Here is a 55319-nt window from a genome sequence, read left to right as displayed (position 1 = left end):
TCGGGTCGATCGCGGCTGGTGGGATGAACCACGGTTTATGATCGTCGCCCATCTTGACTTCCCAGATGCCGCGGAGCCCGCTGGTGCTGTGGATCAATCGGTGATGATTTCGGCAGAGGAGGGTGAGATTGTCCATCACCGTCAAGCCTCCGGTTGACCAGGGTTTTATATGGTGCGCGTCGCACCAAGCGGGTACGGCATCACAGTTGGGGAAGGCGCATCCTTTGTCCCGGGCGATCAGCGCGGTGCGTTGCTCGGGTGTGACGAGGCGTTTGTGTGGGGTCGCATCCAGCGGTGCACCGTTGCCGTCCATCAGGACGGTGGAGAGCATGCAGTCACAGGCAAGCATCCGGGTGAGGCTCACACTGAGTGGTCCCATCCAGGGCATGTATCCGACGTCAAGATCCTCGACATCAGGCTCATCGAAATCCGCTGCGACATCGTTGCGCATGGTGGCGCATTCCCGATGCTCGGCAAGATCTTTCGCGGTGATGTGCACGTTCACGTGCGGACGCTGACCGCCATCAACACCGGTCATGGCGTTGTCGAGGTACCGGCGAATCAGTTCCGTGAACGCGTCGGCGGTGCGCTTGGCTGCCGACCGCTGATCCGGGGTTCCTTCAGCGGCCGGTTTCGGCATCGACAAACCCGAGAGAGCCGACAACAACATTTCACCGGTCAACGCGTCGAAATCACCCTTGATCGCGACCCGCCCGTTCAACGTCGGCGAAATCCGCAAGACATTGAGGTCATCATCCTCACCGGGCGGGATCTCATCCGATTCGAAAATCCGCTCCAGGACCGCAATCGCGTACCGCAGTTTGATGGTGGTCGCCTCCACACCGGATGCCGCAGCCAACAGAGTCTTCATACAGGACGGCAACGCCCTGTCCGGCATTCCTTTTGGTGGGGATTCGCAGAACGAGGCGATCATTGCCGCATGATCGAGCGAGAGATCACCGGCCTCGAATTGGGCAGCAATGTCCGGGAACCCCCGCAACGCGGCACCGAGAGCGGCGATCTTGTTGCCGGCCGCATTCTGCAGCATCGTGTTCGCCGCCAACCAGCGACCAACACCGCGGTAGCACAGCACCTGCTCATCCGGATTGAGCGCCAACGCGTCGACAGCGGCAACCCGAATCGCTTCCAACCGAAGAATTTCCGCCGATACACAGACTGCAACGTCTCGAACCTCGGCCGGTCGTAGCCGCCACAACCTGCCACGCACACCCGCAGCCGGACCGGCTACAACATCCTCCACCGAAACAAAATCGCTCACCGTAGTCATCAAGGCCTCCCCACCCTGACCCAATTATAGTCGAACAGACATTCGAATCAAGAGACATTTCGGGCACATTTCGGCCGAATGATATTTGTAGCCAGAATCTTTGACCAAAGCCGAAGTGGTTTCAGGAGCCGTGACGACCGGCGCGCTGAATCGAGAGTCGATGCTCGTACCGTTCCGACGCATGCACCGTCAACGAGATCTCGACCGGAACTCCATTGCCGTTCCGGTAGACCCGCTCGATGTGCAGGGCGGGTCTGCCCGGCGGGGTGTGCAGAATTTCGGCGATGTCGTCGGATACGAGAATCGCGGTGACAGTTTCTTCAGCTCCGGCAACAGGACCCGCGACGCTACCGACCGAGGCAAGGATGGTCCCGGGAGTACGGACTGTCGGGATCAGGTTCTCCGATATCAGTGTTTCGGCGACGTCGGGCGGAAGAATGATCGTGTTGACCGCATACGGCTGGTTGTCGATCCATCGCCGAACCTTCAACTGCGCCACAACAAGACTGTCGAGTTCGAGCTTCTCGGCGTGGACACGGTCGCGTTTGAGTTCGAGAGGCGAGATGACTTCCATCTCGGTGCCCGGCCACTCCTCGAGTTGTTCGATCGAATCGGTGGAGCGGACGGAGCGGCCGGTGCTGGGCTGATCCGTCGGAAATGTTCCCCGACCGCGGACGCGATATACCAGTCCGTCCGCCACAAGCTCCTGAAACGCTCGCCGCACCGTTTGTCGTCCGAGGCTGTACTCGGTCATCAGTTCGGTATCGGTGGGCAGCGGAGTGTCCTTGTCGTACCTGCCGGCAGCGACCGCTTCGGCGAGCGTCAGAGCCAGGCGCCGGTACCCCGGTAGATCGGTACTGCCCGACAGGACTGACCCGCCCATCTTGTTCTCCCAGATCATGGTCGATTGACTGCCGATAGTGTCATCGGCAACGCTATCCCATTCGGAAGAACCGGCGTGAGTCAGACGCGATTCGGTAGAGCGGCGTTGACTGCGTCGTCGAGCAGTCCGAGATTGCCGTCCAGCTCGGTGACGATCTTTCGGACGACGCCCACGTCCTTGCTCAGGAAATCTCCGACCGAATCTGCGAATGCGGACACTGAGCCCTTGGCTGAAACACTGGTCAGTGCACGGCTGTTGGAACTGCCGTATGGCAGGGCCGCGAGCAGATCGCCCTCGTCGATGCCGAGTTGTGTTCCCAGTGCGACAGCTTCGGTGAGAAGGCCGATCTGAGCGGCGAACAGAGCATTGTTGACTAGCTTGACCCGCTGTCCGTTGCCAGTGGGGCCGACATAGAGAACTGGATCTGCGTAGCTTTCCAGGATCGGCTGGATGCGTGCCAGGGTGTTGGCATCGCCGCCGACAAAGAGGGTCAACCTACCTGCGGCGATATCGTGCGGTCCACCGCTGACCGGTGAGTCCACGACTGCGACGCCAAACTGTGCTGCGTGCTCGGTAACGGCTTCAGCTGTGCGCGGGCTTCCCGTTGTATGCAACACCAGGGTGGATCCGCGAGGCATCGACGCGAGCAAGTCGCTGCCGAGACATATCTCGCGAACCTGCTCGTCCGTGAAAACGCAGATGATCACGAGGTCGGTATCGCCGCCGACCTCTGCGAAGGTGGACACGGCCTGCGCACCGGAGGCTTCCAGCGCAGTTTTTGTTGCGGCGGAGCGTGCAAGCCCGCGAACCTCGTGACCGGCTTCGACGAGACGGCTGACCATCGGTCCGCCCATCCGCCCGGCGCCGATGAACCCGACGCGTGTCATCGGCGGTGATCCATGAGTTCGAGGGTGGCGTCAGCTGCGGTCAGGACGACTCCGGTGGGTGCTTGGGCTGTTGTCGCGAGATCTGCAATCAGCCCGACGTCCTTCTGCAGCAATGTGCCCGCGTGCTGGGCGATACGCTCGAGCGTTCCACCGGCAGAGACGATCCGGCTCAGCGCGAAGCTGTTTGCCGTGCCATGCGAGATCACGTCTCCGAGGCGGTTGGGATCGACACCGAGCGACTGGCCGAGCGCAAGCGTGTTCGCGGCTGTGGCCAAATTTGCCGTGAAGAGGAGATTGTTGAGCAGCTTCGTGATCTGACCGGACCCCAAAGGTCCAAGGTGAACAACAGGATTCGCGTACATCGAGAAGACGGGACGGACGCGTTCGAAGTCTTCGTCGCTGCCGCCCACCATCACCAGAAGGCGGCCCTCGGTTGCGGCGATGCCACCGCCACTGACGGGAGCGTCAACGACGGAGATTCCTCGAGTAGCCGCTATTTCCCCGAGTTCGCGACAGGTATCCGGGTGAACCGTGCTGTGCACGGCAATGATTCCACCTGGCTTCATGCCCGCGAGGACGCCGTCCTCACCCGTGACAACGTCGAGAACATCGGCGTCGCTGCCGACGCAGATGCACACGAGATCGCTTGCCGCGCCTAGTTCCGCCGCAGATTCGGCGAACTTGGCTGCGGTGTCGGCAAAGGGAACGCGGGCTTCGGGACGTCGTGCCCACAGCGTGGTTTCGTAGCCGGAGTGGACGATTCGCCGTGCCATCGGCGCGCCTTGGCTACCGAGTCCGATGAATCCTACGTGCATCGCGGGTCCTCCTAGAGTGATCATGAAACCTCCTGTAGCTGTGGCCGCCAGAACAAGCCGAGAAGTACGGCGGTGCCGACCGCGCCCACTCCGAGGGCGATACCGCCACCTGCCCACCCGGAGAGTTCGATGTTCAGTGCGCCGTCGAGCGATATGCTGCCTGGCCCGAGCATGGCTGCGGCGAGCGCTACAAGCGCGAGCACCATCACATACTCGTAGCCGTCACGAAAGATGAAGAATCCGTTGGGGCGGTGTGCCAGTATCCCGGCAACCAACATGACCGAGATGACCGCCGCACAGGCAAACGGATTCAGGAATCCGACGATCAGCAAGACACCGGCACCGACTTCGGTGACCACGCTCATCCAGGCCTGGAATGTGCCGTTGCGTAGTCCCAGTCCGCTGAACCAGCGAGCCGTGCCCTCGATCTTTCCGCCACCGACCCAGTGATTGACTCCGTGAGCAATCATGGTCGAGCCCACGGCCAATCGGATCAGTAGAAGTGCAACATCTGCGGAATTCATGGGGTCACCTTCCGTGGCTCGCGTGCGCGGCCGTGCTGTCGTCTGTTGTCAGGTCTGCGAATTCGGATCGGCCGGCGATGCATTCCTCGACAAACGCCAAGACGCGGAGGTGATATGCAGTCGCGGTGTAGCCAAGGCTGAGGTTGTGTCCACCGTCGAACTGCTTGTCCACGACTACTCTCGGCGCAGCGGTGAACAACTCGGCGACGGTGAGCAACGCCTCGGGATCGTTACGCCACACATGCTCGTATTCGCCTGCAGTGAAATGGACGGGAATATTCACGCGTGCAGCAAGATTCGGAAAGTTCTCGCGGGGCCAACTTCGCACCACGTCACCCTCGTACTTCGGTGTCCGGGATGCGATCGGAAGACCGCCGAACAGTTCTTCCGGGTACAGCCGACTCGGCTGCCACAGCAACTCGCGCACGGCGATCGGATCGGCGTTGCGGGCGGTGACGCCCAGGATTTCCTGGGCAAGGGGCTGTTGCTCTCGGCCGGTGCCGGAGAGTTCGATTCCGAGGAAGGCGTCTCCGCGATCGTCCGCGGCCAACCTGGTGGCCAATTCACAGCCGATGGAGTGAGCCAATACGAATACTCCTGCGCCGCGGTCGATTCCCTCGAGGTGACGCTCGAGCGCCGCATACGTTACATCGACGCGAACATCGGGATCGACCAATTCGGTCGCATGGGGATTCGAGCTGCCGTAACCCGGCCGGTCGAGCGCCAGCACGGTGAATCCGAGGGCTGCTGCGGTGTGCAACAGCGACAGACGGGGGTGCCCGGGGCAGTCGAAGTACGCAGAGTTTGTTGCTCCGCCATGCACAGCGAGAATGACTGCGCGCGGTTCTGGTACCTCGATCAGCAACGCGGACATGGGAATACCGTCGACATCGACGATCCGGTGTACGGGAACGGGGTCTGAAGCGATTGTGCCAGCCGAACTGGCTACTACGGTATTCGTGGTGCTCATGTATCCGTCCTGAAAAATAGCGAGCAGGGTGAGCATTGAAACTTCGCCTTCACGAATGCGTTTCGTGAAGGCGAAGTCTCGAATCAGATGTGGTAGTCGTACGACTTCAGGTAGCCGCCGCCGTCGACGCGCATCTGCATGCCGGTGACGTAACGAGCTTGCTCCGACGCGAGGAAGAGGACGGTTTCGCTGATGTCCTCGGGCTCGACCCACGGGATCTGCATTGCCTGCTGAACCGGAAAGGACAGCACAGCGTCTTCACGGCCCGGGTTCTCGAGGTCGGGGCGGAATGACTTGTACATCGATTCGTTGTGCAGCATGTCGGTGTTGCAGTTGGTGGGGTGCACAACGTTTGCGCGAATTCCGCGAGGTGCGAGGTGCGTCGCCAGCTCGTGTACGTAGTGGGAGAGTGCACGCTTGGAGAACACGTAGGCAACTCCGCCGAGGTCCTTACCTGGTACATCGACCTTGCTGGTGTCGATCATGGACGCCGTCGAACCGGTGGCGATGATCGAGGCGCCCTTGCCCAGGTAGGGCAGCGCTGCCTGGATGGCATTGATGGTGCCGACGAGGTTGGTGTCGACGGTGTCGGACCAGGCCGCGATATCCGGTTCGCCGCGCATTCCGGCGACGCCTGCCTGCGCGACAACGATGTCGAGGTGACCCAACTCGGCAACGCCGCGCTCTAGTGCCGCACGCAGTTCGTCGACCTTACGGACGTCGGCCTTGGCAGTGACGATGCGGCGACCGTGCTTCTCGACGAGACGAGCGGTCTCCTCGAGGTCCTCAGGAGTGGCCATCGGGTAGGTGATGGAATCGAAGTCGGCGCAGATGTCGACGGCGATGATGTCGGCGCCCTCTTCGGCCAAACGAACCGCATGGCTTCGGCCCTGACCTCGTGCTGCGCCGGTGATGAACGCAACCTTGCCTTCAACGCGTCCCATGGTGAATCCCTTCGTTTGATGTGTTGGGTTGTTCAAACTGGTTGCGCAACAGTGTTATTTGCCACGCGTGCAGCGGAAGGACTTAGGTGTTGCGGCCGCCGTTGACGCCGAGGATCTGACCGGTGATGTAGCCGGCCTCTTCGGAGATGAGGAACGCGCAGGCTGCGGCGATGTCTTCCGGTCGGCCGACGCGCCGAACCGGTGTCTTGGCAATGTGGTCTTCGACGGTGCCGCCCAGGAGGCGCTTGCCTTCGGCCGTACGCAGCATCGGGGTGTCGATGAATCCCGGTGGCACGGCGTTGACGGTTATTCCTTCGGGGCCGAGTTCCAGCGCCAAGGACTTGGTGAGTCCGTTGACCGCTGACTTGGACGCGACGTAGTGAGTCATGAACGGCTGCCCGGAATGCGCGCTGGACGACGAAATATTGACGATGCGTCCCCAGCCGGCTTCGAGCATGTCGGGGAGCGCCGCCTGGCAGCAGTGGAATACGCCGTCGAGGTTGACGTCGAGGACGCGCTTCCAATCGTCGAACGACAGTTTCGTGAATCGCTGGAATCCGTCGAGGCCGGCTGCGTTCACCAGAATGGTGACGGGACCCAACTCGGTGCGGATCTCCGCCAGAACCTCGTCCAACCGCGCGCGGTCCGTGACATTAGCTGTGTACGAGTACTTTTCGTCCGAGGGTGTGAGGTCGATCGTGGCAACGTTGTAACCGTCGGCGCGCAGGCGTTCTGCGACAGCGCGGCCGATACCCGAACTGCCACCGGTGACAACTGCAGTTCGCGTGATCTGAGTACTCACGTTTTCTCCGTTCGCGGATTCGCTCATGCCCACGGCTCATTGCCGAGGATGGTGGTGCGGTGCATCGTTCGCTCCGACTTGGGGTCGTAGGGAAGTGCGCGGTGCAGCATTCCGGTGTTGTCCCAGATGACTACGTCGTCGACCTCCCACGTATGGCTGTAGGAGAAGCGCTCCTGAGTGGTCCATGCGAGCAGTTCGTCGAGGAGCGCCCGGCTTTCGTCGGGCTGCATTCCGACGACGTGGTCAGCCGTTGCGCCGAGGACGAGTGACTTGCGTCCGTCGCGGTGTTCCCAGACCAAGGATGATTCATGGGTGGGCAGACGGCGCCAGGATGCAAGTTGCTCGTCCGTGGGGTTCGGCTCGATAAGTCGCTGCGCAGCTTCGAAGCTGTGTACGACGCGAAGATCGTCGTAACGCTTACGTTCCTGCTCCGGCAGGTTCTCGTAAGCCGCGTAGGTGCTGGCGAATTCGGTGCCACCGCCAGTCATGGCCACGTGCCGTGCCGTCAGCATTGTCGCCTTGGCCGGCACGTCGTTGGTGGTGTCGTCGATGTGCCAATTGAACGTGCCCCGAAGGTATTCGGCCGACGGGTTCTTGGCCGGGTCGAGCGTGACCTTGAAAATTTCCTTGCCCGCGGGGGCCAATACCGGTCCGAGCTTGCGGCTGAATGCGACCTGAGCCTCGTCGTCGAGGTGCAAACCGCGGATGAGCAGTACCCCGCGCCACTTCAATGCCTCCAGGCATCTCGCAACTACAGCCTCGTCGTCCAAGCTGTCGATACCGCTGACCTCTACGCCCAATGCCGGGCTGAGCGCCTTAGTCTCCATCAGAAGAATCTCCCTTCAATTTATGAGAACCATACTCTCGCCTTCATGATGCCCGCAAGAGTCGAAGAAGGGCAGATCACTCGGGTGGAAGTCCGGCGATCGGGGAACGCGGTTCGTTCCTGTGGGGCTATGCGAGAGTCTGTCTGATTGCTACAATTCCCGGAGCGAGAATGCAGTATTCTCATTTGTGAGAATGACGTATTCAAATCAGAGGGAGGCGAGATGCACTCGATGGATATCAGGAGTGACCTCCTGATTTACCGCGTACCTGCTCTCGCTTGAAGTTCTGAGCGATTTTCACGATTACGGGGAGACTGGCATGTCATACATCGCTTCGATAGGGACGTACCTACCGTGCTGGGGAACGTCGGATTCCCGCGTGCCGGGTGACGACGAGGACGCGATTACTCTCGCGGTCGAGGCCGGCAGAGCGGCGTGTAGCACCAGCACCTCCGTAGAACACGTCATTCTGGTGAGCCGGGATCTGCCGCTGCTGGAAAGTAGTAATGCCGCGGTTCTGCTGGCCGGACTCGGACTCGATCCAGAGCTGGAGGTGGTCGAGCGCCTCGGCGGCGCACCCGCAACGCTCGATGCCGTCAGTAATGCTCGGCCGCGGACACTGATCATCGGCGTCGACCTTGAACCGGCAGGGGCAGCCGCCGTACTGACGTCGGACCACGGACTGCGAGTCCGCACCGCTGCTCGGGTGTCGCGCAGCCTTCCGGTGCGTACTCGTAACTCCATTGGCGTTGTGCATGATTACGGCGATCCGCGGTTGCTCAAGGAACGCGGATTTGTTGCATCGCTGTCAGCTGCGTGGGTGGATGCACCGGTTGCGGTAGCCGGTGTCGAGCACAAGCAGGCCACGACGTTGTGCGCGGCAGAGCCGGTTCGGCTACCGACACTCGGCGCGAGTTCGGGTCTGTTTGCCCTTGCTGCCATGGTCGATTCGGGAAGCACCGGATCGCTCGTCGGTGTCGAGCAGGCCAGCCTCTCGGGAGTCCGGGTCGCGGACGGCACTGCTGAGGTACACCGCCGGGAGCCCGCGCCGCGTCCCAAAGTGGAAGGCCAGTTCGTGCCGGGCGCCGATATTCCGATTTCGCTGGCAGCCTACGAGCGTGCCTTCGACGCAAAAGTCCGGTGGGAAGCGGGAAAATACGAGGACAGCGACGACCTGGACTTTCCCCCTCGCTATCGGGTCGACAACGACGGCACGCTGCAGACGGACTACACGTTTGTGCCACTACCACGTACCGGGTCGGTGTATACCGAAGTAACCGTGCATGTTCCGGTTCCCGGACTGAAGACTCCCTACTCCTTGGTGATCGTGGAACTCGACGACGTCGACGTTCGAGCGCTCGTCAAGGTGACCGGCGTCGAACCGGGAACTGTTGATCTCGGCGATCGTGGCCGGATGGTTCTACGCCGGGTGGCGATCCGCTCCGGGGTGCCGGACTACGGATACGCATTCGAACCGGAAACAGCATTTCTGATCGAGCAGGAGGCGGTATGAGAAACGTGGCGATAGTCGGCGCGGGGATGACACCCTTTGCCGAGCATTTCACCCTGGGTATCAAAGACCTGTTGCCCATGGCGTTCTCCGAATGCGCCGCCAGTATCGACAAGGGCTTGGACAAGTCCGATCTGCAGGCGGCCTGGTTCGGTGCGATGGGAACTCCAGACGGCTTTCCGTCCGGCATTCTCGCGGACACTCTCGGCCTGGCCGACATCCCCGTAACACGCATCGAAAACTCCTGTGCAACAGGCCATGATGCCGTGCGCAACGCGCTGTTCGGAATCGCGTCCGGTGCCTTCGACGTCGCGGTGGTCGTAGGAGCGGACAAACTCCGCGAGAGTGCGTCCAAAGACATGCTGTGGGAGTGGGAAGCTATGGCCCGCGACATGGCGTGGGATTACCCGCTCGGTCTGGTGGCTCCGGCCGGCTTCGCCTTGCACGTGCGTCGCTACCTGCACGAATCTCCTGCCACCCGGGAGCATATGGCCATGGTGGCCGTCAAGAATCATCTTCACGGCGTCAATAACCCGAAGGCCTGCAAGCGGTTCGAGATCACCATCGAGGAAGCTCTGAACGCACCGACCATCGTGACGCCGTTCAGCGCCTACGATTGCGCACCACAGAGCGACGGCGCGGCAGCGTTGGTGCTGGCGGCAGAAGACGTCGTGGAGAGATACACCGATCGTCCGGTCTGGATCCGCGGCGTCGGCTTGGGCCTGGATTCCGTCATGCACCAGCACAAGCGTGACATGACGTCGTTCCCCGCCACGGTTCGCGCTGCGAAGCAGGCCTTTTCGATGGCCGGCATGACCCCTTCCGACGTGGATGTCGCAGAGGTACACGACTTCTTCACCGGCATCGAGTTGATCAGTTACGAGGATCTCGGCTTCGCCGACCGGTTCGAGGGGTTCAAACTCATCGAATCGGGAGCTACCGGAATCGGCGGCTCCATACCGGTGAATCCGAGTGGAGGTCTGATCGCCAAGGGGCACCCGCCGGGAGCAACCGGTGTCGCGCAGTGCGTCGAGTTGTTCGAACAGTTGCGCGGTGATGCCGTCAATCAGGTTGACGGTGCCCGGATCGGTTTGGCACACAACGTCGGTGGACCGACAGCCGTTGCAGCAGTGACCATTTTGGAGGGGCCGAACGTCTGACAGTAATAAGTACCGAGAACTTCAGGCAGTGGGCGAGCGTCGAGCGACGCTCTCCCGCTGCTGCCCAGAAGGCGACGCGCGAATCACCGACATGGTGTGTGAGCGCGTCGTCAATGGTGCTCTTTTGCAGTGCAACTGAAAGCTGATCGACTGTGTCGATAGCTCGAGATTTGCCGTAGCCGCCTGTGTTCACACGCCAGGCGGCTGGTCTTGTTGTCGTGGCCCGTGTCGGGCGTTTTCACCAGTGGCGCCGAAGATCTCGATAATCGTCTGTGTGTTTCTTCCTTCCTGGGTACTCGATTCCGGTGACGTGGGCATTCATCGACGTGCGGACCTGCGCAGAACCATTTTCCTTGACACTTTGCGCAATAGTGTCTAGTTTTATGATCGCTCAGCCAGGTGCCGCTCAGCCAGATTTACTGCGGCAGGGTTTGCCGTTGCAAGCCGAGCCCGGGTGGGTTGATCTCCGTTCCGCGCATTTCTCGAGGGGGTAGCAGTGTCCGTGGGTGACGTGACGGAATTTTTGCTGGGCCGGCGGCGGGCGCGGATTTTACCGATTGCCTTGCAATAGACACTGATTCATTGCAGTGATCGAGGTGGGGTCGCGCTCCTGGTGTCGATTCGCCTTGTGAGAGTCGGTGTTTCAGTGTGTTCGACGGGGGAAATACTGTAATGCGCACTCGGCGACGAAGGTTCGGTACCCACTGTGATCTTGACCTCATTCGGCAACTCGTGCTAAGAAGGTGCTCAGCATTTTAGTGTGAAAGCTGAGATCCGCACAGGTGGTCATCATCTTTCGGGGGCAATGCTCAGTTCGGAAGGTGGAAGATCACTCGGTAGCGGTGACGGCAGGTTCGACGCAATGCGTGCCCACTCTCGTATGCGGCGGCGGACTGAACTTGTGGGCGAACGGAAAGTGGAAGATCCATGGAGATCCCAGATCGAAGTTTTGGCCAGAAGCGTTCTGCATCAAGTGAAATCACGAGTTGGATGCACGGGTATACGCGACGGCATCCCGTTGCCGCACTGGAAACGGTTGGTGGACAATGCGTTCTCGGGCTTCGTGCGATCCAGTACTTGGTGATCGACATCGCGACATTCCGCTTTCCAGTAGCGGAGTTCGTGCGTCAGACGGCCTTCATGGCGTCGGCATCCGCCGTTCCGACTCTGTTTGTCGCTATACCGATCGGCGTGACATTGTCGATTCAATTCGGCTTGCTCGCCGGACAGGTCGGTGCGACATCCCTGGCGGGCGCTGCCAGTGGCCTCGCGGTGATCAGACAGGGCGCTCCGATGGTCGCTGCATTACTCATGGCATCGGCAGCGGGATCGGCGATATGCGCTGACCTCGGATCTCGCAAGATCCGCGACGAGATCGATGCGTTGGAGGTCATGGGGATTTCGGTGATCCGCAGGCTTGTGGTGCCCAGGCTTGTAGCGGCGATTACGGTTGGTGTTGCACTGACGGGGCTCGTCTGTTTTGTGGGATTCTTTTCCGGCTACCTGTTCAACACCTTTGTCCAGAACGGCACTCCCGGCAGTTTCGTGTCGACATTTGCATCCTTTGCCACCGTCGGTGATTTCTTCCTGACGATGATCAAGGCAGTGCTCTACGGCGCGATCGTGGCAATCGTCGCCTGCCACAAGGGACTTACCACTCGCGGTGGACCCGCAGGCGTTGCCAACTCGGTCAATGCCACAGTGGTGGCGTCGATCTTGCTCCTCATGGTCGTGAACGTGGTCCTGACACAGTTGTACGTGTTGATGTTCCCGCGGACGGGTTTCTAGATGGCATCGCGGTATTACCCGCCGGGTATGAGGTCAGCGGTCAAGGTGGTCTCGGCGCAGGCAACAGTTGTCATGCGTCTGGGTCACATGGTCACCTTTCTGGGCCGGGCACTGGCCGCAGTTCCCTGGACCTTGAGGCATTACCGGAAGGAATTTCTGCGGATTCTTGCCGATGTCACATGGGGCAACGGTTCGATCGTAGTTGGCGGCGGAACGGCGGGTGTGATCATCGTTCTGGGTGCGGCGGCGGGGGCGATCGTGGGAATCGAAGGCTACAACGCGTTGCATCTGCTCGGTTTGGAGCCGGCGACCGGGATGATCGCGTCGACCGCAACAACGAGGGAACTGGCACCCATCATGGCGTCGTTGGCTTTTGCCGCGCAAGCAGGATGCCGCTTCACAGCGCAACTGGGTGCGATGCGGATCTCGGAGGAGATCGACGCGATGGAAGCGCTGGCGATCCGTCCTATTCCGTATCTCGTGACAACGAGGCTGATGGCATCCGTGGTTGCGGTGGTGCCGCTGTATCTACTCTGCCTCGCCTTGAACTACGTTGCGGTGAAGGTAGTCATCGGGCTGTCGGGTGGGGTGTCGACAGGTACCTACGAGCACTACTTCCGCCTGGTTCTCAGCGCGACGGACATCGGTTACTCGTTGGTGAAAGCTGTTGTCTTCGTGATTATTACCTCTACCATTCAGTGCTACTACGGTTTCTTCGCGTCCGGTGGCCCACAAGGGGTCGGGACTGCCGCCGGCCGAGCGATGCGTGCCAGCATCTCTGCGATGATTGTCGTCAATCTGCTACTGACGGTAGCGTTCTGGGGCATCGGCTCCGGGGCAAGGCTCGGTGGGTAGCTGATGCCGATACTGTTCGAAGCCGACGGCCGAGGCCCCTCTGCGACAACACTTCTCCTGCACGGTGTTGGTGCGCTGATTGTCGTGGCGCTGCTGATCACCGGATTGATCGCGAAAATGAACGGAGTCTTCGACAAGGCATTCGAGGTTACAGCGGTTCTTGCCGATGTCGGGGACGGATTGCCTGCGCGCTCGGACGTGAAATTTCGAGGCGTGCTGGTCGGAGTGGTGAACGGTGTGGATACATCGAGCGGCGGCGAGTCGAAGTATGTCGACATCGCTCTGAAACCGGAGTACGCGGCCGGGATTCCGGCAACCGTGACCGCTCGTGTTGTGCCCAGCAACGTCTTTGCCGTGTCGTCCGTTCAGTTGGTCGACAACGGGAGCGGCCCCCCGCTGTCGCCCGGCGCGGAAATCCCGCAAGACGAAAGTCTGTCGACGGTACAGTTGCAGACCGCGTTGACAAAACTCCGTGAAATCGTCTCTGCTACAGCACGTATCGGGACGGATCGCACACTCGGAATGCTCGCGGCCGTTGCGGCGGCAACAGACCGTCGGGGCGCCGATATCGTCACTGCGGGTGAGCAACTCCGCCGAATTGCCGCCGAACTCGGTGAGTTGACCACACCGAACGGTGAACCTTCCAGCTTGGGTGCGTTGTCCTCCGCCATCCGCGGTCTCCAAGAAGCTGCACCCGACCTCGTTGATGCCGTACACCATTCCGTCGTACCCATGCGGACCTTGGCACAGAAGGATGCCGCGTTGACCGCGCTGCTGACTGCCGGTTCGACAACACTGTCGGAAGTCGGTTCCGTTCTCGACAACAACACGGACAAGATCGTCGCTATCACCACACAACTTTCACCGGTTCTCAGCGTAGTTGCCGACGGCAGTACGGAATTCGCGCCCATCGTCACGCGGATGAAAGTCATATCCGACAAGTGGTTCAGCGAGTTCTGGCCGGTGGGTCAGCAGAACGCGACGGGAAAATTCCTGTTCCAATTCACACCGCACAAGATGTACACCCGCGCCGATTGTCCCCGCTACGGTGAGTTGGCCGGTCCGAGTTGCGCGACTGCGCCGGAGACCGCCGCGCCACCTGTGGTAGCTGACGGCGTTGCCCGTCAATTCGACTTTGCCCCGACGTCCGGAGGGAATGTCGGTCCGGTCGGAAGTGCCCAGGAGAAGGAACTTCTGGGCGATCTTCTGGGAGGCGAATCGACCCCTGCCGACGAGTTCATCCTCGGACCGTTGGCCCGGGGCAACACCGTGCAGGTGACACCCGAACCCGACGTGCCACTCGAACTCGAGCAGGGGATCCGATGAGCTATCGAAAACCCTTGATCGGAATCGCCGTGTTCCTGCTGATCTCCTGTGGCCTCACATGGACGGTGTTCGTCACACTGCAGCGCGGTGTTCAGGGCGAGACTAAATCCTTTACCGCGGTCTTCACCGACGTATCGGGATTACGCGCCGGCGACGACGTGCGGATGGCTGGGGTTCGGGTGGGGCGCGTCGATTCGGTCAGTCTCGACGGAACGCTCGCGCGGGTGGCTTTTCGGATCGAATCGGACCAAGCGCTGTACGGCAACACCAAAGCCGCGATCACGTATCAGAACATCATCGGACAGCGCTATCTCGGGTTGTCCCTCGGTGAGCAGGGGGAACCTCGAGTTTTGGTGAGTGGGGACGAGATTCCGGTGGAGAACACGGAACCATCCTTCGACATCTCGATTCTTCTCAATGGTTTCGAACCGCTGTTCAGCGTGCTCGATCCGCAGCAGATCGACAATGTCACAACCGCGATTGTCAGTGCACTGCAAGGTGATTCCGGATCGATCACCACATTGGTATCCGAGACGTCGACCCTTGCCGAGTCGTTTGCCGGCCCGGACAAGATTCTGGGCGACATCATCGTCAATCTGGACGGCATCGTTCACAGCCTCGCACTGCAGAGCACCAACGTCGACACGATGATCACGCAGGCACGGACGATCTTCGAACAGCTGGCAGCCAGGCGCGGCGAAATGGTCGACTCGTTGGATTCGATCGCGCTCGTTGCCGATCAAGTAGCGACACTGTCGAGCGACGTCGCCCCAGACCTGAGTGAGTTCCTCACTCGAGAACCGGGTTTCGCCCAGCACTTCCTGGACAACAAGGACACCTTCGGATACTTCGGTTTCAACTTACCGCCGATGTTGAAAGGGCTTGCGCGAGCGAGCCAGGACGGAAGTTACATCAACACGTACCTGTGCAATCTCAATGTCACCCTCGTCCCGGCGATCAGTGCCGTGATCCCCGCGATCGTTGCGCAGTCGACGCCCGGTGGTCAGATTACCCAGTCGAAGATTTGCAGGTAAGCGAAAGATGATCAGAGAAGCCACATCGAATTACGCTCGGAGACTGCGTAAGCCCCTCGAGGATCGCAGTGCACTGGGGATCGGGGTCTTGACGGTGGCAGGTCTTGCCATCGCGATGGTCGTTGCCCTCTGGGTTACATCCGCGGGAATCGGCAAGGTCAGCTACGACGCCGAATTCACTCAGGCCGCCGGAGTCAGCGCGGGGGACGCGGTCACCATCGCGGGTGTTCCAGTGGGAACCGTCGATGGTGTTCGACTCGCAGGAGATCACGTTGTCGTGACCATGCAGATCGACGAGGGTGTCTCACTGGGAGCCGGTACCGCAGCTTCCATCAAGTTGACGACGTTGTTGGGATCGCGATACGTCGAGATCCGTCCCGGCGGTGGCGGTGACATTGCCGATCATCGGATCGGGTTGGCCAACACCGAAGTTCCCTACGATCTGCAGCAGACACTGGATAATGCGACCACCACATTCGAGCAGGTTGACGCGGAGAAGATCGGGCAAACACTTACCACGTTGTCCGATCAACTGGAGGGCACACCTGCGCTCGTACCGCAGGTACTCGCGAACATCGAGAACTTGTCTTCGGTGCTGGCCGAACGGCGCGGACAGATCGGTTCGCTGCTGACCAGTACAAGTGAGGTGACAACTGTAATCCGCGGGCAGCAGAACAGTCTGGGTGAGTTGGTGCGCAACGGCCGTGACGTGTTGGCTGAAATCAACGCCAGACGGGAAGTAGTCGACCAACTACTCGTATCGACCACCGCACTCGTAGACCAACTGCACAGCGTCGTTGTCAATGACAGTCCGGCAATCGACGAACTGATCAACAATCTGAATGGCCTGCTCCAAAGCCTGAGCAACAATGACGATCTGCTGCGCAACACATTGGAGATCCTGCCGGTTCCGTTGCGCAACTTCGCCAATACCTCCGGGACCGCCAACGAAGTCGATTTCACGGCCCCCGCTGGGCCTTTCATCGACTCGTGGATGTGCGCTGTCAGCGGCCATGCAAACGAGATGAACTTGCCGCCCTATCTGAAGGACTGCAAATGAGATCTCTCATATCGATAGCGAAGGTCGCGTTGGTAGTTGTTCTCGCTACTGCCGGTTGTTCGGGTATTCGCAGCGCAACCTCGATGGACAATACGATCACCGTCACGGCGCAATTCGACAGTGGCGCAGGACTGTACGAAGGGAACTCCGTCTCGGTTCTCGGCGTTCCGATCGGTTCGGTGACCAGCATCGTCCCCCGCGGCACCGTGGTGGAAGTAACGATGAGCCTCGACAGCGGAGTCAAGATCCCGGAAACTGCGCAGGCAGTAACTGTGTCGACGTCGGTGTTGACCGACCGTCATGTCGAAATCACTCCGCCATACCGGGACGGCCCGGTGATGACGGACGGCGACATCATCCCGATGGACCGAACAAAGACTCCCGTCGAATTCGATCGACTGATCGCCATGGCGGACAAGATGGCGATCGAGTTGCAGGGCGATGGAGAGGGTTCCGGCCCGGTCGCTGACCTACTCGGGATCGGCAGCGCGATGGTCGACGGGAACGGGCAAGCCATCAAGTCGTCACTGAGCCAGTTGGCGTCGGCGCTGCAACTGGGTAGCGACGGCGGCGCGCAAACACAGAATGCCATCACGACTGTTGTGGACAATCTTGCAGTCTTGACTTCCGTTGCCGCGAACAATGATCAGGACATTCGTGAATTCGGTTCAGCCCTGACGCAAGTGAGTGATCTGCTCGGTGAGGCGGACTTGGGCTCGGGGGACACCGGTACCAAGCTCAACGAAATCCTTGTCGAGGCAGATAAACTTCTCGCGGCCAACCAGGGAACTCTGCAATCGACAGTGACCAACGCAAACACCGTGGTGACCGCATTGGCCGACTATCGGCGTGAACTTTCTGAATTTCTTACTGTCACACCACTTTTGATGGACAACGCTTACAACGCAATCGATCAGGAGAACGGCGGTGCGAGGGTGCACGCTCAGCTGGAAAAGGTCTTTCTCGACGGGCAGTTGGTCAAGGAGATCTGCAATGTCCTCGGCCTGCGTCAGCTTGGCTGCAGCACGGGAACACTCGAAGATTTCGGCCCGGACTTCGGGATCTCCGGGATGCTCGAGGGCTTGGCGGGGTTGCCGCGATGACGCCCCGAGGGTGGCGGGTTGTTTCCGCCGGGGCATGCGCCGGTCTGATGCTGTCCACGGCGGCGTGTGGTGTGGGGCTAGAGAGTCTCCCGCTGCCGGCACCTGGAGTTTCCGGGGACTACTACACGCTGTACGCGGTCTTCGACAATGCACTCAATCTGCCCGCCCAAGCGAAGGTGAAACTCCAAGGCGCAGACATCGGCGAGGTCGAAGCGATGAGAGTGCAGAACTACGAAGCGATAGTCACGATGCGGATCAAGGATGGCATCAGCCTGCCGGTCGGGGCCGGCGCGGAATTGCGGTCGGCGACACCGCTGGGAGACGTGTTTGTCGCAGTGGAACCCCCGCCTGGACCTGCGTCGAACGGTGCTCTTCTGTCCGACGGAGACAGCATCCCGATTGCGTCGACTTCGTCTGCGGCGACGATCGAAGAACTCCTCACCACATCGTCGTTCTTGATCAACGGAGGCGTCCTGCGCAACCTGACGAAGGTTGTCAACGGGCTCGGAGAAGCTGTCGGCGGACGAGGTGAGGAAATGGCGGACCTGATCGGTGAATCGACCGCTCTGATCGGGACACTGTCGAGCCGGAGCAACGAGATTCGTGAGACGCTTGCGTCGACCAATCAGCTTCTCGTGACGGTGTCGGAGCAGCAATCGTCGATCGACGACGCGATTTCGGCAGCCGGTCCGGCGCTCGGCACTCTGAACGCCAACACTGCGCAAATGCTTGATCTGCTCGCACAGGTGGCGCAGGTAAGTAGTCAAGTGGGAAAGTTCCCGTCGGTGAGCGGTACCGGCGCAGGCGGGATGGTCGCCGACATCAACACAATCGCTGCAGAACTCAACGACGCGGCAACCGATCCCAACGCGAGCCTCGCAGCCGTCAACAGGCTTTTGCCGCCACTCCTCAAGATCACCAACTCGACGTCCGCCCATGTCAATGCCGACCTGGAACAGCTCGCTATCGGGGCGATTGCGGATCCGAACCATCCCGCTGACCCTGGCAGCCGACTTCCGGATTCGAGCGACTGGGATGCGCTGGTGGGAACGATTACCTACACGCTGATGCGGTTGCAGGGCAGAGTGCTGGGGACCGGCCGATGAACAAGCAGATCCCTGACGGTGAGGGTGAGATGGGCCCGGTTGCGCGGCTGTCGGAAGTCCCCGCGGCAGCTCTCGTCAGCGCGGTCCGCTTCAGTAGCGCTCACCGACTCACAATGTCGGTGGTTGCACTCGCCGCAACGCTGGTTGTCGGCGTGGTGTACCTGACCTTCGGGGTCTTTCACCTGAGCCCGATCAGCTCGAAGATTACCGTGCGCGTGCATTTTTCGATATCCGGCGGGCTGCTGCCGCAGCAGGAGGTGATGCTCCGCGGAGTTCCTGTGGGAAAGGTGAATTCGGTCGAGTTGACCGACAGTGGTGTAGTTGCCGTCGCGGAGATCGACGGGGGTGTCGAGATTCCACTGGGCGGTGAAGTGCGTGTGGCGGGACTGTCGATGGCAGGCGAACAGTATCTGGACTTCAGGCCTACCACCGACAGTGGTCCGTATCTTGTCGACGGATCGGAAATCTCTTCCGAAGAAACGTCGACCCCGGTGCCGCTGGCGTCCATGTTGGGAAACCTCGACGGCATGCTGGCGCAAATCGATCCTGCCGAACTCGAGATGATCGTCGCGGAACTCGGCGTCGGACCGGAAGGGCCGAAGAAACTGTCGGCGATACTCGACGGCGGCGCCTTCCTCGTCTCGACGCTCGATTCGGTATTACCGCAGACGGCAACCCTTCTGCGCAGCAGCAAGGTTTTGCTCGGCACACTTGGTGACAGCGGCCCTGGGCTGCGCAGTACTGCGAGCAATCTGTCGGAACTTCTGCTCGGCGTCGAAGCGAAGGACACGGGGCTTCGTGAGTTCCTCGACGGTATGCCGTCGACTCTGAAGTCGATTGACGCGCTCATCGCCGACAACTCGCCGACAATGGTTCAGCTCCTCGGCAATCTGACGACGGTAGCCCAGATGGCCTACTTGAACGTACCTGCGCTGCAAGAGTTCTTCGTCCCGACATACCGTCAAGGCTCCACACTCGAAGCACTCACATCTGTTTTTCACGACGGTGGAATCTGGGCGTTTGTCAACATCTACCCGCGCTATTCGTGTGACTACGACTTGCCACGTCTACCGGCGACGGTTCCGGATTTCCCGGAACCGTACCTGTACACGTATTGCGACAACGATGACCCGTCGGTGCTTGTCCGCGGCGCTCGGAATGCGCCACGTCAACCAGGTGACGACACCGCCGGCCCGCCTGCCGGTGTTGCACCCGACACGCGAGCGTCGCCGACACCGATTGGGCCTCAATCGATTCCACTTCCCTATGGAGGTCCTGATCTCGAACAGAGTCCACCGGGGTGAACGCGGAAGAGCAGTTGAAACAGGAACATCGCAGCAGAGGAGAAGGAAAAATGAGCGAACGCGGTTCGACGACAACAATCGACAAGGCTGCAGATCTGGACCCGGAAGTAGACGAATCCGCAGCGGAGGGCAAGAGTGATGTGGGGTCGAGCGACACGGAGCCGGAGGTTCGCGTTCGCCGACGGGGGAGAGTAGTCGGAATCTCTGTGATTGCAGCCGTGGTGGCCATATCACTTTCCATGGCAGCAGTTTTCGGTTGGAAGCTACACGAAGCGCGCGCTGTCGACTCGGCAGCGGCCGCCGCACTCGATGCGGCGCGCCAGTACGCGGTGACTCTGACAAGTGTGAGTTCGGATTCGCTCGATCAGAACTTTGCGGCCGTACTCGACGGAGCCACCGGGGAATTCAAGGACATGTATTCCCAGTCCAGTGAACAGTTGAAGCAACTGCTGGTCGACAACAAGGCCGCAGCTCAGGGAGTTGTGATCGATGCCGGGATCAAATCGGCGACCGCTACGGAAGTCGAGGTCCTGTTGTTCATCGACCAGACCGTCAGCAATACAGTCGCACCTGATCCGCGGATCGACCGCAGTCGAGTCGTGATGACGATGAACCTGGTGGACGGTCGCTGGCTCGCCGGCAAGGTGGATCTACCGTGACACCGCGAGCGGGGAGCGGGGATGCCACTTGGACGGCCCCGCTCCGCACTCATTCACGTTCGGAGAGAGCCGCTCTGGGACATTGTGCAATCGACGTGCGAACTCGGTCTTCGGCGTCGTGCGGTACCTGGCCGGCAGTTACTTCCAATTCCTCGTTGGTGTCGAGGGCAAATACATCCGGCGCGTTTTCCACGCAGAGTGCATTTGCCTCACACAGATTCTTGTCGACGACGACGCGCATCCGGAGTCCTCCCTGATCAAGTTCACGGCTCGAATCCATGCCGTGTTGCACTGAGTGCGCGAACGAAATTGGTTCCAGCGGATCGGAACGCATACCCGCGTGAATGTAAAGTCATCCACCACCTTGGATACTGTACCTTCGCAGAAGAGATTGCAAGCCCCAAAAGGGTTAGGGCTGTGTCTAATTCGTGTCTTCGATCCGTTCGCCTTCGAGTCGAACCAAATACTCCTCGACCAAGGCGAAGGTCTCCGCGTGCCCACCGAAAACGCCGAGTGACTCTTCCATCACGAGTACGCGTGACAAGCTTGTGATCAATACCAGCGCTGCGGCGGGCGGGCATGTTTTCGGATCGATACCGTACTCCTGCAACACATTTCCCATTATTTCGAGTTGAGCTGCGCGGAATCGCTCGGAGTAGTCGGCGATTTCCGCCCGGATGACTTTCCGATGATTGGCGAGGGCGACAAACTCCATAGTGAAGGCGGTGCCCTCCGCTGCGATGCTGAACTCCCACAGTGCTCTCAGGGGTTGTGGCGATTTCAGTAGTTCGGCCTGACGCTCGAGACCTTCTACCGCGCGGCGACGAAACAGTTCGAGAAACAGATCGTCCATCGTGCGGAAGTAGTAGTACACGAGCGGCGGCTTCAGCCCGGCCTTCTTTGCGATGCGGCGAGAGCTGACCGCCGCATACCCCTCTTCCAGCATGACTTGTTCTGCGGCGTCGAGGAGGAGTGCTCGATTTTTTGCATCAGGTGCGCCGATTCTGCGTGGCGAAGTCATCCGTGGCTCCCTAAGCGTCAAAGGCTGGTCATGTGAACGGTTCTCGCTACAGCCTAATGCGAAGAAAACTCCGCTAGACCATTGCCTACACCCTAAGCTACGCATATGCTCAGCATTATGTTGATCGACTGATCAGCATTTGCCAGGCGGCGTCGACAATTCGGCTCGCCTGGATGCCCGTCGACCCCGCCCGTCCCGAGGGTGCGCTGCCTTCCGACACACGTGCCTAGCCCCAAAGACGTCAATGCCCTGCTTTCCGACACAGGAGACCCGTAATGACTGAAATCGATCAGGTCGACTTCTTCACCGATCCGTCGATCGTGGATGATCCGTACCCGTACTTCGAATCCCTACGCGCGCAGTGTCCCGTCGTGCGAGAGCCACACCACGGTGTTGTTGCCGTGACGGGGTACGACGCGGCGACTGCTGTGTACCGCGACTCCGAGGTGTTCTCGTCGTGTGTTTCGGCAACGGGCCCCTTCCCCGGGTTGCCGTTCGAACCCGAGGGTGACGACCTCGGCGCTCTGATCGAGCAGTACCGCGATCATTTCCCGCTGCACGAGCATCTGGTGACCATGGACATGCCGCAGCACGCGGCGCACCGGTCGTTGTTGAAGCGACTGCTGACGCCCAGGCGTTTGGCGGAGAACGAAGAGTTCATGTGGCGGCTCGCGGATCGCCAGATCGACGAATTCATCGCCCGGGGCTCGTGCAACCTCATGAGCGACTATGCGCAACCGTTTGCGCTGCTTGTCATTGCTGACCTGCTCGGTGTACCGGAAGAGGACCATCAGGTATTTCGCGTGACGCTCGGCGCGCAACAGGCGGGCTCGATCGACGAGTCCGAGGCCTTCACGAGCAATCCGCTCGAGTTCCTGGCAGAGCGATTCACGTCGTACATCGAGGACCGTCGACGGGAACCGCGCGACGATGTTCTGACGGCCATCGCCACAGCCAAGTATCCCGACGGCTCGACTCCGGAGGTCGTCGATCTCGTGCACGTCGCGTGCTTCTTGTTCGCTGCCGGCCAGGACACGACGGCGCGGTTGTTGACCGCGTCCTTCCGATTCATCGCCGAGAATCCCGAACTGCAGCAACTGCTTCGCGACGAACCGGAACGTATACCCAATTTCGTCGAGGAGACACTTCGGATGGAGGGTCCGGTCAAGAGCGACTTCAGGCTTGCGAAGAACCCGACAACTGTTGGCGACATGGATGTTCCGGCCGGGACCATCGTCATGATCTTGAACAGTGCGGTGAACCGTGATCCGGAAAGGTTCGAAGATCCCGACACGTTCGACATCGAACGGCAGAATGCGCGCGAGCACATAGCTTTCGGTCGAGGAATACACGCGTGCCCGGGTGGTCCGCTGGCCCGCGTCGAATCACGTGTCAGCATCACTCGACTTCTGGATCGACTGAAGGACATTCGGATTTCCGAGGCCGAGCACGGACCAGCTGACTCGCGGACGTACGAATACGAACCGACATACATTCTGCGGGGCCTCAAGGCGCTGCATCTCGACTACACCCCCGCGACGGAATCCTCGTCGGCGGAATCCGTGATGACTGAAACCCACTGACTAGCACCCACTGACTAGCACCCACTAACTAGCACCCGTTGACTGAAACTCGTTGACGAACAAGGAGAACAACATGACTTCATCCACTCAGGGGACCTCCGCGAACGACCGTGTGGCGGTCGTGACCGGCGCTGGATCGGGTATCGGGCTGTCTGTGGCTCAGGCTCTTTCGGAGCGGGGTCACCGAGTTGCATTGTTGGACAGAAATATCGACGAAGCGCAACGTGTTGCCGAGAAGTTGAGTGCGGACGGCACCGAGGCCATGGCGTACCAAGTGGATGTCACCGATCGTGTTGGTGTCAGGGCGGCCATGGACGCGGTACGCGGTGAACTCGGCCCGATCTCGATCATCGTCACCAGCGCGGGTGTCGAGACGTTCACACCGGTAACCGAAATCAGTGCGGAAGAGTGGGACCATATCGTCGCGGTCAACCTCACCGGAACCTTCACCTCCATCCAGGCAGTTGTTCCCGACATGATCGAAGCCGGGTGGGGTCGAATCGTCACCATCTCGTCGTCGAGCGCTCAGTCGGGCGCGCCGAACATGGCCCACTACGTAGCGTCCAAAGGTGGGGTCATCGCACTTACTAAGGCACTGTCCTTCGAGCTTGCGCCGCAGGGGATTACCGTCAACTCGATCCCGCCGTCGATCATCGATACCCCGATGGCTCGTAAGTCCGAAGCGGACGGAGATTTTCCCGGCGTCGACGTTATCGCAAGTATGACGCCGGTCCGTCGTGCCGGACTGCCCAGTGATGTGGCTGCGGCGTGCGCGTTCCTCTGTACAGACAACGCGGGCTTCATCACGGGACAGCTCATCGGTGTCAACGGAGGTTGGTATATGTAAATTGTCCGTTTCCTGGTTTCTTTTCCAGTGGCACAGTACGATTCCGTTCAGATTTCGACTTACTCGACCCTCGCTCGTCGGAGATCCACCGGCCACGGGGTTCGGTCCGAATTCATCTAGGCGCGCTGCCTCTCCCACCCGTGGCCTTGGCACTCACGCCGCCGGCGTCCGCCGGTCTCTTCAGCCTGTATCGGTCGGCCCGTGGGGCCAAGTAACGAGGAGGAACGGTTGAAACTACAGCGAATACTTGTTGCCGTCGCGGCGACAGCACTTCTTGTCAGCGGATGTAGTGGCCGCGAGAGCGGCGGCAGCGAGAACATCGAAGGCGGTGGTGAGGGGGCTACCGCACAGTCTGCATCTGGCGACTTCGGTGATCTCCAGGACGTCTGTCAGTCTGGGGACGCCCAAGGCGGCACTGCTCAAGGTGTCACTGCCGACGAGATCGACGTTGGAGTTTTCTCGGACATGGGATTCACCAAGAATGCCGAATTCGAGGAAGCCGCAAAAGTTTTCACGTCCTGGTGTAACGACGCCGGAGGTATCAACGGTCGTAAAGTGGTCGCTACCACCCGCGATGCGAAGCTGATGGAGGTTCGTCAGCGAATGGTCGAAGCCTGTCGTGACGACTTTGCGCTCGTCGGTGGTGGCGCCGCCTTGGATGCTCTCGGCGTCAAGGACCGGCTGACGTGTATGTTGCCGAGTTTCCCAGCTCAGGCCGTCCAAGAGCGTTCTGCCGGAGCTGATCTCGAAGTCAGTGCATCTCCCGCAAAGATCCCGGGCTATGACAATTACAACGGTTTCCGAACCTGGGTGGTGAACGAGGCGTATCCGGATTCGAAGGGTGCGGTGGGAATGATCAACGGCGATTCCGCTGTCACCAAAGCGATTGCGGGCGTTACCGCTGAGACCCTCGAGGCCGCCGGTGCCACGCTGGTCTACAACGAGCTGTATCCGGCGATGGGTGTGTCGGACTGGACTCCGTACGCGCAAGCAATCAAGAGCAAGGGCGTCAAAGGGTTGATCTTCATGGGTGAGTTCGGTCAGTTGGCCAAGCTCGAAGAGGTCCTCACCAACATGGACTACAAGCTCGACTGGATCGATGCCAACAATAACGCCTACAACGCGTCGTTCATCGAACTGCTGGGGAAGTCCGCCGACTTCCAGAACAACCTCGTAGATCTCAGTGGTGTGGCGCCGTTGGAAAGTGACGAGCCTGCGGTGGCGGAGCTCGAGGCTCTGTACGAGAAGTACGCACCGAATGCGCAGATCACACTCCCGGCGATGCGGGCGATGTCATCGTGGCTGCTGTTCGCGAAGTCGGCTGCCAGTTGTGGCGACGAACTTACCCGTGCTTGCCTCTACAAGGCAGCGACGGCCGAGACTGCTTGGACCGGAGGCGGTTTGCATGCCGCAAACGATTTGGCGAATCCGATTCCACCGCAGCCGTGCTTCAATGTCGAACAGGCCACGTCGGACGGTTGGCAGGCAGCAGACTTCAATCCCGACAACGGTCTCTACCGCTGCGATATCCCGGCTCGCAAGTTGGTCGCCGACTTCGGCACGCCGATGACACTGGCAGACGTCGGTATGAGCATGGGCGATTTCGAGTAATGGAACAATTCGTCACCTTCGGGATCGTCGGTCTGAGCACGGCCGCGATCTACGCGATCATCGGCAGCGGCTTGGTGGTCACCTACACCACCACCGGAGTGTTCAACTTCGCACACGGCGCGACCGGCATGATGGCGGCATTCTCCTACTGGCAGCTCAGTGTCGGGTGGGGCTGGCCGGTGTGGTTGTCGGTAGCGACCGTACTTCTGGTTCTTGCACCGGCTTTCGGGCTTCTCGTCGAACTGTTGGTGCGGCCGGTTCAGGCTCTCGGCGAGGCCGAGAAGCTGGTGATGACGATCGCGTTGCTGAGCGGTCTGATTGCGCTCGCCCGATGGATCTGGAATCCGAACAAAGCTCGCTCGCTTCCCAGGTTCTTTGCCGAGCAGAACTCTTTTCACATCGGGTCAGCAACAATCAGTTGGCATCAAGCCTTGACACTGGTGGTGGCGATCGCCGTTGCGGTGTCTCTACGAATACTGATGCTGCGCACCCGAACCGGAACCGAAATGCGAGCGACCGTCGATGACCGTGCCTTGGTGGGACTTACCGGGGCAGATCCGGTACGGGCCAACCGGTTTGCCTGGATTCTGGGAACCGTGTTGGCCGCAATCGGCGGTATCCTCATCGCTCCGATGGTTGCGCTCGACGCGACCCAACTGTCGCTGGTCATCGTCAGTGCTTATGCCGCAGCGATATTCGGTCGGTTGAAGAGCCTGCCCATGACATTTGTCGGCGCAATTGTCGTGGGCTGCATGGAGGCGTATCTGACCGGCTACCTCCCGCAGAATCCGTACCTCCCAGGTCTGCGGCTGGCGGCGCCGGCGATATTGCTGTTGCTCGCGCTGTTGCTCTTTCCGCACGGGCGACTTCGAGGACGCGACCGTCACCTCAGTGCGGTTCCGCTACCGAGCGTTCGAGGGACGTTAGCCTTCGCCGGGGTGATCGTCGCGTTCGGTCTCGTCTTGGCCACAGTGCTGGGTGAAGGTGATCTGATCACCTACGGACAGATCTTCGCGTTCGGCGTGATCGCGTTGTCCTTCGTTCCACTTGTCGGTTACGCCGGTCAGATATCACTTGCGCAGTTGACCATGGCGGGGGTGGGTGCAATTGTCTGTGCACGCTTGGGCGGAAATGGGCAGTGGTGGGCGCTTTTGGCGGTGATGGTCATCGCGGGCATTGTCGGAGCGGTCATCGCGATCCCCGCGCTCCGGCTCAATGGTGTCTACCTGGCACTCGGGACGGCGGCCATTGCGGCCGTCTTCGACCGATGGATATTCACGATCCCGTCCTTCGAGGTGTTCGGAGTCGAGATCGTGCTGTTCGACCAGGGCTCAGTGGATTTGGTCGGCCCACGACTGTTCGGATTAGAGGTGAATACTCCGGCAGAACTGACGGTGTTCTCCGCGATCTGTCTTGCCCTCGTCACGATCGCCGTGGCCGCGTTGCGCCGCGGGCGACTCGGCCGCCGGTTGATTGCGCTGCGCGACAGTGAGGCTGCCTTCGCGACCCTCGGGGGCAGTCTGCTGTTGACCAAGATGCTGGTGTTTGCGCTTGCCGCTGGTATTGCGGGGCTTGGTGGGGCGCTGTACGGAATGCAACTGATGTCGGTCACCGCCGAACAGTTCAGTTTTGTTGCCGGGCTGGGTATTTTCCTGATCGCTGTCGTGGGTGGCCTGGGAGTTGTGGGTAACGGGCTCTTCACGGGCACGATGATTGCCGGCCCGTTGAACGCGATCGTGGCATTGTGGCCGGCGGCCGCCAACCTCGTGCAGACGCTGCCCGCTGCTGCCGGCCTCGCTTACAGTTCCGGAGCGGTCGACGACGGAGTTGTGCCGAGCTTGCGCCGGCGCTGGGAATCGGCTCTCCGGGACCGCCTTGTAATGGCGGTCTTGCTGGGTTGGATTGCAGCGCTGTGGGTTTTGCGTGTCAATGACGTCGTCAACGGGTACGTACTCGTGGTGGGCGTAGTGATCGGGGCATTGGCCGCCCGCAGTTGGGCCGAAGCGCGGCATCGTCAGGTTCCGGCGGAGCCGGAAATTCCGGTGGAGTTGTGGGGCATATCGCGCCCATGGACCGCCGAAGACGGGGAGGTGCTCAGTCGTGAAGTCGCAGCTCGAAGTTGAGGACATCACGGTGATGTTCGGCGGTCAACGCGCGCTCTCCGGGGTCTCGCTGAAGGCGGAGCGTGGTCACGTGACCGGACTGATCGGACCGAACGGGGCAGGCAAGAGCACGCTGTTCGACGTCATTTCCGGGCTCCGCAAGCCGGCCACGGGAAAGGTGTTTCTCGGTGGCCGCGACGTGACCAGAGCCGGGCCGTCCCGGCGTGCGAAACACGGTCTGGCGCGGACGTTTCAACGACTGGAACTCTTCGGCCGACTCAGCGTCCGCGACAACCTCCTGGTTGCCGCGGAACTGGGGTCGCAGCGACGCAAGGCCGGATCCGTCGCCGACGACATCATCGATCGACTCGGATTAGGACTGGTTGCCACGACAACCGCGGACTCCTTGTCCACCGGCATGGGTCGCCTCGTCGAGGTGGCCAGAGCAATGGCCGTGAATCCCACCACCCTTTTGCTCGACGAGCCCGCCGCAGGTCAGGACCGCGAAGAAACAGAGCGGTTCTCGCTGATTTTGCGCTCTCTGGCGGAGGAGGGGATGGCTGTCCTGCTTGTCGAACATGACATGGAATTGGTGATGAACGTGTGCGACCAGGTGTATGTACTCGATCTCGGGAAGATCATCTCCGTCGGCCCGCCCGAACTGATCCGCCGCGACGACGCTGTTCTGGCAGCGTATCTGGGGGGATCATGAATCCGATCCTCGAATTGCGGCGTGTACGAGCGCGTTACGACGAGATCACGGTTCTGCACGGGATCGACCTCAGTGTGGCGCCAGGTCAGATAACTGCCTTGCTGGGGCCCAACGGTGCCGGGAAGACGACGACTCTGCGAGTCGCTGCCGGAGTTCATCCGATCACCTCGGGGCAACTCGTGGTTGGAGGGCGCGATGTCAGTGGGATTCGTCCTCGGGATCTGGCCAGATCCGGTGTCTGCCTGATCCCGGAAGGCCGTGGAGTGTTTCCCAACCTGAGCGTCCGGGACAACTTGCTCATGATGACGTTCACCGGTCGCACGCGCGAGGAAATCGAGGAGATCGCGTTTGTTCGGTTTCCGATCCTCGCCCAGCGCGCATCGCAGACGGCAGGCACACTGTCCGGCGGTGAGCAGCAGATGCTCGCGCTCGCCCGCGGTCTCGCGACGGACCCCGCTGTCCTTCTCCTCGACGAGTTGTCGATGGGGCTCGCGCCGTTGATCGTCGGCCAACTCTACGAGCAGGTCGCCCTGATTGCCAGAGCGGGTGTCGCCGTACTGGTGGTCGAGCAGTTCGCGAACACCGTGCTCGAATTTGCCGATCACGCAGCAGTTCTGGTGCGTGGCCGGATCCAGAAGCAGGGCAGCCCAGATGGCTCACTGCGTTCCGAACTAGCTGCCCTCTACCTTGGGAGTGTCACATGACCGCGACTGAAACCCGCGCCGACCGCTTCACTCGCGAGTTGGCCGAACAGAAAATTCCCGATCCCTCCGCCGGCCGATCCGCCCTTTGGCTCAGGTTGGGACTGGTGCTGATGGTGATCGGTCCGGCCTTGGGTATCGCGTCGTACTTTCTCTCGCACAACACTTCCGATCCCTTGGTGCAGCGCGACGCGATCATTCTTGCCCTCATCGGGATTTCACTCGGCGTGAGCGGGTCGGCACTGTACATCCGCTATTCCATTACCGGATTCCTCAGGTTCTGGATGGCCAGGCAGTCATACGACCTGAGCCTGGTGGGAGATCGACTCTCCGAGCGCGATATTCAACCCTGACAGCAGCAGCTGCCGTTGTTCCTCGCGGTAGTTCGCCTGCGGACGGGTGCGTCCGTGTGCTGGTGAAAGTTTTTTGCAACCACGGTGTTCCGAAACATCGTGGTGGAAAGCCCATGGTGGGTGGAACCCGTCCGCCCATCGGAGAGGATCCGTCATGCGCAATTCGGTAATTAGTCGAGTCGTGGCCGCCGCCGGTTTTGTTGCCGTCGTGGCCGCCACCGTCACAGGCTGCAGCAGTGATTCCGACAGCGACACCGCTGACACCACAACAACTTCGGCAGCGGCCTCGAAGGCTTCGAGCACGTCGTCTGCGGGGACCACCGCGGCGGCTGCGGCCGACGACGCGACGACCAAGGAGATCACGGACGTCTTTGTCACCTTCTTCAACGGAACTACTCCGCCCGCGGATCGTGCCGCTCTTGTCGAGAACGGTGACGTGTTCCTGCCGACTCTCGAAGCGCTGACGGCCAATCCGCAGGCCACGGCAACCACGGCAACGGTTCAAGGTGTCGAGGCCACCGGCACGAACGCTGCCGTGAAGTGGACGCTTCTGATGAACGGGGCTCCGGTTCTGCCGGACCAGTCCGGTGAAGCGCTAGAGCAGGCCGGTGAGTGGAAGGTGTCGGCCGCGACGTTCTGCACGCTGTTGGCGATTCAGGGCGGCGGGGCGCCGGTTCCCGGTTGCTGATCGCCCACAACGACGCGACGTCGACGCCGGTAGCACCGGCGTCGACGTCGCATGCACGTGCACGCCAACAGATGTCAGCTCAAGTATCGAACCAGATTTTGTGCGACACAGGCGGGCCGCTCGGACCCTTCGGCGGTGATCGTGACGGTGCGCTCCACTTGGATTCCGCCGTCGATGTCGGTGACGGAAGTGAGCTCCACTGTTCCCCGCACCCGGCTGTCCACCAAGACCGGGCTGATGAACCGCACTTTCCCCAGTCCGTAGTTGAGCGCCATGCGGGCGCAACTGACGGCCATGACTGTCTGAACTATCGGTGCCAGCAATGACAATGTCAGGAATCCATGTGCGATGGTGGCGCCGTACGGTCCGTCTGCAGCACGGTCCGTATCGACATGTATCCACTGGTCGTCGTCGGTGGCTGCCGCGAAGAGATCGATCCGTTTCTGATCGATCGTGATCCAATCGCTGGTGCCGATCGTTGTCCCGACAGCGGCTCGGATATCGTCGAAGGTGGTGAAATCAGTCTGGTCCAAACCACTCTGGGTGCTCAACCGGCCAGCCTGAGTTCAACGGGGTTCAGTCGCAGATCGCAGATGTACGCGAGTTCTGCCGCGATCTCGGGTGAGAGGTCGCTCTGCTCTCCGACCTCCAGGATGCTGTGGAGGCGACGGAAGAATTGATCAGGCGTGATCCCGAATTGGACAAAAATGTCTTCGGCGGGTCCGCCGTTCCAATGTCGCCACTTCAGGGCGAACGTCAATATCGCATCATGGTCGTTCATTACACGCCTCCTCAATTCAAACGTGAGTTCGGTTATCTCAATTGGTCTTTCATGACTTTGCCAGTCGCATTGAGTGGCAGTGCGTCGAGGAACTCGACAGTGCGAGGAGCTTTGAACCCGGCCATCCGCTCGCGGCTCCAGGAGAGTAGGTCTTGTTCTGTCACTGTATGTTTGGTGACCACAAACGCTTTGCCGACCTGCCCCATTCGTTCGTCGGGAACGCCGATCACGACAACCTGATCGACCGCCGGGTGTTCGAGGAGGAAACCTTCGATCTCGGCTGGATATGCGTTGAACCCGCCGACGATGAACATGTCCTTCTTGCGGCCGACGATACTGAGCCGTCCCTCGTCGTCAAGCTTTCCGAGATCGCCGGTGTGCAGCCAACCGTCCGTGTCGATCGCTTCGGCGGTTGCCTGCGGATCGTCAAGGTATCCCTGCATGACGTTGTATCCGCGAATCAGTACCTCGGAATCGTCTGCGATTCGCAATTCGATTCCGTCACATGGTGTACCGACGGTAGTTGCTATCTGCTCGAACGAGTCGCCGGGGCGCGACGCGGTTGCCGTTCCCCCTTCGCTCAAGCCGTAACCCGTCATGATGGTCTGGAACGGAAGTTCCTTTGCGACCCGGCGGATGAGTTCTACCGGAATGTCCGCCGATCCGGTGACCGCAGCACGTAGTGACGACAGATCTCGGGTGTTGGGAGCGGACAGCAGTGACTGGTAGAGCGTCGGCGGTCCCGGGAGCATGGTGATCTTCTCGGTCTCGACCAGTTCCAGTACCTGATCCACGTCGAGAACGGCTACGGGCAGAATGGTGGCGCCGCGAATCAACGACGCGACAACGCCTGCTTTGTAGCCGAACATGTGGAAGAACGGGTTGACGACCAGGTAGCGATCGCCTTCCCTCAGGTCTGCGAGATCGCACCACTCCGAGAACATTCGCAGTGTCTGGTGATGGTTCATCATGACGCCCTTGGGGCGGCCGGTCGTTCCCGACGTGTACATGATGTCGGCGATGTCGTCGCCGCTGATCTCGCATTCGAAAGGTGCACCGCTGGAAAGGAAATCCGACTTCAAGTCGATGACCGGTACGTCATCGGGTGCACTGTACTCGAGGCCCAGGAACCCCTTCTGGACGAGTACGGCTTTGGCGCCGCTCCGTCGGATGATGTCGGCGGCCTCGTCGGCCTTGTACCGCGTGTTGACGGGAACCAGCACTCCGCCGGCGGTCAAGATGCCGAATGCGGCGATGATCCATTCGGCGGAGTTGGGCGCCCAGATCGCCACTCGATCGCCCTTGTCCACGCCGATCGAGGCCAGAGCGCCAGCGGCCCGGCGGACCCGATCAGCGAGTTCGACGAAGGTGATCCGGACGGGCCCGTCGACGACCGCTTCGGCAGTGCCGAAGCGGTCGGCCGCACTCAGGACCATCTCAGGGATGGTCTGCCACTTCACAGCGAAAGGAGCCCTGCAAGGTTGCCGCCCATGATCTTTGCCTGATCCTTCTCGTCCAGGTGCCCGAGCATGTCCGCGAAGTGCCGCGGCTCTGCCAAGCCCTCCGGATGCGGGTAGTCCGAGCCGAAGAGCACTCGGTCGACTCCGACGAGATCGATCAGATCGGTCACGCCCTCCTCGTAGAACGGGCTGACGTGGACCTGGCGCTTGATCGCAGCGACGGGATCCTGCATACCGAAGCCTTCAGGTGCCTTCTTGAAGGTGTCGGCGAGGCTGTCCAGAAGTGGCCGCAGCCAGGCAGATCCACTTTCGATGACCGCAAGCTTGAGGTCAGGGAAGCGGAACAGTGCGCCGTGGCAGACCCACGATGCCACGGTGTCCTGTACGGGACGCCACTCGTTGACCATGCGGAACGTATTGGTCTGGAACGGCAGCATCTCGCCGTCCGTGCCTTCCCACTCGGCGTCGAAGCGCGCGTATCCGCTGTCCGACGAGTGCATCGCGACGAGGAGGTCGAGCTCAACGACGCGCTTCCAGAAGGGGTCGAACTCCGGCATGGCAAACGAACGAGGGCCCTTGAATCCGGGGACGGGTGCTGGGCGCACGAGAATAGCCCTTGCGCCGCGCTCGGCAACCCACTCGAGTTCTTCGAGTGCCTTGTCGAGGATCGGCAGGCTGATCACCGGGGTGGTGAAGATGCGGTCCTTGTAGTTGAACTGCCATGTCTCGTACAGCCACTCGTTGAGTGCGTGCACAACAGCGTGAATCAGGTCCGGATCGTCACGCATCCGCTCTTCGACCAGGCTGGCGAGGGTCGGGAACATCAGCGTGCGGTCGACGCCCAACTCGTCCATGAGTTCCAGGCGCGGGCCCGGCTCGCTGAAGGCGGGGATTGCCTTCATGGACTTACCGAAGATCTCGCGACGGCTCTTGCCTTCGGGGTTTCCGTTCTTGAAGTACTCCTCCATGGAACCCGGGCGTGCAACGACGCTGAACGTGGGGTTGGGGATGTACTCACTGATCTGTCCGCGAATGGCGATCTTGGTGCGTCCGTCGACCTCGACGTACTTGATGGCGTCCTTGTACTTCGCCGGGAGGTACTTGGTGAGGGCCTCGGCAGTCTCGTACAGATGGTTGTCTGCGTCGAACAGCGGGTAAGGCAGGTCCTTCGGGGGCATGAGATTCTCCTTTGCGTTTGATGAGAACACTATTCTCTTTTTTAAACGGTCGCAATATCCTGGCGGACCAAAAACTTCTGAATCTTGCCGCTGGCCGTCCGGTGGAAGTCGTCCACCTGGTGCAATTCCTCCGGCCACTTCTGTTTTGCGACGCCGGCTCGGTCGAAGTGAGCGCGGAGTTCGTCCATCGTCGGCAAGCTGTGGCCGGGCAGCAGGCGCAGCACCGCGGCAACGTGTTCGCCGAGGCGCTCGTCCGGGGCGGATACCGCTGCGGCTTCGGCGACTCCCGGCATCGAGAGAAGGATTTCCTCGACCTCGAGTGCGCTCACGTTCTCGCCGCCGCGAATGATGATGTCGGACTTGCGGTCCGTGATCGTCAGGTAGCCGTCCTCGTCGATTTCACCGATGTCCCCGGTGTGGTACCAACCGTCGGCGTCGAATGTCGCGTCGGTGAGCGCCTGGTCGGTGTACCCGATGCAGAGATCGGGTCCACGGCTGAGGATTTCTCCGTCATCGGCAAGCCGGATCTCCGCGCCCTCCATGACATTTCCGTCGGTGAACAACCGCTTGTCTTCCGGGGCAAGGTGGCTCGATCCCGTGATCGACGGATGTTCGGTGCTCCCGTACGAGCGGAAGACGGTGATGCCGAAGTCGGCCAGTCTTCTCGTGACCGCCGCGGGGACGGACGAGCCGCCGAGTCCCGCATATTTCATGCACGCGAGATGTTCCGGCGTGAACTTCGGATGATCGAGCAGGCTGGTGAGGAAGTAGGTTGCGCCGCCGCCGACGGTGAGTTGATCGCTGGTCATCAACTCCAGTGCCTGTTCCGGATCCCACGCATCGGTGAGGTTGATCGGGGAGCCGTCGACAACTGGAATGAGGAAGGCATTGACCATGCCGATGAAGTGACCGACCGGGGCCGACGTGAGTTGCTTGCCACGGTCTTTCGGGTACAGGCCCAAGAGCTGGCGGGTTTCGTGCCCGAGTGTCTGATGGCTGTGGATGACGCCCTTGGGAGCGCGCGTCGTGCCGGAGGTGAAAGCGATGAGCACGGCGGAAGTGGGGTCTGTGTCGATGTTCTCCGCCAGTGGTACATCGCTGAGCAGATCTTCGAAATCACGTCCGACAACTCCGACGACGGGGATGTTCGCGCACAGATCCGGCTGGTACTCGGTGCGCCCGAACTTCTCGGCCGTGATGAAGACCTTCGGCTTCGTCTCGTCGAGTATGTAGGCAACTTCCTTGCGGCCGTAGAAGTGAACGATGGGAACAACCGTTGCGCCGAGGAAGGTCGAGGCCCAGAAGACCGCTGCTGCTTCCATCCAGTTCGGAAGCTGGAACGCGACGACATCACCCGCGCCGACGCCCCGTTCGCGCAGGCCGCCGGCCAACCTGCGTGCCACCAGGTCCACGTCGGCAAAAGTTCCGGTCCACGGACGGATCTTCGAGTGGATACGAAATTCGGTGTCGGGGGCGGCAGCGAGGCCTCGGGTGAGCATCGTGCCGATCGTGTCCTGAGTCCACCAACCCTCTTCGAGGTACCGGGTGGCAAGCGTGGTGGGAATGTGCCGCATATGAGCTCCAATGCAGGTAACCGGGCCGCTCCTAGGCCGAACTGCGGCACGAGACGGGAGCGGTCGAACTGGCTTCTGCCAGTCGTGAATATGTTATTCTCACAAAACAAGAATGCCAATATCGTAACGGAGAACATCTTGGTTATCGTTGAAATGGACGGCGAGTTGGCGATCATCACCATCGACCGTCCACAAGCACGCAATGCCATCGCGCCGGAAACGATGGACCAATTGGACGAGGCACTCGACTCGGTTCGCGGGGCCCGCGCCCTGGTGATCACCGGCGCTGGTGATCGTGCGTTTGTCTCCGGTGGCGATCTCAAGGAACTGGCCAAACTTCGGACGCTGGAACAGGCGGCGGACATGGCCCGGCGGATGCGGTCGATCTGTGACCGCATCGCACAATTCCCCGGACCCGTCATCGCTGCCTTGAACGGGCATGCGCTCGGCGGCGGCGCCGAAGTTGCCGTGGCGGCAGATATTCGAATTGCCGCGCACGACATCAAGATCGGCTTCAATCAGGTGAGTCTCGGAATCATGCCCGCGTGGGGTGGAGCCGAGCGGCTTGCCGCACTTGTCGGGCGCGGTCGGGCATTGATGCTGGCCGGTTCCGGAACGATCATGGGTGCTGCTGACGCAGAATCGCTCGGACTCGTCGATCGCGTCCTGCCCCGAGAATCCTTCGACGAGGGCTGGCGCTCACTGGCGAAGTCTCTTGCCAACGCTCCGGCCGAGAGCATCAAACGGGTGATGTCCGGGGTTGCTCCTCCCGAAGCTATCGACGCTTTTGCGCGCTTGTGGATTACCGACGAACACTGGGCAGCAGCAGACCGGGTTATGAACCGCAACAAGTGAACTGAAATCCTACGAGTGCGTGCGAATCGGTGCCGCACTTTCCGACCAGTTACGGACTCCACATGACTTTTGTGATCACTCAACGATGCTGCAACGACACCAGTTGCGTAGCGGTGTGCCCGGTCGACTGCATCCGTCCGCGGCCCGGAGACCCCGGATACACCACCGCTGAGATGCTGTACATCGATCCGGACACCTGCATCGACTGCGGGGCATGCGTCGACGCGTGTCCGGTGGATGCGATCTACTCCGAATACGATCTCAGTGAGTCGATGAGTCGGTACACGGAGATCAATGCGGCGTACTTCGAGCAGAATCCACTGGACACCGATGACGTTGCATTCCCCACTCCGCCGAAACGCCCGTCAGCGGATCTGCCTCGAATACGTGTCGCGATAGTCGGATCCGGTCCGGCAGCCTGCTACTGCGCTGCCGAACTGCTGGCGCGGGGATCAGTGGAGGTCGAGATGTTCGACCGCTTGCCCTCGCCTTGGGGGTTGGTGCGCAGTGGAGTTGCGCCGGATCATCAGGAAACCAAAGGCGTCGTGAGTGTCTTCGGGTCTTCGTTCAAATCGGAGTCGTTTCAGTTCTACCTCGACGTCGAAGTGGGCAAGCATATTTCGCACGACGAGCTACTGCGGCACCATGATGCCGTGATCTATGCCGTTGGCGCCGCAACCGATCGCAAGCTGGGCATCCCCGGAGAATCATTGCCCGGCAGTCATTCCGCGACGGAATTCGTGTCCTGGTACAACGGGCATCCGGACTTTTCGGATCGTGAATTCGACCTTTCGGGGGAGCGCGCGGTTATCGTCGGAAACGGCAACGTGGCACTCGATGTCGCGCGTGTTCTCACGTGCGATGTCGACGAACTCGCAAGAACCGACATTGCTGACCACACGTTGGACGCCCTGCGCAACAGCAATATCCGTGAGGTTGTTGTTCTCGGACGACGAGGCCCACTCCAGGCCGCGTACTCCGCCCCGGAGTTTCTCGCGCTGGGTCACCTGAACGGTGTCGACGTCGTGATCGACCAACAGGACGTCGTGCTGGACGCGGCAAGCGCAGCAGCCCTGGATGATCCCGATGCGCTGCTGTCCGACAAACTCAAAGTTGACCTTGCACGTGAGTACGCACAGAAGCCGGCGAACGGAGGCAACAAGCGAATCGTCTTCCGGTATCTCGTCGCGCCCAGCGAACTGCAGGGCACCGACCGCGTCGAATCGGTGACGTTGGTGCACAACACACTTGACGACGACCTTGCGGCATCGGCGACCGAGAAGGTCGAGACACTGGAAGCGTCGCTTGTTCTGCGATCGGTGGGATATCGCGGCGAACCAGTCGCTGACGTTCCGTTCGACGAAGCACGGGGAATCATTCCCAACCATCAGGGCCGGGTGGACGGCGCAGTCGGCGTCTACACCAGCGGCTGGATCAAACGGGGCCCGCGCGGTGTGATCGGCACCAACCGCGTCGACGCGAAGGAAACCGTCGCGCAACTACTGGCAGACTTCGACGCCGGATTGCTGACCGCGCCTGAACTCGACCGGACATCCTTGGTCGAACTGGTGACGGAACGTCAACCCGACATGATCGACAAGGCGGGGTGGGCGGCCCGGGACGCACAAGAGAAGGCGGCCGGTAAAGCTGCCGGCCGCCCTCGCATCAAGATCACTGCACGGACTGTAAGTCGTTAAGGGGGTTACTTTCCGGAACCCAGGACCGACGTGGCGTCGGCGTAGCGCTGCGCCACGTCGTCCCAGTTGATGACATTCCAGTATGCCTTCACGTAGTCGGCCTTGACGTTCTTGTACTGAAGATAGAAGGCGTGCTCCCACATGTCGAGCATCAGGAGCGGAACAATGCCGATGCTGATGTTTCCCTGCTGATCTGTGAGCTGCTCGATGATCAGACGCTGACCGATCGTGTCGTAGGCCAGTACGGCCCAGCCGGAGCCCTGCAAAGTGGTTGCGACCGCGGAGAAGTGCGTCACGAACGCGTCGAATGACCCGAAATGTTCGTCGATGGCAGCAGCCAGTTCTCCTTCAGGTCGCTCATCACCGTTGGGGGAGAGGTTCTTCCAGAAGATCGAGTGATTGGTGTGGCCGCCGAGGTGGAAGGCGAGGTTCTTACTGAGTTGCGGAGCCTTGGCTGCGATCGTGCCGTCTTCTCGTGCGGCGGCCAACTGCTCGATTGCACTGTTTGCGCCGGCGACGTAGGTCGCGTGATGCTTGCTGTGGTGCAGCTCCATGATCTCGCCTGAGATGTGAGGTTCGAGGGCTGCGTAATCGTAATCGAGCTGGGGCAAGACGTATTCGGTCATTGTGGTGTGCCTTTCGATCGGTGATGAGTCGCTGGGGTGAGATGGTGGTACGCCCGGTTGTGGTAGACGAGTGGGGAGAGAACACGCGTCGGCGCGATGACCTCGACAACTTCTGCCGTGACGATGAGCGCCGAACCACAAGCGGTGGCGCCGAGTGGGACCGCGCGGAGAGCATGTGCCGTTCCGTGGAGGAACGGTTCACCGGTCGACAGGAACGACCAGTCCATGTCCGCGCCGAATCGGACGGCGCCACGCGTGGCAAATGTTTCTGCCAGCTCTACATTGTCGGAATGCGCAAGGTGAACAAGGAAACTGGACGCGGCCGCGATCGCTGCAGCAGATCCTCGCAGGGATTGTAGTGAGAACGCGAGTACAGCGGGGTCGGCACTGATCGACATCACCGACGACGACGTAATCCCGACCGGGCCGTCTTCGCCGGCGGCAGTGATAATGGCGACACCCGCAGGATGTCGACGGAAGGCATCGACAAAAGATTCACGGATCGACGGTTCCGGTATCGAATCGGTATGCGGTCCAACTAGTTCCGTCGTCACGTGAGAGTTCACCTTCCGCTACTCGGGTAATTCCGCCGATGCACGTGGCCTGTGCTGTATTGACGGTAAAACCTCGAGCGCGCTTGAGATCAAGGTGATGTGACGGGGTTCACCGTCCTAGCTTGGCGGCCAATCTCTTGATGTATTCCACAACGTCGGTGGGAGCGGCGTCCGGCGTGCCGAACATTGCCTCGGTAACTCCGATGCTCTCCCAGTGAGCGAGCTTGTCCGCCTCGGGCTTTCCGGCGAGGACGGTGATTTCAGGTTCGCCGACTCGACCGGCTTCGGACCAGATCTTGCGAAACAGCTCTACGTTTTCCTCGATCTCTTGCTGGATCGGCGTCGTGATCCAGCCGTCGGCGGACTGTGCGATCCACTTGAAGGTCTTTTCGCTCGCACCGGCGCCGAGGAGGATGGGTGGACGCGGTTTCTGTACGGGCTTGGGCCATGCCCAACTGGCCCCGTACTTCACGAACTGGCCCTCGTAGGATGCCTCGTCCTTCGACCAGAGTTCACCCATTGCTTCGAGGTATTCGCGCAGAGCCGTACGACGTTTGTTCGGGGGTACCCCGTGATCGGCGAGTTCCTCTGCATTCCAGCCGAATCCGACACCGAAGACAACACGTCCATCGGACAGGTGATCCAGCGAGGCGATGGTTTTTGCCAGAGTAATCGGATCATGTTCGAGGGGGAGTGCCACCGACGTGCCCAGGCGAATGGTGTTGGTGACCGATGCTGCAGTGCCGAGCGCAACCCAGGGGTCGAGGGTGCGCATGTAGCGGTCGTCCGGAAGTTCCGCGGATTTGGTCCCCGGATGATCCGACGCCCGTGATGCCGGGATGTGCGTGTGCTCGGGAACGTAGAAGGCGTCGAACCCGGCAGCTTCGGCGGCAACGGCCGCATCAGCAGGGCGAATGCCGCGGTCGCTGGTGAACAAGCTGACTCCGTAGCGCACAGGCTTCTCCTTCGATGGTCCGTCGAAAAACTGTAACTTGTTGCAGGTTCGTTCGGGGTGGTTTTGGGCCTTCGGCCCTGTGCGCCTTTCTGGCAGTCGGCGCTACCGAAAAGGCGCACGGGGCGAAGCCCTACCCTGCGCGTCTGCCGCTACATGGTCACGTCGATAATGTGAAGGAGAACGTGCAGGACACGAGGAACTAAGGAGTGGTCATGGCAACTGAGGTGGAGTCCGGTGACCTCGTACAGGCGGCCGACCATGCGGGTCCGTGGACGGTAGTCGAAGTTCGGCAGGGTATGGCGTTGCTCGAACATGGTGACGGGCACAGGCTGTCGCTACGGACGACCAGTCTGACTGTCGTGCGTAAGGGTGGCGGCAAGAAGATCGCCCCCGCCGAAGGTGCTTCCGACGAGAGCGTGTCACCGACACTGTTCGACTGACGGTCAGGGCATATCGAACGGTGCCGCGTATTTGAACGTGCCAACCTGATCTGGGGTGTGCGCAGACAGGGTGCGAATCTGGAAATGGGCACCCCATTCGGCTTCCGGTGATTCGATGCCCACCTTCGTGCTGGTCACAAACCCGAACCGTGGGTAGTACTCAGTGCTGCCCAGTAGTGCGAGCAACGGCACGTCCAGAGCGTCCGCTGCACCGATGACCGCGTGCATCAACGCAGAGCCGACGCCGGACCGTTGGTTTTCGGGTGTCACTGCCAGCGGGCCTAGGCCCACAGCCTCCACCTCGCCGACCCATCCCCGGGTTCCGATGACGAAGCCGAGAATCTCGCCGTCTGCCTCGGCCACCAGGGACAACTTCGGCAGGTACTCGTCGGACGCAAAGAGTTGGCGCGTCAGTTCGATTTCGTACGGCGTTTCGCCCGGCGGTGCCTGATCCGCAAATGCAGCGTCGAGAAGTGAGTAGACGGTGTCACGGTCGGACGGGCATTCGCGGCGGATGTACATGGAGTACGAAGCTACCCGAGGTAGCTGCCGTCGTGCGACTCTATATTCCGCGTTCACCAACTCTTTGGCTCGAAATACTCAGTGATGCAATGGCTTTCTCAATGGCATCATCGCGACAGCAGTTCGGTGATCGATGTGGGTATCTGGCGGTATCCGCCGAATCTGATGCGTTGGCAACCGTCGAGTTCGGCAAGAACTTGGGTTCCCCCGGAGCCGTCAGCTCGACGGAGATCGATCGACGCCACCTGTTGCGCGATCTGATCGCAGGGTGGGGCGATGGGTGCTGTGGACGCTGCGTGCATCAGGTCAACACTGTCTGCCAATGTCAGGCGGATATGCGAGGACCCCTGGCCCAGGTTGTAGCGGCATACCTGCAGTCGGCCGACGTCGTCGACGGGTGTGGCCAACGGACTGTCGAGAGGTGAGTATCCGGTGTTCTCGGAACGCACTGATCGCTCGACGTCGTCGGGGGTGGTGAGATCGAACAACGATCCGATCGACGTTGTGCAGATTCCCGGTTCGTCCGCCGATATGGCGTCGATCGGGTGCTGCTGACGGCTGACCTCATGCAAGGTGTCCAGCGTTTCGAGAGGTGCGTCCTGGAATCCGCACGGCGCTGACGGCCAAGCTGGACGAAATGCGTTACCCGACGCGTCGACGAACCATAGGCCGACGGGGACGATTTCCCGTATCGCGCAGTCAGCAGAGATGTTGTCGCGGAACCGGTGCGAGTCGGTTCGGAATGCTTCGACTACTGCAGATACGTCGCCTTCAAGGCGAACCGCGTCGATAGTCAACCCACCGGCGGCGTTTTCCCCGCGTTCGCACCGGATGAGCGCTACCGGTTCGAAATCCGATGGCGGATAGCCGGGTTCGGTTGTTGGCGGGAATTGTGAATCCATCTGAGCGAGCCCGCTGAGTGGTCCGGAGATATCGGGTGTAGTGCATTCCGCATGGTCGACTACCGACGCCACGGCAGGAGTGAACGCGACGCTATCTCCGCGCACGGAAAGGTACATCGCTGCCACTGCGAACACGCTCACCGCGACAATGAACGTGACAGCCAGGAATTTGCGCATTCTCAGATCAGGCCGGCGCGTTCGAGGAATGCCTTGGCGGTTACGGCATTCGGAAAAACGGCGCTCGAGGTGATGTGGAGCCCGCTGTCGGAGTTGGCGTACTCCGTGGTGCTGACGGCGTCTCGATACTCGATGCGGGCGGCTGCGGTACGCGAGCGGTTCTCAGTGATGAGTTCGGGCCGCTCGTTCTCGCGCCAGTCGACGAGTGTTTTACCAGCTTCGGTCTGGTTCACCCAGGTGATGAAGACGATGTTGTAGTCGGTTGAGACGCTCTGGGCGAGAGCTGACCCGGAGTCGACCGTGCAGAGTAGGTACAAGTCGCCGGTCGAGTTGAGCGAGCCCGGCGAGCAGATGCTCGCCTCGGCAAGGGCCGGCGGGAACGTCCCGACGATGGCTTCGGCGCTGTTGTGGGTTCCACCATTCGTAGCGGTGGGTGATCCTGATGCGGTGCCGGCTTCACGGTTGTCACCGCCGAGTGAGAGGACCGCGGAGATGACTACGCCGACGGTGGCGACTCCCATGAGTGCGGACCGGACCAACAACCCGCTTCGCGTTTTCGCCGACAGGGTAGTTGCTACTCGCGTTCCGAGTGGTGCCATCGCTGCATTATTCATCACGAAATTCTGGATGCGGGCACACGCAACATATTTGCCGCACGGTGCAAAGACGATCGGGCATACTCGAGTGACTTGGAGCGAGTCGATCGTGGAGAGGGTGACCGACCATGAAGAAGGACGCAGCAGGGGGTACCCCCTCGGAATTGATCGACGCGAGGATCGAGGAACTCGGTGACTGGCGAGGGGAGATGCTCGCTCGGATCCGGACTTTGGTCAAGGAAGCCGACCCCGATGTGGTCGAGGAGTGGAAATGGCGTGGAGTTCCGGTGTGGGAACACGACGGCATTCTCTGCACCGGTGAGACGTACAAGAAGGCTGTGAAGGTGACGTTCTTCAAGGGGGCCGCATTGGATGACCCGACGGGAATGTTCAACTCCAGCCTCGAAGGCAACACCAGGCGCGCTATCGACTTCAACGAAGGCGACACCATCGACGAGAAAGCCTTCACGGCCCTCATTCACGCCGCGATTGCGCTCAATACGGCATAGGTGCTCTAGCTCAACAGTGCTCGGAGCATTCCGCCTATTTCGACAACCGCCGCACGCGATCGGGCACTGGGGCCGAGAACATTCACGAACCCGTGGATGAATCCGGGATAGCGCCGCGCGACAACGCGAACTCCGTTGTCGCGCAGCAGCTGTGCGTATGCTTCACCTTCGTCGCGCAGTGGATCGAATCCAGCTGTCACCACAATTGCCGGTGGAAGATCGTTGTGGCTTTGGGCACGCAATGGAGACACCCACGGGTCCAGCCGATCCGAGTTCTCGCCGAGGAAACTGCGCTCGTAGAAGTTCATATTTGCCTCGGTCAGAAAGAATCCTTCGCCGAACGTCGTTCGGGACGGCCTTCTCTCGTGAAAGTCGGTGGCCGGATAGATCAGCAACTGGGCTGCCGGTGACGGATATCCGTCATCGCGGGCGCGGAGTGAAACAACAACCGACAGGTGCCCACCCGCGCTGTCGCCACCCACCGCAATGCGAGCAGGGTCGACGGCGAACTCGGTTGCCCGAGAAACAATGTCGAGGTACGACGCATAGGCATCGTGTACCGGTGTGGGGAAAGGGAATTCGGGTGCAAGTCGATATTCGACAGCGACGATTCTGGCCCCTGAGGTTTCAGCCAACAGTCGGCACGGTGCGTCATGTGATTCGAGATCACCCTGAACCCAGCCGCCGCCGTGGAAGAACACCAGCAGTGCCCCGGACTCGTGGGTGGGCACGTAGAGGCGAGCGCGAAGTGGGCCGTCGGCGCCTTGTACGGAGATGTCTTCCGTGTGCGCCGACGCCGGTCGGCCGGCCATCAACATCGCCGTTCGCGTCAATTCGGCGCGCGCGGCGGAAAGTACATGTGGCTCCGACGACAGTGCGGGCCGTGGGCGTGCCTTGGCGAGAGTCAACAACATGTGCGCGTCGGCGTCGAGAGTGTGCCCGTCTCTGTGCACCGGCGGTCCGGTGATGCGGCGTTTTACGGCTGCAGGCAGTGCGAATGCTGCTGCAACCAGGCCTGCCTCGGCGAGGCCCCGAACTGTGCGATCACTGGCGCTGTTCCACGATTCCGGCACGTGGCGCACACTACCAATCATGAGTACAAAGGCACTGTCGATCACGCGGGTCGACAACACACACCTCGTTCAATGTGGGCACGCAAATTGGGTTCTCGTCGAGGAAGGCTCCGATCTCACTCTGATCGACGGTGGGTATCCCGCCAACGGCGGTGACGTTGAACGGTCGATCGAGCAGATCGGTCACAGCATCGGCGATGTGCGCGCCGTGCTTGTCACTCACGCCCATATCGATCACATCGGCGGGATCGCGGACATACTGACCCGCCACGACCTACCGGTATTGATGGACCCGTTGGAAGTACCGCATGCGCGACGCGAATACCTGCAGCAACTCGGGCCGGTCAAAGTTCCGTTACTGCTGTGGCGCCGGGGCGCGCCGAAGTGGCTGTTCGACGTGATCGGCGCCGGCGCGCTGAAGGGAGCGAAACTGCCTCAGGCGCAGGCTTTTGCGGAGGGTGGTGCTTTGGATGTTCCCGGCCGTATCGTGCCGATTCCCACGCATGGGCATACCGATGGACACAGTGCGTACCTGATTCCCGGTGCCGGCGTCGTTGCTTCGGGTGACGCTCTGGTGACTGGCCATGCCACGTCCCGGCAGACGGGGCCGCAGTTCCTGGTGTGCCCGTTCAATCACCACCGGGAAGCAACGGACGAGGCGTTGGACGCCATTGCGGAAACCCCGGCCGGTGTCATTTTCCCGGGGCACGGGCCCGCGTACGAGGGGACGATGACGGCGGCAGTCGAGCAGGCCCGCGCGGGCCGGACAAGGATGCGACCATGACCACCTTCGAGACCGTCGACCGCGGTGAGCTGCAAGGATTCCTGCATCGGCCGGATACGGACCCGATCGCGACCGTGGCTCTGACACACGGTGCCGGAAGCAACTGCGACACCGTGCTGCTTCGCGCTGTTGCCGAGGGTTTTGCCGAAGCCGGAGTACAGGTTCTACGATTTGATCTTGCCTACCGTGTTCGTCGGCCGAAGGGGCCACCGCACCCGTCCCGTGCCGCCGAAGACCGATCGGGAATCGCTGATGTTGTTGCGACACTGCGTAAGGACTACCCGAGCGATGGACCTCTACTTCTCGGTGGACATTCGTACGGTGGACGCCAGTCCTCGATGGCGGCGGCCGAGAACCCTGGTTTGGTGGATGGGCTGATCTTGCTGTCCTACCCATTGCATCCGCCGAAGAAGCCGGAGAAACTGCGCACCGAGCACCTTCCGGCACTGACCACCCCCACGGTGGTGGTCCACGGTTCGAAGGACGAATTCGCGACGACGGACGAGATGCAGTCGGCACTTGACTTGATCCCCGCAGCAACGACGTTGGTGGAGTTCGACGGCGCCAAACACGACCTCGGGGTAACCAAGTTTCCCGTGGTCGAACAGACTGTCGCGGCGGCATTCGGGCTCTTCGGAATCAGGCCACGCTGACGCCGGTTGCTCCTGTCGGTGGCACCTGGTGAGATCGAACTATGAGTGCCCAGCAATATCAACCCAGTGCCCTGTCCGACGTGACGGTCACCGTCGACGGCGACGACACGGTTGTCACCTTCCCGAGAACGTTGCCTTATCCCGTGGATCAGGTGTGGGCGGCGGTGACCGATCCGGAAATGTTGGCGCAGTGGACTCCGTACACGGCTGATCGCAACTTGGGCAGCGTCGGCGAAGTGGTCATCGCCATGCTGTCGGAGGAAGGCGATCCGGAGATGTCGTTTCCGGCGTCCGTCCGCGTGGTCGACGAAGCTCGTCGACTCGAACACGAATGGGGCCCGGACGAATTGATCTGGGAGCTCACTCCGGTCGAGGGCGGAACCAGGGTGGTTCTGACGCAGCGTTCGCGCGCCGAGGGAATGGCGTCCGCGTTGGCTGCAGGGTGGCACCTGTGTTTCGACGTTCTCGACGGGCTGCTTGCCGGTTCGCCGTTCGGTCCGATCGTGGGAGCGAAGGCACGCGAGTACGGCTGGGACGATCTCAACTCGCGCTACGCCCGTCAGTTGGGGATCGAGGAATCCGAAGTCTGGTAGCGCGTCGATGCCCGCACGATCAGTTCGACCGGCAGCTTTACAGATTCGACGCTCCGTCCTGCCATGAGGGCGAGCAGATTCTGCACCCCGGTTGCGCCGATCTTGCGGGCGGGTGAGCGAACCGTAGTCAGTGGAACCGGAAGTTGCGAGACCACGGGAATGTCGTTGTAGCCCACCAGCGCAAGGTCGTCCGGAATACTCAGGCCCAGATCGCGGGCAACACCGAGAACGCCGATGGCGATGGTGTCGCTGACTGTGAAGATGGCGTCGGGACGCGTCGGGGTGCTCAGCAGTTGTGTTGCTGCTCGAACGCCGCCCTCCACTTCGAAATCGGAGGCAACGATCCGGTGCGGCGGTAATTCCAGGCCTGCTTCGGCGAGTGCGTCGCGGAATCCGGCGACGCGTTCGCGCGAGGTGCTGGCGTGATCCGGCCCCGCGATCACGCCGAGGTTGCGATAGCCGCAGTCCAGCAGGTGTCTGCCCGCGAGGTACCCACCGCGGCGGTCGTCGCCGCTGACATAGGGGAGCCCGACGTCGATGTGACGGTTGAGGAGCAGAACGGGGAGCGAACGGATGGGGAGCGAACTGACAAAATCGGTGCCGGGCAGGTGGATGCTGCTGAGCATGAGGCCGTCGACCTGACGGCTGATCAGGAATTCGACGGCTTTGCGCTGGGCATCGAGATCGTCGGGCGGGCTGGACAGCAGAACCGAATAACCGGCTGCCGTCGCGGCTTCCTCGATGCCGCCGAACATGGTGGCGACGACGCCATCGGTGAGTCTCGGCATGACCACACCGATCGTTGTGGTCTTGCGCGTTCGTAGACTTGCTGCCCACAGATTTGGCTGGTAGCCGAGTTCTTCGGCGACCTGGCGCACACGCTGAGCCGAGTCCGACCAGCCGTCGACGGGTTCGGGTTGGCGCAGGACGCGCGATGCCGTCGAGATGTGGACGCCCGCCTTGTCTGCGATCTCACGCAGCGTCGGTGGGCGTCCGCTGCTGCGGGTCGACGGGTCCGGCGACATCAACTCGGGGGCTCCTGAGACTCATTTCGGGGATTGACGTGATGCTAGGTCGGTCCCTACTCTAGGTGATGCAAACGATTGCACAATCGTTCTCGCATACCTGATGAATCCCGTACGTACATCCTTGGAGGCAACGTGAACACGCCGCAGTCCCTGTCCGAACTGTTTTCCATCGACACGCTGCTCGACGCCGAGGAAATCGCGATCCGCGACACGGTGCGCGCGATGGTCGACAGCCGTATCCGCCCGAACATCGGTCAGTGGTTCGAGGACGCGGCACTGCCGGTGCGCGAGTTGGCTCAGGAACTCGGATCGTTGGGTGTGCTGGGAATGCACCTCGAGGGATATGGCTGCGCCGGAACGAGTGCAACCGCCTACGGTCTGGCGTGCCAAGAACTCGAAGCCGTCGATTCAGGTATCCGCAGTCTGGTTTCCGTTCAGGGTTCGCTGGCGATGTTCGCGATTCACCACAATGGCAGCGAAGAGCAAAAGGAAGAGTGGCTTCCGCGGATGGCGGCGGGCACGGCCCTCGGCTGCTTCGGTCTCACGGAACCCGACTTCGGTTCCAATCCCGGCGGTATGCGCACCAACGCCAAGCGCGACGGTGACGACTGGATTCTGAACGGCACCAAGATGTGGATCACCAACGGATCCGTCGCTGACGTCGCCGTGGTCTGGGCGCGAACCGAGGACGGTGTGCGCGGATTTGTAGTTCCGACAGACACTCCCGGGTTCTCGGCCCCCGAAATCAAGAACAAGATGTCGCTGCGTGCGTCCGTTACCTCCGAACTCGTGCTCGAGGATGTACGACTGCCCGCGTCTGCGATGCTACCCAAGGCCCGCGGACTGTCCGGGCCGCTCGGTTGCCTCAACGAGGCCAGGTTCGGCATCATCTTCGGCTCGATGGGCGCTGCCCGCGACTGCCTCGAAACTGCCATTGCCTACGCCCGTGATCGACAGGTTTTCGACAAGTCACTGGCGGCTTACCAGCTCACGCAGGCCAAGATCGCCGACATGGCAGTCGAATTGGGTAAGGGGCAGTTGCTCGCGATTCATCTCGGACGCCTCAAGGATGCCGACACAGTACGTCCCGAGCAGGTCAGTACCGGCAAACTGAACAACGTGCGTGAAGCCATCAAGATTGCCCGACAGTGCCGAACGATCCTGGGCGCCAACGGCATCACCTTGGAGTATCCGGTCATCCGTCACGCCAACAATCTCGAATCCGTGCTCACGTACGAAGGCACCTCCGAGGTTCACCAGTTGGTGATCGGCCGGGCACTGACGGGTGAGGAAGCATTCCGGTGACAACGCCTGGCGCACTGGACGGACTGGTGATCGCCGACTTCGGCCGGGTACTCGCCGGACCGTACGCCACGATGATCCTGGCGGATCTCGGCGCCGAGGTGATCAAGATCGAGCGTCCCGGTGTTGGTGACGACACCCGCAGTTGGGGTCCACCGTGGGTGGGTGAGGAGTCGAGTTACTTTCTCTCCGTAAACCGCAACAAGAAGTCGGTCACGTTGGACTTGCGCGACGCTCAGGACCTGGAAGTTGCACAGGACCTGGTGCGCACGGCGGATGTTGTGGTGCAGAACTTCCTTCCCGGGACCATGGACCGGCTCGGATTGGGTTACGACGCTGCGCGAGAGATGAATCCGTCGATCGTGTACTGCTCGATCAGCGGATTCGGTGGAAACAACTCACTACCGGGATACGATTTGTTGATTCAGGCCGTCGGCGGGTTGATGAGCATCACCGGGCGGGACCCGCGCTCGCCTACCAAGGTCGGCGTTGCGGTGGTGGACGTCATCACCGGACTGCATGCCAGTGTCGGAATCCTTGCCGCGCTGCGTCATCGGGACCGGACCGGCGAAGGTCAACACGTCGAGGTCAATCTGTTGTCCTCCTTGCTGTCGGCACTGGTCAATCAGTCGTCCGGCTACGTCGCTGCCGGGGTGGTTCCGCAGGCGATGGGTAACCGACACCCCAGTATCGCGCCCTACGAACTGTTCGACACGGCTGATCGGCAGCTCGTCTTGGCGGTGGGAAACGATCGTCAATTCGCTTCTCTGGTAGACGTTCTGGGAATTCCTTCACTGGCGGCCGACGCACGTTTCGCGACCAACCGTGAGCGGGTTGCGCATCGCGAGGAACTGTTCGACGCGTTGACACTCGCGTTGGCGTCTCACACCGCCGACTACTGGTTCGAGAGATTGACGGCGCGCGGTGTTCCGTGCGGTCCGCTCAACAACATTGCCGACGCGATGGCGCTTGCCGACCGGTTGAACCTCGATCCGGTTGCCACTATCGATGATCCGCGCCGCGCGGCACCGATCCGGCAGGTGGCCAACCCGATTCGGCTCAGCGCCACTCCGGCCACCTACCGCACCGCGCCGCCGCGCCTGGGGGAGGATTCGGCTACACCCGCAGAACCAGCTTTCCCGTGTTAGCCCCTGCGAAGAGGAGATTGAGGCTGTCACCAAATGCATCGATTCCACCGTCGACGATGTGTTCGCGAGCCGTCAACTGACCGCTCTTGATCCACTTCCCGATCTGTTCCTGCGCTTCGGAGTACCGATCGAGATAATCGAAAACCACGAATCCGGCCATGGTTGCCCGGTTTACGAGAAGCGACAGATAGTGCGACGGGCCCGGCTGCGGCTCGGTGGCGTTGTAGCCGGCAATAGCGCCGCAGATGACAACGCGAGCGCCCAGACGCAGGCGGGAGAGTGCGGCGTCGAGGATTTCACCGCCGACGTTGTCGAAGTACACGTCGATTCCGTCGGGCGCCGCAGCGCGTAGGGCCTTGTAGACGGATTCGTTCTTGTAGTCGATCGAGACGTCGAATCCGAGTTCGTCGGTGAGCCAGGCGCACTTCTCGGGGCCACCGGCGATGCCGATCACCTTGCAGCCGTGGATCTTTGCTATCTGACCGACGAGGCTGCCAACGGCACCAGCGGCGCCGGAAACGACCACGGTGTCGCCGTCTTTCAGCTTTCCGACCTCGAGGAGGCCGAAATAGGCTGTCACACCCGGGAATCCGAGTGCGCCGAGCCAGGTGGGCATGGGTGCGATCGATTCGTCGACCCGCGTGACCTCGGTACCGTCGGAGAGCCCGTACTCGGCTGCGCCGAAGGCTCCGGCGACAACATCTCCGACCTTGAATTCGGGATGCTGAGATTGCGTGACGTGGCCGACGCCGTGAGCGCGCATGACGGAACCGAGTTTCACCGGCGGAACGTACGACTTGACGTCGTTGAGCCAACCACGCATAGCGGGGTCGAGCGAGAGGTATTCGACCTTGACGACAAACTCGCCCGGCCCGGCAACGGGGATGTCGGAATCGACGTATTCCCAGGTGGAAGCGTCGGGGAGTCCCGTCGGTCGGGCGGCGAGGCGTACTTGGCGGTTCGGCATGTGTCCCTCTCGGTTGAACAATTGAACTTGAGACCGGATTCAATATAGGCGATGTTGTGGTTACAGGGGAAGGGCTCCGAAGGGATCGAGACGGGTGGGTTATGTTCAGGAAATGAGCAACACGAGCGTCGAAGAGGCGCAGCAGGCGCCGGAGTGGTTCACGAAGGCGTTGTCGACGCCCGCCCAAACAGGCTCGGTTGATGTCGAGGGTGTAGCCGTACGATTCCGCGCCTGGGGGCCCGTCGGGCCGGGAATCGTGCTGGTTCACGGCGGCGCCGCCCACAGTCGGTGGTGGGATCACATCGGCCCGCAGCTGGCTGCCGATCGCCGAGTTGTCGCACTCGACCTGACCGGGCACGGAGACAGCGGTACTCGGGAGAGTTACGGACTGGCGATGTGGGCGCGCGAGATTGTCGAGGCTGCGCGAGCCGGCGGGATCGAGGGAAAGCCGATCCTGGTGGGGCACAGCATGGGCGGGATCATCTCGTTCGTGGCCGCGGACCTCCACGGCGACGAACTGGGTGGTGTCGTCATCATCGATTCGCCGGTGCGGGCATTGACCCCGGAAGAAGAAGCCAGCCGAAAAGAAAACGCCTTCGGTCCGAAGAAGGTTTATCCGACTCGTGAGGACGCGAAGGCGCGCTTCCGCTTTGTTCCGGCACAGGACACCGGATTGCCATGCATTCGAGACCACGTTGCCGAGACCTCGATGGAAGCCGTCGACGGTGGTTGGTCGTGGAAGTTCGATCCGAGAGTGTTTGTGCGCGAGGGTACGGGCAACGTCACCGATCATCGTCCACGTTGCCGCACAGCATATTTCCGAGCGGAGAACGGAATTGTCTCCGAGGAACTGATGGCCGACATCCGAATCCTGTTGGGACGGGAATCCATCGTCGCGGAGATTCCCGAGGCCGGCCACCATGTGATGATCGATCAGCCACTTCCGTTGGTAACCGGAGTGCGGACCGTGCTCGGTGCGTGGGCTGCGGCCGACAGATCGACAGCTCCGATCTAGGCCCGCGCGGCTGCTACGAATCTCTCGATCAACGCGTGGTCTTTGACCCCGCGCGAGGACTCGACGCCACTGGACACGTCGACACCCCAGGCTCCAGTGGCGTCCAGCGCGGCACGGACGTTGTCGGGGCCGAGACCGCCGGCCAGAATCCACTGACCAGCGGGCCTGGACTGCTGCTGCGCCCAATCCCAGGCCACTCCGGAACCGGCATCGGCTCCGTCGATGAGGAGTTCGTCCTCGCCCAGGTCGAGGCTGTAGCCGTCGCGAACCCGGCCGGAGACGACGGCACGAATCACCGTGAGACCCGCGTCGTGTAGTTGCTTCACCTGCTCGGGTGCCTCGAGATCATGGACCTGGACATACTTCAGCCGGGTGGACTTGGCGATCTCGAGGATCTGTTCGAGCGGGTTACCGAGAAACACGCCGACAGCTCTGATGGTGTCGGGAACTCGGGCAATGAGGTCGGCCGCAAGCTCGGTGTCGACTTTGCGGACGCTCTCGGCAAAGACAAAACCAATGGCGTCGACGCCGAGTCGGACGGCGAGGTCGACGGTATCGGCGTCGCGGAGGCCACAGATCTTGATGAAAGTCACCTGCTTCAGGGTACTAGCCGTGCCCGAGAACCCCTCGATCGTGGCGAACCCTCGATTACGGCTCTAGGCTTTCGGCGGACAGGCGTAGCGGCATTACGAGAGGCGACACGTGGACTGGCTCTACCGGACGAGTGTGATCTCTGGACCCGTGCCTGTGGTCCTGACGATTCTGGGCGTACTCGGCGGAGTGTGGTTGCTCAGCGGGAAGCCTCGGTGGTTCTACCGCTACGCGATCCCGGTGTGCGGTGTTGCCGCGCTGGTGATCATGGTGGCGGCGTGGATTCTGGTGGAGAAGGTGATCGTGCCTTTCCCTGATCCGATTGCGATTTCGATCTACGTGTGGATCGGTTTTGCCGTGTACGGGCTGTTGCTTCTCGGCCCGCGCATCAAAGCCGGGGGCAGTATCGCTAGCGCAGTGCTGTCCGTGGTGGCAGCGCTGCTGATGGTGCTTGCGGCGGCGGTGCAGATCAACCTCGAATTCTCCGCATATCCGACCGTGGGAATTGTGTTGGGCCACGACGATTTCGACCGGATCGAGCTCGCGGACGTACCCGGTCCGACCGATCCTGTTATCAGCGGTGATCCCACGGATTCGGTCTGGAAAGCCCCGGAAGACATGCCGAATCGTGGCCGGGTGACGACTCTGCCTGTCCCCGGCGCGATTTCGGGATTCACCGCGCGCGATGCCGAGGTGTATCTGCCACCGTCGTACTTCACGAATCCTCGTCCGCTGCTTCCCGTTCTGGTTCTGATGGCCGGGCAACCCGGAAGCCCGCAGGACTGGCTGCAAGGCGGGAAGATCACCGCCACAATGGATTCCTTTGCCCGCGAGCATTCCGGGCTGTCGCCGATCGTCGTGATGGCGGACGCCACCGGGACGCAGTTCGCCAATCCCTTGTGCACCGACTCGCCGGCAGGAAATGTGGCGACGTATCTCGCCAAGGATCTGCCCGCGGCAGTGACCTCGGCATTCCAGGTCGATACCGATCCCAAAGCCTGGGCCATCGGCGGACTCTCGTACGGCGGGACATGCTCGCTCCAGATGGCGACCAATTTCCCGGAAATCTACCCGACGTTCCTGGACTTCTCCGGGCAGGTCGAGCCATCGCTCGGTGATCGGCAAAGGACAGTCGATCAGATCTTCGGCGGCAACGAGGCCGCGTTCGAGAAGGTCAATCCGATGGACATCATGGCGAACCGGAAGTTCCCCGATTCTGCCGGGATCGTGGTGGTCGGAACCGACGACAACGACTTCAAGTCCGGGCAGCAGAAGATCTACGACGCGGCCAAGGCAGCGGGAATGAACGTCAAGTATCTGGAACTGCCCGGAGCCCACAGTTTTGTCGTGTGGTCGGCCGCTATGAAGCAGGAATTGGAGTGGCTATCGCAGCGGATGGGACTGATCGGCTGAGTTTCATCCACTCAGTTCTACCCCACCAATTGGAACGTGTTCTATATTCGGAGTGAGGCTGCTTTTCCGGCAGCCAACCGTTCAGCGAGTGGAGTGCACGCACATGTACGAGTGGTCCGACACCGACCTGATGTTCCGCGACGCCTTGCGGGGCTTTATCGACAAGGAGGTGCGGCCTCACGTCGACGAACTCGAAAGCGGAGCGCTCCCGCCCTTCGACATCATCCGCAAGCTGTACTCGACATTCGGTTTGGCCGACATGGCACGCGAGGGCCTCGAGAAATCATTTGCCCGTGAGCGCGGCGACGCACCAGCCGGTGACGGTGAGAAGGGCAGCGCCTTCAGCGGGGCCGGGAGCATGGGCGTCGTGCTCAACAGTGAACTGGCCGGGGTGAGCCTCGGCCTGGTCGCGTCGCTTGGCGTCAGCCTCGGGCTTGCGGCCGGAACAATCCGCAGCCGCGGCACCCTCGCTCAGAAGGAACGTTGGCTGCCCGGACTGGTCACCTTCGAGACCGTCGGCGCCTGGGCGATCACCGAACCCGACTCGGGATCCGACGCTTTCGGCGGCATGAAATCCTACGTTCGCCGCGATGGCGACGACTACATCCTCAACGGCAACAAGACGTTCATCACCAACGGACCGTACGCCGACGTCACCATCGTCTACGCCAAACTCGACGAAGGTGACGCCTCCGTCGACCGTCGTGACCGCAAGGTGCTCGCGTTCATCCTCGACAAGGGCATGGAAGGGTTCACCCAGAGCCCGCCCTTCAAGAAGATGGGCATGAACTCCTCACCCACCGGCGAGCTGTTCTTCGACAACGTCCGCATCACCAAGGACCGCCTGCTCGGCGAAACGGAAGACAGCGGAAAATCCGACGGAAAGTCCAGTGCCAAGGAAAGCTTTGCCGCCGAACGCATCGGCATTGCATCCCTGTCCCTCGGAATCATCAACGAATGCCACCGGCTCTGCATCGACTACGCGAAGTCCCGCAAACTGTGGGGCCGCGAAATCGGACAGTTCCAGCTCATCCAACTCAAGCTCGCCGAGATGGAAGTAGCTCGAATCAATGTGCAGAACATGGTCTTCAACGCGATCGAGCGAACCGCAGCAGGCGACAAGGTGACCCTGGCGGAGGCGTCGGCGATGAAGCTGTACTCCTCGCGCGCGGCAACCGAAGTTGCCATGGAGGCCGTCCAGTTGTTCGGCGGAAACGGCTACATGGCCGAGTATCGCGTCGAGCAGTTGGCCCGCGACGCGAAGTCGCTCATGATCTACGCCGGCAGCAACGAAATCCAGGTCACGCACATCGCAAAGGGACTGCTCGGCTAGTGTCGGCGCAGAAACGGAATCAACGACGCTAGAACGGCGTCAGAGGCCACGACGGCGCTGGCGTGGTCTGTGCCGTCGATGACAGACAACGAACAATCCGGAATCAGGGACGCGGCGTGCTCGGTATCGG

General features: G+C 61.1%; 58 protein-coding genes (2 of these 58 only partly in view). 31 read left to right on the top strand and 27 right to left on the bottom strand.

From position 1 onward, the window contains the following. The 9 genes from FEZ60_RS17670 to FEZ60_RS17630 form a co-directional block, all read right to left on the bottom strand. Positions 1 to 1288 carry the 5' portion of an HNH endonuclease signature motif containing protein gene (locus tag FEZ60_RS17670; protein WP_172936620.1) on the bottom strand. Its footprint begins 53 nt before the window's first position, so only the first 1288 of its 1341 coding nucleotides appear in the window; it begins with the start codon at positions 1286 to 1288; its stop codon lies beyond the left edge, outside the window. 121 nt (positions 1289 to 1409) lie between these two features. After that, positions 1410 to 2171 (bottom strand): GntR family transcriptional regulator, encoded by a 762-nt coding sequence (locus tag FEZ60_RS17665; RefSeq protein WP_162487724.1) that lies wholly within the window; start codon positions 2169 to 2171, stop codon positions 1410 to 1412. A gap of 80 nt (positions 2172 to 2251) precedes the next feature. Next, the gene (locus FEZ60_RS17660; protein ID WP_172936619.1) at positions 2252 to 3058 is read right to left on the bottom strand and encodes an NAD(P)-dependent oxidoreductase; all 807 of its coding nucleotides are present in this window, start codon (positions 3056 to 3058) and stop codon (positions 2252 to 2254) included. Next, positions 3055 to 3873, bottom strand: coding sequence for an NAD(P)-dependent oxidoreductase (locus FEZ60_RS17655; RefSeq protein WP_045064732.1), 819 nt, complete (start codon positions 3871 to 3873; stop codon positions 3055 to 3057). The genes FEZ60_RS17660 and FEZ60_RS17655 overlap by 4 nt, the downstream gene beginning before the upstream one ends. A 20-nt stretch (positions 3874 to 3893) precedes the next feature. Continuing rightward, positions 3894 to 4397, bottom strand: a complete 504-nt coding sequence (locus FEZ60_RS17650; protein WP_033231776.1) for a DoxX family protein — start codon at positions 4395 to 4397, stop codon at positions 3894 to 3896. Positions 4398 to 4401: 4 nt separating this feature from the next. Beyond that, the gene (locus FEZ60_RS17645; RefSeq protein ID WP_172936618.1) at positions 4402 to 5367 is read right to left on the bottom strand and encodes an alpha/beta hydrolase; all 966 of its coding nucleotides are present in this window, start codon (positions 5365 to 5367) and stop codon (positions 4402 to 4404) included. A gap of 83 nt (positions 5368 to 5450) precedes the next feature. Next, the gene (locus tag FEZ60_RS17640) at positions 5451 to 6311 is read right to left on the bottom strand and encodes a mycofactocin-coupled SDR family oxidoreductase (RefSeq protein ID WP_033231775.1); all 861 of its coding nucleotides are present in this window, start codon (positions 6309 to 6311) and stop codon (positions 5451 to 5453) included. Between the two features lie 82 nt (positions 6312 to 6393). Continuing rightward, positions 6394 to 7113, bottom strand: a complete 720-nt coding sequence (gene fabG, locus FEZ60_RS17635) for a 3-oxoacyl-ACP reductase FabG (protein WP_230590010.1) — start codon at positions 7111 to 7113, stop codon at positions 6394 to 6396. Positions 7114 to 7136: 23 nt separating this feature from the next. After that, positions 7137 to 7940, bottom strand: a complete 804-nt coding sequence (locus FEZ60_RS17630) for a TauD/TfdA family dioxygenase (RefSeq protein ID WP_172936617.1) — start codon at positions 7938 to 7940, stop codon at positions 7137 to 7139. Between the two features lie 319 nt (positions 7941 to 8259). On the opposite strand from FEZ60_RS17630, the gene FEZ60_RS17625 reads away from it, so the two are divergent. From FEZ60_RS17625 to FEZ60_RS17575, 11 genes are all read left to right on the top strand, one after another. Next, positions 8260 to 9453 carry an OB-fold domain-containing protein gene (locus tag FEZ60_RS17625; RefSeq protein ID WP_033231773.1) on the top strand — a complete coding sequence of 398 codons (1194 nt, stop codon included), beginning with the start codon at positions 8260 to 8262 and terminating at the stop codon, positions 9451 to 9453. Next, complete coding sequence (locus tag FEZ60_RS17620) at positions 9450 to 10610, top strand: thiolase (RefSeq protein ID WP_033231772.1); 1161 nt, start codon at positions 9450 to 9452, stop codon at positions 10608 to 10610. The genes FEZ60_RS17625 and FEZ60_RS17620 overlap by 4 nt, the downstream gene beginning before the upstream one ends. 990 nt (positions 10611 to 11600) lie before the next feature. Then, complete coding sequence (locus tag FEZ60_RS17615) at positions 11601 to 12398, top strand: ABC transporter permease (protein ID WP_230590015.1); 798 nt, start codon at positions 11601 to 11603, stop codon at positions 12396 to 12398. After that, positions 12399 to 13253, top strand: a complete 855-nt coding sequence (locus FEZ60_RS17610) for an ABC transporter permease (protein WP_033231770.1) — start codon at positions 12399 to 12401, stop codon at positions 13251 to 13253. It abuts the gene before it with no gap. Between the two features lie 3 nt (positions 13254 to 13256). Next, positions 13257 to 14579, top strand: a complete 1323-nt coding sequence (locus FEZ60_RS17605; protein ID WP_172936616.1) for an MCE family protein — start codon at positions 13257 to 13259, stop codon at positions 14577 to 14579. Then, positions 14576 to 15613: an MCE family protein gene (locus tag FEZ60_RS17600; RefSeq protein WP_033231769.1), complete on the top strand. Its 1038-nt coding sequence runs from the start codon at positions 14576 to 14578 to the stop codon at positions 15611 to 15613. Before FEZ60_RS17605 ends, FEZ60_RS17600 begins: the two co-directional genes overlap by 4 nt. Before the next feature lie 7 nt (positions 15614 to 15620). Beyond that, a complete protein-coding gene (locus tag FEZ60_RS17595; RefSeq protein WP_051730288.1) occupies positions 15621 to 16673 on the top strand; it encodes an MCE family protein in 1053 nt (350 codons plus the stop codon). Then, positions 16670 to 17776 (top strand): MCE family protein, encoded by a 1107-nt coding sequence (locus FEZ60_RS17590; RefSeq protein ID WP_172936615.1) that lies wholly within the window; start codon positions 16670 to 16672, stop codon positions 17774 to 17776. The genes FEZ60_RS17595 and FEZ60_RS17590 overlap by 4 nt, the downstream gene beginning before the upstream one ends. Next, entirely contained in the window at positions 17773 to 18882 is a 1110-nt protein-coding gene (locus FEZ60_RS17585) for an MlaD family protein (RefSeq protein WP_092803289.1), read from the top strand. The genes FEZ60_RS17590 and FEZ60_RS17585 overlap by 4 nt, the downstream gene beginning before the upstream one ends. After that, the gene (locus FEZ60_RS17580) at positions 18879 to 20186 is read left to right on the top strand and encodes an MlaD family protein (protein ID WP_242484623.1); all 1308 of its coding nucleotides are present in this window, start codon (positions 18879 to 18881) and stop codon (positions 20184 to 20186) included. The genes FEZ60_RS17585 and FEZ60_RS17580 overlap by 4 nt, the downstream gene beginning before the upstream one ends. A gap of 50 nt (positions 20187 to 20236) precedes the next feature. Further along, complete coding sequence (locus tag FEZ60_RS17575) at positions 20237 to 20845, top strand: hypothetical protein (protein ID WP_172936614.1); 609 nt, start codon at positions 20237 to 20239, stop codon at positions 20843 to 20845. A 49-nt stretch (positions 20846 to 20894) separates the two neighbouring features. On the opposite strand, the gene FEZ60_RS17570 is transcribed toward FEZ60_RS17575, so the two are convergent. Beyond that, complete coding sequence (locus FEZ60_RS17570; protein WP_141485083.1) at positions 20895 to 21086, bottom strand: ferredoxin; 192 nt, start codon at positions 21084 to 21086, stop codon at positions 20895 to 20897. A gap of 180 nt (positions 21087 to 21266) precedes the next feature. Beyond that, on the bottom strand, positions 21267 to 21866 hold the full coding sequence (locus FEZ60_RS17565; RefSeq protein WP_116103642.1) for a TetR/AcrR family transcriptional regulator: 600 nt from the start codon (positions 21864 to 21866) through the stop codon (positions 21267 to 21269). Positions 21867 to 22141: 275 nt separating this feature from the next. Between FEZ60_RS17565 and FEZ60_RS17560 the strand changes: the two genes are divergently transcribed. From FEZ60_RS17560 to FEZ60_RS17525, 8 genes are all read left to right on the top strand, one after another. Next, positions 22142 to 23449 (top strand): cytochrome P450, encoded by a 1308-nt coding sequence (locus FEZ60_RS17560; RefSeq protein WP_045064720.1) that lies wholly within the window; start codon positions 22142 to 22144, stop codon positions 23447 to 23449. Positions 23450 to 23522: 73 nt separating this feature from the next. Next, positions 23523 to 24296, top strand: coding sequence for an SDR family NAD(P)-dependent oxidoreductase (locus FEZ60_RS17555; protein WP_172936613.1), 774 nt, complete (start codon positions 23523 to 23525; stop codon positions 24294 to 24296). Between the two features lie 228 nt (positions 24297 to 24524). After that, positions 24525 to 25907: an ABC transporter substrate-binding protein gene (locus tag FEZ60_RS17550; protein WP_202026128.1), complete on the top strand. Its 1383-nt coding sequence runs from the start codon at positions 24525 to 24527 to the stop codon at positions 25905 to 25907. Then, positions 25907 to 28030, top strand: coding sequence for an ABC transporter permease (locus FEZ60_RS17545; protein WP_172936612.1), 2124 nt, complete (start codon positions 25907 to 25909; stop codon positions 28028 to 28030). The genes FEZ60_RS17550 and FEZ60_RS17545 overlap by 1 nt, the downstream gene beginning before the upstream one ends. After that, positions 28008 to 28721, top strand: a complete 714-nt coding sequence (locus tag FEZ60_RS17540; RefSeq protein WP_230590008.1) for an ABC transporter ATP-binding protein — start codon at positions 28008 to 28010, stop codon at positions 28719 to 28721. The genes FEZ60_RS17545 and FEZ60_RS17540 overlap by 23 nt, the downstream gene beginning before the upstream one ends. After that, a complete protein-coding gene (locus FEZ60_RS17535; protein WP_172936611.1) occupies positions 28718 to 29425 on the top strand; it encodes an ABC transporter ATP-binding protein in 708 nt (235 codons plus the stop codon). The genes FEZ60_RS17540 and FEZ60_RS17535 overlap by 4 nt, the downstream gene beginning before the upstream one ends. Next, positions 29422 to 29775, top strand: coding sequence for a hypothetical protein (locus FEZ60_RS17530; RefSeq protein ID WP_172936610.1), 354 nt, complete (start codon positions 29422 to 29424; stop codon positions 29773 to 29775). The genes FEZ60_RS17535 and FEZ60_RS17530 overlap by 4 nt, the downstream gene beginning before the upstream one ends. A 154-nt stretch (positions 29776 to 29929) precedes the next feature. Further along, positions 29930 to 30463, top strand: coding sequence for a hypothetical protein (locus FEZ60_RS17525; protein ID WP_172936609.1), 534 nt, complete (start codon positions 29930 to 29932; stop codon positions 30461 to 30463). Between the two features lie 74 nt (positions 30464 to 30537). On the opposite strand, the gene FEZ60_RS17520 is transcribed toward FEZ60_RS17525, so the two are convergent. The 5 genes from FEZ60_RS17520 to FEZ60_RS17500 are packed head-to-tail and all read right to left on the bottom strand — an operon-like array spanning position 30538 to position 35456. Beyond that, positions 30538 to 31014, bottom strand: coding sequence for a MaoC family dehydratase (locus tag FEZ60_RS17520; protein WP_033231760.1), 477 nt, complete (start codon positions 31012 to 31014; stop codon positions 30538 to 30540). Then, positions 31011 to 31244, bottom strand: coding sequence for a hypothetical protein (locus tag FEZ60_RS17515; RefSeq protein WP_033231759.1), 234 nt, complete (start codon positions 31242 to 31244; stop codon positions 31011 to 31013). The genes FEZ60_RS17520 and FEZ60_RS17515 overlap by 4 nt, the downstream gene beginning before the upstream one ends. 32 nt (positions 31245 to 31276) lie before the next feature. Then, positions 31277 to 32704 (bottom strand): FadD3 family acyl-CoA ligase, encoded by a 1428-nt coding sequence (locus FEZ60_RS17510; RefSeq protein ID WP_172936608.1) that lies wholly within the window; start codon positions 32702 to 32704, stop codon positions 31277 to 31279. Then, complete coding sequence (locus FEZ60_RS17505; protein WP_033231757.1) at positions 32701 to 33882, bottom strand: amidohydrolase family protein; 1182 nt, start codon at positions 33880 to 33882, stop codon at positions 32701 to 32703. The genes FEZ60_RS17510 and FEZ60_RS17505 overlap by 4 nt, the downstream gene beginning before the upstream one ends. A 41-nt stretch (positions 33883 to 33923) precedes the next feature. Continuing rightward, on the bottom strand, positions 33924 to 35456 hold the full coding sequence (locus FEZ60_RS17500) for an AMP-binding protein (RefSeq protein ID WP_033231756.1): 1533 nt from the start codon (positions 35454 to 35456) through the stop codon (positions 33924 to 33926). A 90-nt stretch (positions 35457 to 35546) separates the two neighbouring features. Between FEZ60_RS17500 and FEZ60_RS17495 the strand changes: the two genes are divergently transcribed. Further along, positions 35547 to 36311, top strand: a complete 765-nt coding sequence (locus FEZ60_RS17495) for an enoyl-CoA hydratase/isomerase family protein (RefSeq protein WP_045064706.1) — start codon at positions 35547 to 35549, stop codon at positions 36309 to 36311. 62 nt (positions 36312 to 36373) lie between these two features. Continuing rightward, the gene (locus FEZ60_RS17490) at positions 36374 to 38008 is read left to right on the top strand and encodes an FAD-dependent oxidoreductase (RefSeq protein WP_172936607.1); all 1635 of its coding nucleotides are present in this window, start codon (positions 36374 to 36376) and stop codon (positions 38006 to 38008) included. A gap of 5 nt (positions 38009 to 38013) precedes the next feature. Here FEZ60_RS17490 and FEZ60_RS17485 read toward each other — a convergent pair whose 3' ends face one another. From FEZ60_RS17485 to FEZ60_RS17475, 3 genes are all read right to left on the bottom strand, one after another. After that, complete coding sequence (locus FEZ60_RS17485; protein WP_172936606.1) at positions 38014 to 38634, bottom strand: superoxide dismutase; 621 nt, start codon at positions 38632 to 38634, stop codon at positions 38014 to 38016. Then, complete coding sequence (locus FEZ60_RS17480) at positions 38631 to 39188, bottom strand: flavin reductase family protein (RefSeq protein ID WP_092803254.1); 558 nt, start codon at positions 39186 to 39188, stop codon at positions 38631 to 38633. Before FEZ60_RS17480 ends, FEZ60_RS17485 begins: the two co-directional genes overlap by 4 nt. 109 nt (positions 39189 to 39297) lie before the next feature. Continuing rightward, on the bottom strand, positions 39298 to 40143 hold the full coding sequence (locus FEZ60_RS17475; RefSeq protein ID WP_172936605.1) for a TIGR03619 family F420-dependent LLM class oxidoreductase: 846 nt from the start codon (positions 40141 to 40143) through the stop codon (positions 39298 to 39300). Positions 40144 to 40355: 212 nt separating this feature from the next. Here FEZ60_RS17475 and FEZ60_RS17470 point away from each other — a divergent pair, with 212 nt between their 5' ends. Then, positions 40356 to 40583, top strand: a complete 228-nt coding sequence (locus tag FEZ60_RS17470; protein WP_172936604.1) for a hypothetical protein — start codon at positions 40356 to 40358, stop codon at positions 40581 to 40583. Between the two features lie 3 nt (positions 40584 to 40586). On the opposite strand, the gene FEZ60_RS17465 is transcribed toward FEZ60_RS17470, so the two are convergent. The 3 genes from FEZ60_RS17465 to FEZ60_RS17455 form a co-directional block, all read right to left on the bottom strand. Then, positions 40587 to 41105, bottom strand: coding sequence for an N-acetyltransferase (locus tag FEZ60_RS17465; RefSeq protein ID WP_172936603.1), 519 nt, complete (start codon positions 41103 to 41105; stop codon positions 40587 to 40589). Between the two features lie 107 nt (positions 41106 to 41212). Then, on the bottom strand, positions 41213 to 42184 hold the full coding sequence (locus FEZ60_RS17460; RefSeq protein WP_172936602.1) for a hypothetical protein: 972 nt from the start codon (positions 42182 to 42184) through the stop codon (positions 41213 to 41215). A gap of 2 nt (positions 42185 to 42186) precedes the next feature. After that, positions 42187 to 42798 (bottom strand): hypothetical protein, encoded by a 612-nt coding sequence (locus tag FEZ60_RS17455; RefSeq protein WP_172936601.1) that lies wholly within the window; start codon positions 42796 to 42798, stop codon positions 42187 to 42189. Between the two features lie 110 nt (positions 42799 to 42908). On the opposite strand from FEZ60_RS17455, the gene FEZ60_RS17450 reads away from it, so the two are divergent. Continuing rightward, positions 42909 to 43289, top strand: coding sequence for a DUF1801 domain-containing protein (locus FEZ60_RS17450; protein ID WP_033231749.1), 381 nt, complete (start codon positions 42909 to 42911; stop codon positions 43287 to 43289). Positions 43290 to 43294: 5 nt separating this feature from the next. Here FEZ60_RS17450 and FEZ60_RS17445 read toward each other — a convergent pair whose 3' ends face one another. Then, complete coding sequence (locus FEZ60_RS17445) at positions 43295 to 44362, bottom strand: alpha/beta hydrolase (RefSeq protein ID WP_346343375.1); 1068 nt, start codon at positions 44360 to 44362, stop codon at positions 43295 to 43297. 19 nt (positions 44363 to 44381) lie between these two features. Between FEZ60_RS17445 and FEZ60_RS17440 the strand changes: the two genes are divergently transcribed. The 3 genes from FEZ60_RS17440 to FEZ60_RS17430 are packed head-to-tail and all read left to right on the top strand — an operon-like array spanning position 44382 to position 46392. Beyond that, positions 44382 to 45146 (top strand): MBL fold metallo-hydrolase, encoded by a 765-nt coding sequence (locus FEZ60_RS17440; protein WP_172936599.1) that lies wholly within the window; start codon positions 44382 to 44384, stop codon positions 45144 to 45146. Continuing rightward, positions 45143 to 45799: an alpha/beta fold hydrolase gene (locus FEZ60_RS17435; RefSeq protein ID WP_172936598.1), complete on the top strand. Its 657-nt coding sequence runs from the start codon at positions 45143 to 45145 to the stop codon at positions 45797 to 45799. Before FEZ60_RS17440 ends, FEZ60_RS17435 begins: the two co-directional genes overlap by 4 nt. Positions 45800 to 45840: 41 nt before the next feature. Then, complete coding sequence (locus FEZ60_RS17430; RefSeq protein WP_033231745.1) at positions 45841 to 46392, top strand: SRPBCC family protein; 552 nt, start codon at positions 45841 to 45843, stop codon at positions 46390 to 46392. Here the strand turns inward: FEZ60_RS17430 and FEZ60_RS17425 are convergent. Beyond that, the gene (locus FEZ60_RS17425) at positions 46359 to 47417 is read right to left on the bottom strand and encodes a LacI family DNA-binding transcriptional regulator (protein ID WP_172936597.1); all 1059 of its coding nucleotides are present in this window, start codon (positions 47415 to 47417) and stop codon (positions 46359 to 46361) included. The genes FEZ60_RS17430 and FEZ60_RS17425 overlap by 34 nt on opposite strands. 135 nt (positions 47418 to 47552) lie before the next feature. On the opposite strand from FEZ60_RS17425, the gene FEZ60_RS17420 reads away from it, so the two are divergent. Further along, on the top strand, positions 47553 to 48725 hold the full coding sequence (locus FEZ60_RS17420; RefSeq protein WP_172936596.1) for an acyl-CoA dehydrogenase family protein: 1173 nt from the start codon (positions 47553 to 47555) through the stop codon (positions 48723 to 48725). Next, positions 48722 to 49870, top strand: coding sequence for a CoA transferase (locus tag FEZ60_RS17415; RefSeq protein ID WP_172936595.1), 1149 nt, complete (start codon positions 48722 to 48724; stop codon positions 49868 to 49870). Before FEZ60_RS17420 ends, FEZ60_RS17415 begins: the two co-directional genes overlap by 4 nt. On the opposite strand, the gene FEZ60_RS17410 is transcribed toward FEZ60_RS17415, so the two are convergent. Then, positions 49839 to 50837, bottom strand: coding sequence for an NADP-dependent oxidoreductase (locus FEZ60_RS17410; RefSeq protein ID WP_172936594.1), 999 nt, complete (start codon positions 50835 to 50837; stop codon positions 49839 to 49841). The genes FEZ60_RS17415 and FEZ60_RS17410 overlap by 32 nt on opposite strands. A 112-nt stretch (positions 50838 to 50949) precedes the next feature. On the opposite strand from FEZ60_RS17410, the gene FEZ60_RS17405 reads away from it, so the two are divergent. After that, complete coding sequence (locus FEZ60_RS17405; protein WP_172936593.1) at positions 50950 to 51852, top strand: alpha/beta hydrolase; 903 nt, start codon at positions 50950 to 50952, stop codon at positions 51850 to 51852. Here the strand turns inward: FEZ60_RS17405 and FEZ60_RS17400 are convergent. Next, the gene (locus FEZ60_RS17400) at positions 51849 to 52445 is read right to left on the bottom strand and encodes a phosphoribosylanthranilate isomerase (RefSeq protein ID WP_033231739.1); all 597 of its coding nucleotides are present in this window, start codon (positions 52443 to 52445) and stop codon (positions 51849 to 51851) included. The genes FEZ60_RS17405 and FEZ60_RS17400 overlap by 4 nt on opposite strands. 109 nt (positions 52446 to 52554) lie before the next feature. Here FEZ60_RS17400 and FEZ60_RS17395 point away from each other — a divergent pair, with 109 nt between their 5' ends. Together FEZ60_RS17395 and FEZ60_RS17390 are read left to right on the top strand one after the other, a co-directional pair. Continuing rightward, entirely contained in the window at positions 52555 to 53856 is a 1302-nt protein-coding gene (locus tag FEZ60_RS17395) for an alpha/beta hydrolase-fold protein (RefSeq protein ID WP_172936592.1), read from the top strand. A gap of 103 nt (positions 53857 to 53959) precedes the next feature. After that, entirely contained in the window at positions 53960 to 55189 is a 1230-nt protein-coding gene (locus tag FEZ60_RS17390; RefSeq protein WP_095887026.1) for an acyl-CoA dehydrogenase family protein, read from the top strand. Here FEZ60_RS17390 and FEZ60_RS17385 read toward each other — a convergent pair. Next, positions 55186 to 55319, bottom strand: partial view of an alpha/beta hydrolase gene (locus tag FEZ60_RS17385; protein ID WP_172936591.1) — the 3' end only. The gene runs 658 nt beyond the window's last position; only the last 134 of its 792 coding nucleotides appear in the window; its start codon lies beyond the right edge, outside the window; it ends in the stop codon at positions 55186 to 55188. The genes FEZ60_RS17390 and FEZ60_RS17385 overlap by 4 nt on opposite strands.

This window comes from Rhodococcus sp. MS16, assembly GCF_013277795.1.
Taxonomy (GTDB): domain Bacteria; phylum Actinomycetota; class Actinomycetes; order Mycobacteriales; family Mycobacteriaceae; genus Rhodococcus_F; species Rhodococcus_F globerula.
This window is presented reverse-complemented; position numbering and strand designations above follow the sequence as displayed.

Excerpts from the sequence above, each read along its gene's own strand:
- FEZ60_RS17665 (WP_162487724.1), bottom strand. The coding sequence starts at position 2,171 with ATGGGCGGGTCAGTCCTGTCGGGCAGTACCGATCTACCGGGGTACCGG.
- FEZ60_RS17660 (WP_172936619.1), bottom strand. The coding sequence starts at position 3,058 with ATGACACGCGTCGGGTTCATCGGCGCCGGGCGGATGGGCGGACCGATG.
- FEZ60_RS17655 (WP_045064732.1), bottom strand. The coding sequence starts at position 3,873 with ATGCACGTAGGATTCATCGGACTCGGTAGCCAAGGCGCGCCGATGGCA.
- FEZ60_RS17650 (WP_033231776.1), bottom strand. The coding sequence starts at position 4,397 with ATGAATTCCGCAGATGTTGCACTTCTACTGATCCGATTGGCCGTGGGC.
- FEZ60_RS17645 (WP_172936618.1), bottom strand. The coding sequence starts at position 5,367 with ATGAGCACCACGAATACCGTAGTAGCCAGTTCGGCTGGCACAATCGCT.
- FEZ60_RS17640 (WP_033231775.1), bottom strand. The coding sequence starts at position 6,311 with ATGGGACGCGTTGAAGGCAAGGTTGCGTTCATCACCGGCGCAGCACGA.
- FEZ60_RS17630 (WP_172936617.1), bottom strand. The coding sequence starts at position 7,940 with ATGGAGACTAAGGCGCTCAGCCCGGCATTGGGCGTAGAGGTCAGCGGT.
- FEZ60_RS17625 (WP_033231773.1), top strand. The coding sequence starts at position 8,260 with ATGTCATACATCGCTTCGATAGGGACGTACCTACCGTGCTGGGGAACG.
- FEZ60_RS17620 (WP_033231772.1), top strand. The coding sequence starts at position 9,450 with ATGAGAAACGTGGCGATAGTCGGCGCGGGGATGACACCCTTTGCCGAG.
- FEZ60_RS17615 (WP_230590015.1), top strand. The coding sequence starts at position 11,601 with ATGCACGGGTATACGCGACGGCATCCCGTTGCCGCACTGGAAACGGTT.
- FEZ60_RS17610 (WP_033231770.1), top strand. The coding sequence starts at position 12,399 with ATGGCATCGCGGTATTACCCGCCGGGTATGAGGTCAGCGGTCAAGGTG.
- FEZ60_RS17605 (WP_172936616.1), top strand. The coding sequence starts at position 13,257 with ATGCCGATACTGTTCGAAGCCGACGGCCGAGGCCCCTCTGCGACAACA.
- FEZ60_RS17600 (WP_033231769.1), top strand. The coding sequence starts at position 14,576 with ATGAGCTATCGAAAACCCTTGATCGGAATCGCCGTGTTCCTGCTGATC.
- FEZ60_RS17595 (WP_051730288.1), top strand. The coding sequence starts at position 15,621 with ATGATCAGAGAAGCCACATCGAATTACGCTCGGAGACTGCGTAAGCCC.
- FEZ60_RS17590 (WP_172936615.1), top strand. The coding sequence starts at position 16,670 with ATGAGATCTCTCATATCGATAGCGAAGGTCGCGTTGGTAGTTGTTCTC.
- FEZ60_RS17585 (WP_092803289.1), top strand. The coding sequence starts at position 17,773 with ATGACGCCCCGAGGGTGGCGGGTTGTTTCCGCCGGGGCATGCGCCGGT.
- FEZ60_RS17580 (WP_242484623.1), top strand. The coding sequence starts at position 18,879 with ATGAACAAGCAGATCCCTGACGGTGAGGGTGAGATGGGCCCGGTTGCG.
- FEZ60_RS17575 (WP_172936614.1), top strand. The coding sequence starts at position 20,237 with ATGAGCGAACGCGGTTCGACGACAACAATCGACAAGGCTGCAGATCTG.
- FEZ60_RS17570 (WP_141485083.1), bottom strand. The coding sequence starts at position 21,086 with ATGCGCGTCGTCGTCGACAAGAATCTGTGTGAGGCAAATGCACTCTGC.
- FEZ60_RS17565 (WP_116103642.1), bottom strand. The coding sequence starts at position 21,866 with ATGACTTCGCCACGCAGAATCGGCGCACCTGATGCAAAAAATCGAGCA.
- FEZ60_RS17560 (WP_045064720.1), top strand. The coding sequence starts at position 22,142 with ATGACTGAAATCGATCAGGTCGACTTCTTCACCGATCCGTCGATCGTG.
- FEZ60_RS17555 (WP_172936613.1), top strand. The coding sequence starts at position 23,523 with ATGACTTCATCCACTCAGGGGACCTCCGCGAACGACCGTGTGGCGGTC.
- FEZ60_RS17545 (WP_172936612.1), top strand. The coding sequence starts at position 25,907 with ATGGAACAATTCGTCACCTTCGGGATCGTCGGTCTGAGCACGGCCGCG.
- FEZ60_RS17535 (WP_172936611.1), top strand. The coding sequence starts at position 28,718 with ATGAATCCGATCCTCGAATTGCGGCGTGTACGAGCGCGTTACGACGAG.
- FEZ60_RS17530 (WP_172936610.1), top strand. The coding sequence starts at position 29,422 with ATGACCGCGACTGAAACCCGCGCCGACCGCTTCACTCGCGAGTTGGCC.
- FEZ60_RS17525 (WP_172936609.1), top strand. The coding sequence starts at position 29,930 with ATGCGCAATTCGGTAATTAGTCGAGTCGTGGCCGCCGCCGGTTTTGTT.
- FEZ60_RS17515 (WP_033231759.1), bottom strand. The coding sequence starts at position 31,244 with ATGAACGACCATGATGCGATATTGACGTTCGCCCTGAAGTGGCGACAT.
- FEZ60_RS17505 (WP_033231757.1), bottom strand. The coding sequence starts at position 33,882 with ATGCCCCCGAAGGACCTGCCTTACCCGCTGTTCGACGCAGACAACCAT.
- FEZ60_RS17500 (WP_033231756.1), bottom strand. The coding sequence starts at position 35,456 with ATGCGGCACATTCCCACCACGCTTGCCACCCGGTACCTCGAAGAGGGT.
- FEZ60_RS17495 (WP_045064706.1), top strand. The coding sequence starts at position 35,547 with ATGTTATTCTCACAAAACAAGAATGCCAATATCGTAACGGAGAACATC.
- FEZ60_RS17490 (WP_172936607.1), top strand. The coding sequence starts at position 36,374 with ATGACTTTTGTGATCACTCAACGATGCTGCAACGACACCAGTTGCGTA.
- FEZ60_RS17485 (WP_172936606.1), bottom strand. The coding sequence starts at position 38,634 with ATGACCGAATACGTCTTGCCCCAGCTCGATTACGATTACGCAGCCCTC.
- FEZ60_RS17470 (WP_172936604.1), top strand. The coding sequence starts at position 40,356 with ATGGCAACTGAGGTGGAGTCCGGTGACCTCGTACAGGCGGCCGACCAT.
- FEZ60_RS17465 (WP_172936603.1), bottom strand. The coding sequence starts at position 41,105 with ATGTACATCCGCCGCGAATGCCCGTCCGACCGTGACACCGTCTACTCA.
- FEZ60_RS17460 (WP_172936602.1), bottom strand. The coding sequence starts at position 42,184 with ATGCGCAAATTCCTGGCTGTCACGTTCATTGTCGCGGTGAGCGTGTTC.
- FEZ60_RS17455 (WP_172936601.1), bottom strand. The coding sequence starts at position 42,798 with ATGAATAATGCAGCGATGGCACCACTCGGAACGCGAGTAGCAACTACC.
- FEZ60_RS17450 (WP_033231749.1), top strand. The coding sequence starts at position 42,909 with ATGAAGAAGGACGCAGCAGGGGGTACCCCCTCGGAATTGATCGACGCG.
- FEZ60_RS17440 (WP_172936599.1), top strand. The coding sequence starts at position 44,382 with ATGAGTACAAAGGCACTGTCGATCACGCGGGTCGACAACACACACCTC.
- FEZ60_RS17435 (WP_172936598.1), top strand. The coding sequence starts at position 45,143 with ATGACCACCTTCGAGACCGTCGACCGCGGTGAGCTGCAAGGATTCCTG.
- FEZ60_RS17430 (WP_033231745.1), top strand. The coding sequence starts at position 45,841 with ATGAGTGCCCAGCAATATCAACCCAGTGCCCTGTCCGACGTGACGGTC.
- FEZ60_RS17425 (WP_172936597.1), bottom strand. The coding sequence starts at position 47,417 with ATGTCGCCGGACCCGTCGACCCGCAGCAGCGGACGCCCACCGACGCTG.
- FEZ60_RS17410 (WP_172936594.1), bottom strand. The coding sequence starts at position 50,837 with ATGCCGAACCGCCAAGTACGCCTCGCCGCCCGACCGACGGGACTCCCC.
- FEZ60_RS17405 (WP_172936593.1), top strand. The coding sequence starts at position 50,950 with ATGAGCAACACGAGCGTCGAAGAGGCGCAGCAGGCGCCGGAGTGGTTC.
- FEZ60_RS17390 (WP_095887026.1), top strand. The coding sequence starts at position 53,960 with ATGTACGAGTGGTCCGACACCGACCTGATGTTCCGCGACGCCTTGCGG.